Origin of the sequence: Delftia sp. Lp-1 (assembly GCF_020523835.1) — a bacterium.
GTDB lineage: Bacteria > Pseudomonadota > Gammaproteobacteria > Burkholderiales > Burkholderiaceae_C > Comamonas > Comamonas acidovorans.
In genome coordinates this window covers 339429-394345 of the sequence record NZ_JAJALJ010000001.1, presented here as the reverse complement: position 1 = coordinate 394345, position 54917 = coordinate 339429, and the positions used below count along the sequence as shown (strand labels likewise).

Genomic DNA, 54917 nt, shown 5'->3' with positions numbered 1-54917 from the left:
GGGTCAGCGTGGTGAAGGCCAGCCCCGGCCTGACGAAGGTTTCGGTGCGGTCATACCAGCGCAGCTCCTGCAGGCGCTTTTCCAGCTTCTCTGCCACCTGGTCCTGCATTTCCTGCGGGGTGGCGCCAGGCCAGGCCGTGATGATCGTCATGACCTTGACGGTGAAGGCCGGATCTTCCGCCCGGCCCAGCTTCAGGAAGGCAAAGACACCCGTCAGCGAAATCAGCAGGATCAGGAACAGCGTGATGGAGCGCTCACGGACGGCAAGCGCCGATAGGTTGAAACGGCCTTCACTCACGGGACGCTCCCGTGGACACGGAGGACGCCGTGGACGTTGTTGCCGTTGAAGGCGCCGGCGCCTCGCTGTCCAGTCGCACCTGCGCGCCCTCGCTCAGCAAATGCGCGCCGAGCGCGACGATCCGCTCCCCCAAGCCGAGCGCACCCACCACCTGGGCATTGCCGTCCTGCACCTGAACCACGGTGACGGGCTGGCGCCTCACCTGATCGCCCTGCACCACCCAGACAGCGGCGCCCTTGCCCTCATCGAGGATGGCGCCGATGGGGACCTGCAGGGTTGCCTTGCCCGCTGTCGATGTCGATGTAGATGTCGCTGTCGATGTCCCGCCAATCCTGAGCGTGACCGTGCTGCCCAGCGGGGCGCTGGCCGCCGCGCCGGCGTCCAGCACATAGCGGGCCTCAAAGGTGCGGGTGGCCCGGTCGGCCACATCGGACAGCTGGCGCAGTCTGGCGGGGATGACCACATCCTCCCTGCCGAACAGGCGGGCCTGGGCCGCCGAGCCCAGCGCGGGGCGCAGTGTTTCGGGCAACTGGACGACCGCTTCGCGCCTGCCAGCATGGGCGAGGCGCACGACCACCTGGCCGGCACTGACGACTTGGCCAGGCTCGGCAAGTGTTTCCATCACGATGCCATCGGCATCGGCCAGCAGTTCGGCGTAGCGGCTGGCGTTCAGCGCTGCGGCGGCCTGCGCTTCGGCCGCCCTGAGCTGGGCGCGGGCGGCATCTGCGGCCGCCTTGATCTGTTCATGGGCCAAGGCCGAAACGGCACCCGTTCCCTGCAGGTCACGGTAGCGCTGCTCCTCGTCGCTGGCCTGCTGCGCACGTGCCCTGGCGGCTGCGACGGCCTCCTGCTGGGCATTGGCGGCCAGCTTCAGGTCCACCGGGTCGAGGCGCAGCAATGCCTGGCCGCGCCTGACCGTCTGGCCTGTATCCACCAGGCGCTCCAGCACCTTGCCGGCCACGCGAAATCCAAGATCGCCCTGCACCCTGGCCGCGATGGTGCCGGTGAAGACGCGCTCGGAAGAATGGCCTGGCGCTACCAGGGTGGTGCGAACGAGGGGTGGCTGGGTGCGCGGATCCGGCGGCGTGCTTTTGCCGCAGGCTGCGAGTGCAAGTGACAGTGCGCCGACAGCGGCGATGGACAGATGGCGGTGCCGAAGCATGAGGGGTCCCGATCAATGAGCAGGACCCGATTCTGTGATTGGTGACCATTTATGTCAATGGTCACAACTGCGGATTTTAGGGCGACAGGCTTCTCAGCACCAATCCGGCCAGTTGTGCGGGCGCCTCATCCGCATGGTCGAGGCTGTGCTGCAGCATCACCGGGTTCAGGTAGGGAAGCATGACCAGGAAGATGGCGCGCCCGGTTTCATCCAGCGGCGTCTTGCGCTCGAAGTCGCCCCGCTGGCGCCCGGCATCGAGTATCTGCAGCAGCAGCTGATGCATGCGTTCCTCATAGGCCTGCGCTGCCTGCCAGCGCTCGGCCGACGCCGAAATGGCGATCTCGTACAGCTTGCGGTCTTCGGAGAAAAGCCGCAGCGTGACAGCGACGATCGCCTTGAACAGGCGCCGCAGCTGCTCGGGAGGCGCATCCGTGCTGGCGACGGCCTGGCGGATCTCCGCCTCCATCTCCATCAGGCAGTTGGAACAGATCATCTCGCCGATGACCTGCTTGGACTCGAAGAACTTGTAGATGTAGGCCTTGGAAAAGCCGATGGCCTTGGCAAGGTCGGACACCGTGGTTTTCTCGTAGCCGTAGCGGCTGAAATGCTCTTTCGCCGCAGTCACGATCTGTTGCCGGACATCGTGTTCGACCGGGCCGCGCGCAGAGGTCGGATAGACGTTGGTGGTGCTCATGCGGCCTAGCTTACTCCATCAAAAAAATACTATGCAAGTGACCATTTTGGAATATAGTCACAGTGTCACCACGCTTCTGACTGTTGAACATGCCGCGTCTTGCCGCCCCCGTCTTTCTGATGCTCGCCAGCCTCTGTGCAGGGTGTGCGGTAGGCCCTGACTACCAGCCGCCCGCCACGGCCCTGCCCCAGACCTACATGGGCAGCCGCGTTCTGGGTGAGACCAAGCCGCCCTCGCCGGCCTCCTCCACGGACCTTGCAGCCTGGTGGGCAGCCTTTGGCGATCCGCAGATGGCGCGCCTCGTCACGGCGGCACTGCAGCAAAACCTGGATGTTGCCCAGGCCGCTGGCCGCGTGCTTCAGGCACGCGCCGGGCTGGATGCGGCGGCAGCCGCCCTGCTGCCGTCGGCCCAGATCTCGGCGCAAACGGCCAGGAGCTATCAGTCGGTCGAGACTCCGCTGGGCCGGGTGCTCGACTCCATGCCGGGGTTCGATCGCTACGGCAGCGCCCAGGAGGCCAACCTCGGAGCCAGCTGGGAGCTTGATCTCTTCGGCGGCCTGCGCAGGGCCAGGCAGGCCTCCCTGGCCGAGTACCAGGCATCGGAAGCCGGCGCCACTGCCGTGCGGCTCGCGGTGGCCGCACAGACTGCGGACACCTATATCCAGATTCGCGGCCTGCAGGCGCGGCTGGCAGTGGCACGCTCGCAAGTGCAAACCCAGCAGCAACTGCGCTCCATCGTCGAACTGCGGTTTGGCAAAGGACTGGCATCAGAGCTTCAATTGCGCCAGGTCGAGGGGGCGCTTGCGCGGGCGCAAGCGACCATCCCGCCGCTGGAGACCGCGCTCGAGGCCGCGCTCAACGCCATGGACGTGATGCTGGCCACGGCACCCGGCACGCACCGGGCAGAGCTGGCCGATCCCCGCCCGGTCCCCGTGCTGCCAACCCTTTCCCTGGCAGAGGCGCCCGGCGATCTGCTGCGGCGACGCCCGGACCTCATCGCGGCGGAGCGGCGCCTGGCAGCGTCGAACGCACGCATCGGCGTGGCGATTGCCGAGTACTACCCGAAGCTGTCGATCAGCGGCCTGATCGGCAGCGCCACCTCCATCTCCGCGGGCAATCTCTTCAGCGCCGGCGCGTCGCAGGCAACCGTTGTGGGCGGCCTGCGCTGGCGGCTGTTCGACTTCGGTCGCATCAACGCACAGATCCAACAGGCGCAGGCACAGGAGGCGGAAAGCCTTGCCGCCTATCGCCAGTCGGTACTGCGCGCCACGGAAGAAGTGGAGAACGCCCTGGTGTCTCAGGACAAGCGGCAGGAGCTGATGGCCGTGCTCGCCAGGGGTGCGGATGCGCTCACGCGGGCCCGGCAGGCCGCAGGCGCCGCCTACGACAAGGGCGTGGTCAGCCTGATCGAGGTACTGCAGGCGGATGAAAGCCTGCTGGGCGTGCTGGATGCACAGGCGCAGGCCCGGATGGAGTCGGCGCGATCGACGGTCGCGATCTTCAAGGCGCTGGGCGGCGGCTGGACGCCGGAGCCTTCCAGGGCAGTGGCAGCCGCCAGCCACGGTCTGCCCGCCAGCGTTGCCCGCTGAACCTGCCACTTCCCGAAAGGAGCCCCCTTTCCACACAGCAAAGAAACCGAACACCCCTGCGGGACATGCGGCCCAAGCGACCTGCCCAAGCAGGCGGCCGAAGCCATGGCCCGGCTCCACCAACCCCCATCCGTCAAACCATGTCAAACACAACCCTCTCCCCCACCGTTGCTGCAGCCGCACGCCTCCTGAAGCCGGCGCTTGCGGCCATCGCCTTCTCGACCTGCTTCGCAGCCCATTCGCAGCCGCAAGACGCCTCGGCAGCCACATCGGACGCAGCGCTTTCCCGCGCCGAAGTCATCGCCGATCTCGCACTCTGGCGCCGCGCCGGATTGGACCGCCATGCGGAGATATCGATCTCCTACGGAGTCGAAACGCAGGAATATCGGGCCGCATACCAGGAGTACCTGCGTCTTCGCAACAGCGAGGCGTTTCAGGCGGAGGTCCGCAAGGCGTTGAGTCGGTAAGGCGGAGCTCCTCCCCGCCCAGGCCATCGCGGCAGCGGCCGGCTACCTAGGGACGTGGCCCGGGGCTTTGCCTACAGGCCCAGGTCGGACAGCCCGGGGTGGTCATCGGGGCGACGGCCCAGCGGCCAGTGGAACTTGCGCTCCGACTCCTGGATGGGCATGTCGTTGATGCATGCGAAGCGTCGGCGCATGAGACCGTCGGCCTCGAATTCCCAGTTCTCGTTGCCGTACGACCGGAACCAGTTCCCGGCATCGTCGTGCCACTCATAGGCGTAGCGGACTGCGATCCGGTTTTCCGCGTACAGCCAAAGCTCCTTGATCAGCCGGTAGTCCAGCTCCTTCTTCCACTTTCTCTCAAGAAGGGCCTGGGCCTCGGCGCGGCTGTTGGCGAACTCCGCCCGGTTGCGCCATTTCGTGTCGGGGGTATAGGCCATCGCGACCTTGGCCGCATCGCGTGTGTTCCACCCATCCTCGGCCAGACGGACCTTTTGGACGGCGCTTGCGAGAGAGAACGGGGGCAGGGGTGGGCGAGTTTCCATGATGTGACCTTTTGAAGAGATGTAGAACGATCTGTCTACATGCGCCACTCTAACGGAGGTGGAACGATCTGTCTACAATGTCTTCATGAAAACTTCCGAGCCATCTCTCGAGTCATTGCCGCCCCGCGAGCGCATCCTGGTGGCAGCCCATGGCCTCTTCTACGCAGAGGGCATCCGGGCCACGGGTGTGGACCGGATCATCGAGCGGTCGTCGGTCAGCAAAGTCACCTTCTACCGCCAGTACGCCAGCAAGGACGACCTGATCCGCGCGTACCTCGACTACCGCCATGAGCGGTGGATTTCCTGGTTCCAGGCCAGCCTGGCGCAGGCGACTGACGCTGGCTCGCCAGCGTTGGATGCCCTGTCCGCCACCCTCAGGAGCTGGTTCGGCCAGCCCGACTTTCGGGGCTGCGCCTTTCTCAACGCCGCTGCCGAACTGGGCTCGTCCGACCCTGAGATCCTGGCGACGGTCCGGCGGCACAAGCAGGAAATGTCGTCCGTGCTGGATCGCCTGTTCGGTGGCCATCCCGTGTCCGTGGGCGCTGCGCTCACCCTGGTGGCGGATGGCGCCATCGTTCATGCGCAGATGGGTCAGCCGATCGATGAAGTCATGGAGAACTTCAAGGCAGCGGCCGAGGGGGTTGTGAATCTGCCCCTGCCCTTGCGCTAGTGCCGCACCGGGTGTGCCGTCTTGCGGCACATCGACCCTACCCCTTGAATCCTGGCCGAATTGCCTTATTATTAGCACTCGTTGGGCATGAGTGCTAACAGTCCTCTGTCCCACATTGCTTCGAATGTCGGCCCGCCGGGCCGGCAAGTCTTTGTTTCAACTTTGTTGATGATTTAGGAGTTGGTATGAACCTGCGTCCCCTGCACGATCGCGTGATCGTGAAGCGCCTCGAGAACGAAACCAAGACGGCTTCGGGCATCGTGATCCCCGAGAATGCCGCCGAGAAGCCCGACCAGGGCGAAGTGCTGGCAGTGGGCCCCGGCAAGAAGAACGACAAGGGCGAAGTGATCGCTCTGAACGTGAAGGTCGGCGACCGCGTTCTGTTCGGCAAGTACAGCGGCCAGACCGTCAAGGTCCATGGCGACGAACTGCTGGTGATGAAGGAAGACGACCTGTTCGCAGTCGTCGAAAAGTAATCCGCGCTTCGAAACCGCACTTTCCAACTGAATCCGGAGAATTGAAATGGCAGCAAAAGACGTAGTTTTCGGCGGCGAAGCACGCGCCCGCATGGTTGAAGGCGTGAACATCCTGGCCAACGCGGTCAAGGTCACCCTGGGCCCCAAGGGCCGCAACGTGGTACTGGAGCGCTCCTTCGGCGCCCCCACCGTGACCAAGGACGGTGTCTCGGTCGCCAAGGAAATCGAACTCAAGGACAAGCTGCAGAACATGGGCGCCCAGCTCGTGAAGGAAGTGGCCTCCAAGACCAACGACATCGCCGGTGACGGCACGACCACCGCCACCGTGCTGGCACAGGCCATCGTCCGCGAAGGCACCAAGTACGTGGCCGCCGGCCTGAACCCCATGGACCTCAAGCGCGGCATCGACAAGGCTGTCGCCGCCCTGGTGGACGAGCTGAAGAAGCAATCCAAGGCCACCACCACCTCCAAGGAAATCGCCCAGGTCGGCTCGATCTCCGCCAACTCCGACGAATCCGTGGGCAGCATCATTGCCGAAGCCATGGACAAGGTCGGCAAGGAAGGCGTGATCACCGTTGAAGAAGGCAAGTCGCTGGCCAACGAACTCGACGTCGTCGAGGGCATGCAGTTCGACCGCGGCTACCTGTCGCCCTACTTCATCAACAACCCTGAAAAGCAGGTTGCCCTGCTGGACAACCCCTTCGTGCTGCTGTTCGACAAGAAGATCAGCAACATCCGTGACCTGCTGCCCACGCTGGAAGCCGTGGCAAAGGCCGGCCGTCCCCTGCTGATCATTGCAGAAGACGTCGAAGGCGAAGCCCTGGCAACGCTGGTGGTCAACACCATCCGCGGCATCCTGAAGGTTGTGGCTGTCAAGGCTCCTGGCTTCGGCGACCGCCGCAAGGCCATGCTGGAAGACATCGCCATCCTGACGGGCGGCAAGGTCATCGCTGAAGAAGTGGGCCTGGCGCTGGACAAGGTGACCCTGGAAGACCTGGGCCAGGCAGTGCGCATCGAAATCGGCAAGGAAAACACCACCATCATCGACGGTGCTGGCCAAGCTGCTGAAATCGAAGCCCGCGTCAAGCAGATCCGCATCCAGATCGAAGAAGCCACCAGCGACTACGACCGCGAAAAGCTGCAAGAGCGCGTGGCCAAGCTGGCTGGCGGCGTTGCCGTGATCAAGGTTGGCGCTGCCACCGAAGTCGAGATGAAGGAAAAGAAGGCCCGCGTTGAAGACGCCCTGCACGCTACCCGCGCTGCTGTGGAAGAAGGCATCGTGGCCGGCGGCGGCGTGGCTCTGCTGCGTGCCAAGCAAGCCGTGGGCGACCTGAAGACCGGCGATGCCGAGCAAGACGCCGGCATCAAGCTGATCATGAAGGCCATCGAAGCGCCCCTGCGCGAAATCGTGGCCAACGCCGGTGGCGAGCCCTCGGTGGTGGTCAACGCCGTGCTGAACGGCTCGGGCAACTACGGCTTCAACGCTGCCAACGACACCTACGGCGACATGCTGGAAATGGGTATCCTGGACCCGACCAAGGTGACGCGTACGGCCCTGCAGAACGCCGCTTCCGTGGCATCGCTGCTGCTGACGACCGAAGCCATGATCGCCGAGTCTCCCAAGGCTGAAGGCGGCCCTGCCATGCCCGACATGGGCGGCATGGGTGGCATGGGCGGCATGGGCATGTAATTGCCCGCCGCAACCGGGCAGGCCTTGCGCCATACCCGGTTTGCCCAGCAAGACAAAGGCCGCCCTCGGGCGGCCTTTGTCATTGCATGAACGCTTTTGCCGATGTCTTTCAGGACACGGCCTGGCCCCAGGCCCGGCCCAGGCGTGCCACGGCCTCGGTGATCTGGGGCACGGTGGGCGCCGCATACGACAGGCGCATGCACAGGCCGGCCTTGTCTGCCGCATCGGCCGGGAAGAAGGCCTTGCCCGGCACATAGAGCACGCCCTGCTCCACCGCTGCCGTGAACAGCGCACGGGCCAGGGCCTGGGAATCGCCCGCAAGCCGCTGCGGCGGCAGCAGCTGGGCCCAGACGAACATGCCCCCCGCAGGCCGCACGAAGCGGATCTGATCGCCCAGGGCCGACTGCATGCCAGAGCACAGCGCATCCATGCGCGCCGCGTACTCGGCGCAGGCCTGGGCCAGTTGGGGCGCATAGCGGCCCGAGCGCAGATAGTGCGCGGCGATCATCTGCGCCAGCGGCGAGGTGCACAGATCGGCCGTCTGCTTGGCGATGGTGCAGCGGCGCAGCAATTGGGCGTCGGCCAGCATCCAGCCGATGCGCAGCGCAGGCGCCACGGTCTTGGACAGGCTGGACAGGTAGACCACGGGATTGGCCTGGGCGCCGCACAGCGCCAGGCCCGTTTCGTAGATCGACGGTTCGCGCTGGCCGGCAAAGCGCAGCTCGCCATAGGGATCGTCCTCGACGATGACAAAGCCATGCTGGCGCGCCAGCTCCACCAGGGCCGTGCGCCGCGCCGCGGGCAGCAGGGTGCCGCCCGGGTTGGAGAAGTTGGGCACGGTATAGAGCAGCTTGGGGGCACGCGCATGGGGCCACTGCGCCAGCAGGCGGGCCAGGGCCTCGGTGTCCAGGCCCTGCTCGTCCGTGGGCACGGCAACGACCTGTGCCTGGGCCAGCTTCAGGGTCTGCAGCGTGGCCGGGTAGGCGGGCACTTCGACCAGCACCGGATCGCCGGGCTCGACCAGCACCTTGACCAGCAGGTCGAAGGCCTGCTGCGAGCCCGTGGTCACGATCATGTCGGCCGGCGTGCAGGCAATGCCGCGCGTGGCGCACAGCGCGGCCAGGGCTTCGCGCAGCGCAAGCTGGCCTTCGCTGGCGCCGTACTGCAGGCTGGTGGCGGCATCCTGCTGCAGCGCGGCCATGGCGGCCTGCTGCAAACCTTCGGCATCGAACAGGCTGGGCGAGGGATAGCCTCCGGCCAGCGAGAGCATGCCGGGACGGCTCAGGTAGGGAAACAGCTCGCGGATCGGCGAGCCTTCGGGCTGTGCGAACAGCGGGTTGAACAGATGGGCGGTGGGCGACGACGCGCCCTGGTCTGCGGTGCTCATGAAGGCCTCCGGCAAATGGCAAAAACAAAAGGGCGCACGCGCAGGCCTGGCGCCTGTGCATGCGCCCCGGGGAAGGGGATCAACGGTGGCGGGCTCAGCCCGGGTCGGCGCTTATGCGGCGACCTTGGTGGCCTGACCGCGCAGCGCGCTGCGCAGCTGGTCGATGGAGCGCTGCTGCGCCTGCTCGTACAGCGCGATCTCGTCATGCACGCGGGCACCCAGGTCGGCCTCGAAGGCCTGCTGGGCCGCATGGGCCGCGTACTGCTTTTGCTCTTCGCCGCCCAGGTTGGACTGGAAGATGCCGGCCGCGCTCACGGGCAGGAAGTCTTCGTAGACGATGGGCTCGGCCTGGGCCAGGCCGCGGGCGATCAGGGCGTCCAAGTCCGACGCGGCGGCCGCTGCGGCCTCGCCTGCGGCCAGGGCGGCTCCCTCGTCGCTCAGCGTGAAGCGGTAGAAGGCCAGGTCTTGACGGCGCAGCTGCTCATGGGTGTCGGGGAAAGCCTCGAAGACCTGGGCCAGGCGGCTGCCGTAGTCGGGTGCGGCACTGCCCGCGCTGCCCATGTCGCGCACCTGGGCCAGCAGCTGGTCGTAGAGCGCGCGGCCCTTGCGGGTCAGCGCCACGCCGCGCTGCTCGATCTCGCCGAAGCGCGCCGTGTGCGAGCCCGCGCCCGTGGCATCGCCCGCAAAACGCACGGTCTCCTTGAGCGCCTTGAAACTGGTCTGGCGCAGCAGGATGGGGCAGGCGCGGCGCGGCGGGCCTTCGACCACGTCCTTGGCGTCCATGCCGCGTGCGGGCATGGCGGCCTGGGCCGCGTCGATGTCCAGCGTGCGCGGCGTCAGGTGGTTGATGTGCGGGCCCTTGAAGCAGACCACGTCGGCGATCAGGCGGTGGGCCTTGTGCAGCGCGTCGTAGGTGGTGCCGTCCACGGTGGATTCGCTGTGCCAGCGGAAGGTCTCCAGCGCCTCGCGCACGAATGCGTCGGCATCGGCGTCGGCCAGGCCGCCATGGGCTTCGGCCTGGGCGATCAGCGCCAGCGCGCGTTCGGTGAAGATGCTGCGTTGCGCCAGGATGGCGCCCGCCTGGGCCCGCAGCGCCTCGTCGGCAATCAGGTCCAGGCGCAGCAGCGAGGTGAAGACGCGGAAAGGGTTGGCCAGCAGCGCCGCATCGCCCACGGGGCGGAAGGCCGTGGAGTGCACGGGCACGCCGGCCACCGACAGGTCGTAGTAGCCCACGGGCTCCATGCCCATGATGGCGAACAGGCGGCGCAGCATGGACAGCTCGGCCGCCGTGCCCACGCGGATGGCGCCGTGGCGCTCCACGCCCAGGCGGGCCAGCTCGCCACTGCGCTGCATCCGGGCCAGCAGCGCGGGCTCGGCCTGCAGCGTGCGCTGGTTGATGTCGGCCACGAGTTCGATCAGCGTGCCGTACTGGGGCACTTCATCGCGGTACATCTCGGACATGGCGCTGGAAAACCGTGCGCGGATCTCGTCGGAGGGCACGAAGGTGTGGGCAGGCGTAGAGGACATGGTGCTCGTGGGGACTGAAGTTGGAGCCACAGGGCAGCCCTGCGGCGGGGTGGATTCCTGGCACGCATGCTAGGTCTGCGCCTTGAGCCTGGTCAAACGATAATCAGGCCCATAGGTCATTCCCAAACAGAATGCCCCTCCCACGATTGCCCCACCGCCCTCTGCCATGCTGCTGTCCCGCCGTTTCCTGCCCCCCATGTCCCTGCTGTGCGCCTTCGAGGCAGCGGCCCGGCACCAGAGCTTCACGGCAGCTGCGGCCGAGCTGCACCTGACGCAAAGCGCCGTCAGCCGCCAGATCCGCGCGCTGGAGGAGCGGCTGGAGGCGGAGCTCTTTGTGCGCGAGCGCCAGACCGTGCGGCTCAGTCCGGCCGGCCAGGCCTATGCCCAGGAGATACGCGGCGCGCTGATGCGCATCTCCACCGCCACGCTGGGCTTTCGGGCCAACCCGCGCGGCGGCAGCTTGAACCTGGCCATCCTGCCCACCTTCGGCACGCGCTGGCTGGCGCCGCGCCTGCCGCAGTTCTTCAGTGCCCACCCGGGCATCACCATCAACCTGACGACGCGGCTGTCCCAGTTCGACTTCCAGCTCGAAGCCGTGGACGCCGCCATCCATTTCGGCCTGCCGCACTGGCCGGGCGCCGAGCTGGCCTTTCTGATGAGCGAGACCGTGGTGCCTGCCTGCAGCCCCGCCCTGCTGGCCCAGCATGGCTTTGCCCAGCCCCAGGACCTGCTGCAGGCGCCGCTGCTGCACCTGGCCTCGCGCCCCGATGCCTGGCAGCGCTGGCTGTCCGTGCACCATGCACCCATGACCGAGGGCCAGGGCATGCTGTTCGACCAGTTCGCCACCGCCGCCCAGGCCGCCATCGCCGGCGTGGGCGTGGCCTTGCTGCCACGTTTTCTGATCGAGCGCGAACTCGCCCAGGGCGATCTGGTGCGTGCCCTGCCCCATCTGCCCGAGATGGAAAGCGCCGAGCGCTACTACCTGGCCTGGCCCACGAGCCGCGGCAACTACCCGCCGCTGCAAAGCCTGCGCGAGTGGCTGCAGCAGGCGGCCCAGGATTTCATGCGGGACGGCCCGCAGCCCTGACGCCCACAGCGCCTGCCACCATCGCCTGCAGCGCGGCCACCGGCAACTGCCCGGCCAGGCCGATGGCCACGATGGCGGGCACCTGCTGCTGCGCGGGCGCGGGCGCTGATGCGGCACGCAGCCGGCCGCTGCGCCCGGCAAACTGAAGCTCGCTCCACTGGCCCGCCCCGGTCTGCACCACGCCCTTGAGCCGCAGCACGCCGGCCGGCATGGCCTGCAGCCACGCCTGCAGGGCCGTCTCGGACAGCACCCCGGGCGGCTGGCAGGACCAGGTCTCGAACTGCCGGCCATGCATGGGGCGCGCAGTGCCGGCACCCCATGAAACCTCCCGCACGCCACGCAGCAGGGCTGCGCCGCTGAGCAGCTCCACGGGCACCCGGGCTTCGTGCACATCGCAGCGTTGCGCGGCTGGCGCGTGGCTGGCTATCCAGCCGTGCACGCGCGCCAGGGTCCGGGTATCGGCCAGATCGGTCTTGTTGACGATGACCAGATCGGCCCGGGCCACCTGGCGCTGCAGCGTGTCGGCCAGCAGCGGATCGGCCGCCTGCCCGGGCAGGGCAGCGGCATCGACGACCACGATGACTTCGTCCAGCGCCAGTGCGGGATCGGCCAGGCCCAGTTGGGCAATGCGCCAGGGATCGGAGACGCCGCTGGCCTCGACCACCACGGCGTCGAAGCGCTCGCGCTGCTGCAGCACGCCGATCAGGGCCATGGATAGGTCATCACCGATCTGGCAGCACACGCAGCCATTGGTCAGCGCGATGGTGTCGCCGCTGTGGGCCCTGATCAGGCCTGCATCGATGTTGAGCGCACCGAAGTCATTGACCAGCACCGCCAGCCGCTGGCCAGCCGCATGGCGCAGCCAGTGGTTGAGCAGCGTGGTCTTGCCGGCGCCCAGGAAGCCGCCGATAACCGTGAACGGCAACCGCTGCCCCATGTCATGCCGCCTTGAAGACGCGCCCCGACAGCACCGTGCCCCAGACCCGGAGGTCCTTCAGCACCATGGGGTCCAGGGACAGCGGATCGTCCTCCAGCACGCAGAAGTCGGCGCGCTTGCCGCATTCGATGCTGCCGATCTCGTGGTCCATCTTCAGTGTCCAGGCCGCGCCCAGCGTGACGGCATGCAGGGCCTGGGCCACGGTCAGACGCTCGGCCGCGCCCAGCACGCGGCCCTTGGGCGTGATCCGGTGGACCGCGCACCAGGCGGTGAACAGCGGCCCCAGCGGCGTGACGGGCGCATCCGAATGGATGGCCAGCGGCACGCCGGCGGCCAGCGCGCTGGCGCAGGCATCGAGCCGCATGGCCCGGTCCGGCCCCATGGTCATCTCGTAGTGCTGGTCGCCCCAGTACCAGAGGTGGTTGGCGAACAGGTTGGCACACAGGCCCAGCGCCGCCATGCGGCGAAACAGCGGCGCATCGATCATCTGGCCATGCTGCAGCGTGTGACGGTGGTCGGGCCGGGGCGCGCGGGCCAGCACGCGGCCTATGGCGTCGATGGCGGCTTCGCTGGCCTCGTCGCCATTGGTGTGCGTATGGATGAGCAGGCCTGCGCGGTGGTAGGTCTCGAAATCGGCCTCGTACTGCGCGGGCGCGGTGACCCAGATGCCGTTGGGCGCACCGTTGTAGTGACCGGGCCAGCGCAGGCGTGCCGAAAAGCCCTGGATGGAGCCGTCCAGCATCATCTTGACCAGGCCGTAGCGCAGCCGGTCGGTGTTGCGCGCCATGAGCGTGCGCACATGCCCGGCTCCGGCCTCGGCGCCATGGGTGCCGTGAAACGCCTGGAAGGCAGGCAGGATGCGGATGGGCACCTGGTCATCGGCCAGCGCGGCCTCCAGCACGCGGCAGTCCTGCTCACCCAGCCTGTTGACCAGATCGGTGGCCGTGGTCACGCCCTGGCGGCAGGCCAGGCGGGCGAAGGAGCGCACGCCCGCCTCGGTCATGGGCGCCAGCAGGCCGGCGTTGCCGATCTTGCGCAGCACCAGGAACATGGCGGCCGGTTCCTGCAGCTCGCCCGTGGGCTCGCCGGCCAGGGAGTGGCCGGGCGCAAAGCGCACCACGCCCTCGACCTCGTTGTCGCGCGTGATCTCGGCCAGGCGCAGCATGGCGCTGTTGACGTTCATCAAATGGCCGTTGGCGTGCGAGATCACGATGGGACGGCCTCCTGCGGCCCGGTCCAGGTGCTCCACCGTCATGCGCTCGCCGCCAAAGTAGATGGGATCGAACCCCCAGGCGATCAGCGGCTGCCCGGGCGGCAGGCCCTGCGCATCCATGCGCGACGCCACCTCGGCCAGGCGGTCCACCACGGCATCCATGGAGCGCAGGCCGGGCCAGGTCTTTCCGTCGGGGTCGCGCCGGTCGAACCAGCCCGTGTATGTCCAATCCCACATGCTGCCTTCCTTGAGGTGGCAGTGGCCCTCCACCAGGCCGGGCAGCAGCACCTGGTCGGCAAAGCGCTCGTCGATGCGGCATTCGCCCCAGGCCGTGCAGCGCGCCAGGTCCCCGACCGCGAGGATGCGCCCGTCGCGCACGGCCACGTGCGTGGCCTCGGGCTGCATGGGGTTCATGGTGATGATCTTGCGGGCGGCGTAGACGGTGATGGTCATGGTGGCGGGTGCTCCGGGTTCAAAGGGCCAGCGGCGCGCGCGGCACGCCATCGATGTGGTCCACGCGGATGCAGCGCACCCAATGGCCGGGGGCGGCTTCGCGCAGCGGTGGCGCCTCAGCCGAGCACGCAGGCACGGCCACGGGGCAGCGCCCGGCGAAGCGGCAGCCCGCAGGCGGGTTGATGGGGCTGGGCGGGTCGCCGGCCAGCCGGATGCGACGCGCCGCCCGCTCACGCCCGCCGCGCACCGTGGGCACGGCCGACATCAGGGCCACGCTGTAGGGATGCAGCGGCCGCGCGAAGAAGGCCTGGCGCGGTGCGCGCTCCACGATCTGGCCCAGGTACATGACGGCGATGTCGTCGCAGATGTGCTCGACCACGGCCATGTCGTGCGAGATGAACAGGTAGCTCAGGCCCAGTTCGCGCTGCAGCCGCGCCAGCAGGTTGAGGATCTGGGCGCGGATGGCGATGTCCAGCGCCGACACGGGTTCGTCGCAGACCACGAGTTCGGGCCGCGTGGCCAGGGCGCGCGCGATGTTGATGCGCTGGCGCTGGCCGCCCGAGAACTGGTGCGGGAACAGCTGGCGCTGCTCGGGCCGCAGGCCGACCTGGGTGAACAGCTCGGCCACGCGCGCCTCGCGCTCGGCCGGCGTGCCCACGTCCATCAGGTCCAGCGGAGCGCGCACCGCATCGCCCGCGCGCTGTCGCGGATTCAGCGAGGAGAACGGGTCCTGGAACACGATCTGCATGCGCCGCCTCGCCTGGCGCAGGGCCTCACCCGACAGGCCGCCCAGGTCGGTATCGCCCAGCTGCATGCGGCCCGCCGTCACGGGCGCCAGGCGCATCACGGCCAGCGCCGTGGTCGTCTTGCCCGAGCCCGACTCGCCCACCACGGCCAGCGTGCTGCCGCGCCGCAGGCTGAAGGACACGCCGTCCACGGCCTTGACCACCTCGGGCCTGCCGAACAGGCCCTTGCCCGGGCGCGGAAAGTGGACCTGGAGATCGTCCACCTGCAAGAGGGTATCGTCCATGCGTGCGTTCATGCCAGGGCCTCCGTGTGGGCGCGGATGCGGGAAGCGGGAGCGTGCAGCCAGCAGGCCACGCCGTGGGATGGATCATCCAGCGCGGTCAGCGGTGGCGCTTCGCTGGCGCAGCGCGGCTGGGCCTCGCGGCAGCGCGCACGAAAGGCGCAGCCGCTGCCCAGCTCCCAGATCGAGGGCACGACGCCGGGGATCTCGGGCAGCTCGGTGCGCCCGCCTGACTGGCTGCTGCCCAGCTCGGGCAGGCAGGCGATCAGGCCGCGCGTGTACGGATGGGCGGGCGCCGACAGCACCTGTTCGCAGCGGCCCTGCTCGATCACGCGTCCCGCATACATGACCATGACGCGGTCGGCCATCTCGGCCACGGCCCCCATGTCATGCGTGATCAGCACGATGGCCGTGCCCTTGTCGCGCTGCAGCTCGCGCAGCAGGTCGAAGATCTGGGCCTGCACGGTCACGTCCAGCGCCGTGGTGGGCTCGTCGGCGATCAGGATGTCGGGCCGGCAGGCCAGGGCCATGGCGATCATCACGCGCTGGCGCATGCCGCCCGACAGCTGGTGCGGGTATTCGTGCACGCGCCGCTCGGGCGCGGGGATGCCGACCTGCCGGAGCATTTCCACGGCGCGCTGGCGCGCGGCGCCCGCGTCCAGGCCGGCGTGCAGGCGCAGCGGCTCGGCGATCTGCTCGCCCACGGTGAGCACCGGGTTCAGCGAGGTCATCGGCTCCTGGAAGATCATGGAGATGCGGTTGCCGCGCACCTGGCGCATATGGGCCTCGCCGGCGGCCACCAGGTCCTCGCCCTGGAAGCGCACCTGCCCGCCCGTGATGCGGCCCGGAGGCGAGGGAATGAGGCGCAGCAGCGCCAGCGCCGTCATGCTCTTGCCGCAGCCGGATTCGCCGACCACGCACAGGGTCTCGCCCGCGCGCAGATCGAAATCCACGCCGTTGAGCACCGTCGCCTGGCCGCGCCGGCCCTGGAAGGCCACGCGCAGGCCGCTCACTTGCAACAGGGGGGTGTCGGTGTCCATCAGCGCTCCCTCAGCTTGGGGTTGAGTGCATCGTTGAGGCCGTCGCCGATCAGGCTGACGGCCAGCACGGTGACGAAGATGGCGGCACCGGGAAAGGCCACGGCCCACCAGCACGACAGCAGGTACTGGCGGGCCGATCCGATCATCAGGCCCCAGCTCATCTGGTTGGGGTCCCCCAGGCCCAGGAAGGACAGGCCGGCCTCGAACAGGATGGCGGCGCCCACGGCCAGCGTGGCCGACACCACCAGCGGCGGCAGCGCATTGGGCAGGATCACCTTCCAGATGATGCGGCCGTGGCGCGCGCCGATGGCGCTCTCCGCGCGCACGAATTCGAGCTGGCGGATGCGCATGAACTCGGCCCGCGTGAGCCGCGCCGTGGCCGGCCAGCTCACGCTGCCGATGGCCAGCGTGACCGTCACCAGCGAGGGCGAGAACAGCGTGACCACCACCATGGCGAACAGCAGCGCCGGCAGCACCTGGAAGAACTCGGTCACGCGCATCAGCAGCGCATCGACGCGGCCTCCGTAGTAGCCCGCCATCGCCCCCAGCGTCACGCCGATGCACACCGACAGCAAAGCCGCGAAGGCGCCCACCATCAGCGTGGCGCGGCCGCCGTGGATGATGCCCGTGAGCACGTCGCGCCCCAGCTGGTCGCTGCCCAGCCAGGCCTCCTCGCTGAACGGCGGGCTCAGCGGCATGGTGCGGATCTCGAACGGGTCCGCAGGCCAGATCCAGGGGCCGGCGATGGCCACCAGCAGCACGATGAGCAGCATGGCCATGCCGGCAATGGCCGAGGGGTTGCGCAGGAACATGCGCAGCGCCTCACGGGCCGGGTGCTCGGCATGGGCTGCGGCCTGCGGCGCGGCGACGCTCGGCACGGACACGGAAGGTGGTGTGATGGCATTCATGGTCTCAGGCCGCCTTGATGCGGGGATCGATCAGCCGGTAGCACAGGTCGGTGACGAGGTTCATCACGACCACGACGATGGAGGAGAACAGCAGCACGCCCAGGATGGTCGGGTAGTCGCGCCGCAGCACCGAGTCGAAGGCCAGCCGGCCCAGGCCCGGCCAGTTGAAGACCGTCTCCACGATGATGGCGCCGGCCATGACGTTGCCGAACTGCAGGCCCAGCATGGTCACCACGGGCAGCAGCGCGTTGCGCAGCGCATGGCGGTAGAGCACCACATGCTCGGCCAGTCCCTTGGCGCGCGCCGTGCGGATGTAGTCGGCGCCCAGCACGTCCAGCATGGACGAACGCGACAGCCGGCTGTACTGCGCCAGGTAGACCAGGGCCAGTGTCAGCGCAGGCAGCACCAGGTGCCGGGCCACATCCAGCAGGTCGGCAAGGCCTGCGCCGCCTGCGGCATCGGCCGAGCGCATGCCCGACACCGGCAGCACGGGCCACCAGGAGGCAAAGGCCAGCACCAACAGCATGCCGGTCCAGAACACGGGCGCCGCAAAGCCCACCAGGGACAGCACGGTGATGCACTGCGACAGCAGGCCGTTGGGCCGGCGCGAGGACAGCACGCCCAGCAGCGTGCCCACCACGAAGGCCGTGAGCACGGCGGCCAGCACCAGCAGCAAGGTGGCGGGCACGCGCTCGGCAATCATCTGCGCCACCGGCAGGTTGAAGAAGTAGGAGTAGCCCAGATCACCACTGGCCACGCGCGCCAGGTAGATGCCCAGCTGCACGGGCAGCGGCCGGTCCAGCCCGTAGCGTGTGCGCAGCTCGGCCATGAGCTCGGGCTCCATGCCGCCGCTGGCGCCGGCAATGGTCTCCACGGGATCGCCGGGCGCCGCATGCACCAGCATGAAGTTCAGCACCACCACGGCCAGCACCAGCGCCAGGCCCTGCAGCAGCCGCTTGAGGAGTGTGCGAAGAAAAGCCATGGACTGCACCTCCCCGACTACTTCAGAAAGATCTCGTCATAGGGCGAGGCCGGCCCCCAGACCGTGGTCGGCAGGTTGCCCACGTTGTTGCGCGCGGCCGTGTGGTAGGGCGAGTTGTTGATGAAGATCACCGGCAGCTCGTCGGTCACGGTCTTCTGGAAGGCCGCATAGAGCTTCTTGCGCTCGGCCGTGTCCAGCGTGCTGCTGGCCGTGTTCAGCAGCTCGTCCACCTTGGGATTGCGGTAGGACTGGGTGTTGGTCCAGACCACGGGCTTGATGTTGGTGGACAGGTAGCTGCGGTGCACGCCGATGACCGGGTCGCCCCAGTTGAAGACGATGTCCATGGACAGGTCGAAGTCATGCGTGGCCAGCCGCCGGGACCAGGCCGGGAAATCGGCCGAGGCTCTTACATCGACGGCGATGCCGACCTTCTTGAGCTGGGCGCGCACGTACTCGGCCACGTTCTTTTGCTGCTCGTCCGAGCCGGGCAGGTAGTCGATGCTGATCTTGAAGCGCTCTCCGTTGGAGGCGGGCTTGAGGCCGGCCTCGTCCAGCAGGGCCGCCGACTTCTTGAGGTCCAGCGGATAGCGCACCAGGTCGGCCGAGGCAAAGGGGCTGGCCGCCACGATGGGGCCGTCGGCCACGGTGGCGAAGCCACCCATCAGCGCCTTGGTGATGAAGTTCTTGTCGATGGCATGCGCAATGGCCTTGCGCACGCGCACATCGTCCAGCGGCTTCCTGTCGGTGTTGATGGCCAGCCAGTTGATCGAGCCTATGCCCTCGAAGCCCTTGCCGGTCAACGTGATCTGGGGATTGGTGGACAGGCGCTTCAGGTCGATGGAGGCCTGCAGGTAGGGCACCATCTGCACGTCGCCGCGCTCCAGGCTCAGCAGCAGGCTGGAGGAGTCGGGCACGATGTTGAAGACCAGCTTGTCCAGGTAGGGGCGGCCGGGCAGGAAGAACTTGTCGAAGCGCTCCATCACGATGCGCTGGCCCGCGCGGAACTCGGTCAGCTTGAACGGCCCCGAGCCCACCACGTCGGCGCTGTTGCGCGCATGGGTCTTGAGGTCGGCACCATCGCCATAGATGTGCTTGGGCAGTATGGGCGCCAGCGCCGGGCTCATGGCCAGCAGGATGGCCGGATGCGGCGCGCTCATGCGGATGATGGCCGTGTAGGGGTCGGGCGTGTCCACCTTCTCCACGGGCCCCAGCATGGTCTGGAACGGGTGGTTGGCCTTGATGGCCATGATGGAGAAGGCCACGTCGGCCGAGGTGATGGGCTTGCCGTCGTGGAACACGGCATTCCTGCGCAGGTTCAGGGTCAGCGACTTGCCGTCCTCGGCCAGCTTCCAGGACTCGGCCAGGTAGGGCTGGGGCTTCCACTGGTCATCGAAGCGCAGCGGGCTGGCGAACAGCTGGGTGGAAGGCATGGCCGTGGCAATGCCCGATTGCACGGCGCCGTTCAGGTGCCGTGGCACCTGGGTGCTGCCCACGATCAGGGTGCCGCCGCGCTGCGGCTCCTGGGCCTGGGCCTGCAGCGGCGTGGCCGCCAGGCCCGCCAGCGCGCCGGCCAGGGCCAGGGCCGCCAGGGCGCGGCGTCGGAAAGTGATGGTGTGCATGGACTGTCTCCCTCGTTGGATCGCCAGGCCGCGCGGCTCGCTGCCTTCAATCCAGAATACGCAACAAGGGCGCGGGCCGCGGGGGCCACAGCCGTCCAAACGTAGGAGCCAGAGGCCCGGTGTTTACCCGCGTCGGCCGGCCCAAACCTTTACTTGCCCGCACCCGCACCGCAACATGGCGCCGACCGCGCGCCCTCTGCCCGGCCGCGCCAAGAACGCCCCCCGATTGCCTCCGTTGCGCCATGAGCACCCCTTCCGCCCCAGACCCACGCCACCAGTGGGCCCGCCTGTTCGCGCTGCCCGAGCAGCCCGGCCTTCCCCTGAAGGACCGCCTGCGCCTGGCCCTGGTCCAGCCCATCCTCGAAGGCCGCCTGCCGCCCGGCGCGGCCATGCCCCCCTCACGCGAGCTGTCGCGCCTGCTGGAGGTGTCGCGCAATACCGTGACCACGGTCTACGAGCAGCTCGTGGATGAAGGCTTTCTCGAGGCCCGCCCGCGCAGCGGCGTGTTCGTGGCCCGGGATTCGCGCCTGGCTGGTGTGGACGGCGCCCTGGCCCTGCCTGCGACAAGTCCCGGGGAGCCCGCACCGGACTGGTCTGCACGCGTGCTGCGCTCGCTGACGGACAGGCATACGCTGTCCAAGCCGCTGCAGTGGCGCGAGTACCCCTACCCCTTCGTATACGGCATGCACGATCCCGCGCTGTTTCCCACCGAAGGCTTCCGGGAATGCTGCACGCGCAGCCTGGCGCGCGCCCAGCTGCCGCATTGGACGCCGGACTTCGAGACCGACGATGTGCCCGACCTGATCGAGCAGATCCGCCTGCGCCTGCTGCCCCGGCGCGGGGTGTTCGCGCTCAAGGAAGAGATCCTGGTCACCGTGGGCGCGCAGCAGGCCTTCTACCTGCTGGCCGACGCGCTGCTGGACCCCTCGCAGCGGCTGGGCTTCGAGGAGCCCGGCCACCCGCATGCGCGCAACACCTTTTCGCTGCGCCGCCCCCATTGGGTGCCCGTGGCCGTGGATGGAGAAGGCGTGGTGGTCGATGGCCTGCCGCCGCTGGACTACCTGTTCGTCACGCCCTCGCACCAGAGCCCCACCACCGTGACGCTGAGCCTGCAGCGGCGCGAGCAACTGCTGCGCCGCGCCGAGCAGGGCGATTTCGTGATCATCGAGGACGACTACGAGGCCGAGAACCTCTACCAGGGCACGCCCATGCCCGCGCTCAAGAGCCTGGACAAGGGCGGGCGCGTGATCTATGTGGGTTCGCTGTCCAAGAGCCTGTCGCCCGCGCTGCGGCTGGGCTATATCGTCGCGCCGCGCGCGCTGATCGATGAATTGCGCGTGCTGCGCCATGCCATGGTGCGCCACCCCAGCGCTTTCCTGCAGCACGCCTATGCGCTGTTCCTTTCGCTGGGCCACCATGAGGCCCATGCGCGCCGCGTGAACCAGGCCATGCTGGAACGCGTGGCGCAGGTGGACCGCTCGCTGCGCGCGCACCTGCCGGATTTCATCTTCCGCCAGCCCCAGGGCGGCGCATCGCTGTGGGTGCAGGCACCGGCGTGGCTGGACGCCGATGCGCTGGCCGCCGTGGCGCGCCGCCACGGCGTGCTGATCGAGGCAGGCAGCGCGTTCTTTGCGACGCCGCGCCAGCCCTGCCCCTTTTTCCGGCTGCGCCTGTCCTCCATTGCCATCGATCAGATCGATGCCGGCATCCAGGCGCTGGCGCGGGCGGTGATGGAGCTGGACTCAGCCCGCAATCACTGCTGCGCGTAGGATTCCAGCGGCTTGTCGTTGGGCTTTTGCAGCAGCTGCTTGAGCAGGTCGCTCATGGGCAGGTTCAGCGGGGCATTCTTGGGCGGAATGGGCTGCACGAACCACTTGTCGTAGATCTTCGCCACTTCGCCCGAGGCCATCATGCCCACCAGCACGTCGTCCACGGCCTTCTTGAAGGCGGGGTCATCGCGGCGGAACAGGATGGCGATGGGCTCGGAACCCAGCACCTCGCCCACGATCTTGAAGCCTGCAGGGTTCTTGGAGTTGGCGATGACGCCGGCCAGCAGGTTGTCGTCCAGCACGAAGGCATCGGCACGGCCCGATTCGAGCATCAGAAAGCTCTCGAAATGGTCCTTGCCCAGCGAGGTGGGCAGGTTCACGCCATTGTCGCGCCCGTACTTGCGCAGCAGCTGCACGGCGGTCGTGCCGGCCGAGGCCGCCACGGGCTTGCCGTCGAGCTGCTTGAAGGAGGTGATGCCCGAGTCGGCGCGCACGGCCATGCGCACCTGGCTCACGTAGGTGGTCACGGCAAAGGCCACCTGCTTTTGGCGAGCGAGGTTGTTCGTGGTCGGGCCGCAGCCGATGTCCACGGTGCCGTTCTGCACCAGGGGCATGGTGTTCTGCGAGGTCAGGGCCATGTACTCGATCTTGGCCTTGGGCACGATCTGGGCCAGCACCTTCTCGCACAGCTCCACGTGGTAGCCCACGTACTTCTGCGTGGTCCCGAAGGCATAGGCCATGGGCGCCGAGCTTTCGCGCACGCCCATCACCACCTTGCCTGTGCTCTGGATCTTGTCCAGCGTGCCGGCCGCCTCCTGTGCATGGGCAGCGCCAGTTGCCGCCACCACACATGCCATCGCCACATGGGCCAGTACGAATCGCATCGAGGGTCTCCTTGGATAGTTGTTGCAGGTCCGAAGGCGCGCTGCGCCTCCACCCTGCCGTGCCGCCGTCACCGGCTGCCTCCAGGCAGGGCCGCCGTCAAGGCGATTGCATCAACTATCGAGCAATCAGGCGCCTGTGCATAACGATGAAATGGAAGAAGGTCATGCTCCACCCACATGACCCGGCACCCTGCTGGTGCGCCGCGGGGGCCACAGGCCCGCCGCGCCCGGTCAGCCGGCCGATCCTGCCGCAAGCCGGTGCATGAGGCCCTGCGTCGAGGCATCGACGCCCTGCCAGTCGCCGCTGTCCTGGCGCGCATGCAGCTGGCGCGCCAGGTGCTTGCCCAGCTCCACGCCCCATTGGTCGAAGCTGTTGATGCCCCACACCGCACCGGCCGAGAAGACACGGTGCTCATACAGCGCGATCAGGGCGCCCAGCGATGCCGGGTCCAGCTGCTGCAGCAGCAGGAAGCTGCTGGGCCGGTTGCCCGCGCAATGGCGCTCTGCCCCTTCGCCGTGGCGCCCCTCCATCAGGGCCTGGGCCTGGGCAATGGCATTGACGACCAGGCTCTGGTGGTGTGCGCCCAGGTATTTGCCGCCATCGCGCAGCGCGATGAACTCCACGGGAATCACGTCCTGGCCCTGGTGCAGCATCTGGAAGAAGGCATGCTGGCCATTGGTGCCGGGCTCGCCCCAGATCACGGGCGCCGTGCGCACGGGCAGTGTCTGCCCGTCGCGCGTCACGCCCTTGCCGTTGCTCTCCATCTCCAGCTGCTGCAGGTAGGCGGTCAGCCGCCGCAGGCCATGGCTGTAGGGCGCGATGCAGCGGCTGGAGAAGCCGCAGAAATCGCGGTACCAGACGTCCAGCAGGCCCAGGCGCAGCGGCAGGTTGCCCACTAGGCCCGAGGAAAAGAAATGCGCATCCATGGCATGCGCGCCGTCCAGCAGCGCGCGGAACTGCGCCGCCCCGATGGCGATGGCCACCGGCAGGCCGATGGCCGACCACAGCGAAAAACGGCCGCCCACCCAGTCCCAGAATCCCAGCGTGCGGCGGATGCCGAAGTCGGCTGCTGCCTGCACATTGGTGGTGAGCGCCACGAAGTGCCGGTCGATGGAGCACGCGGCCTGCGGGTCCTCGCTGCCGCCCTGCTCCAGGAACCACCGGCGCGCCGAGTGCGCGTTGAGCATGGTCTCGGCCGTGGTGAAGGATTTGGAGGCGATCAGGAACAGCGTGCTGTGCGGGCGCACGCGGCGCAGCACATGGCCGAGCTCATGGCCATCGACGTTGGAGACGAAATGGAAATTCTTGCCCGCATCGACCCAGTCCTCCAGCGCATTGACCACCACTTCGGGGCCCAGGTGCGAGCCGCCGATGCCGATGTTCACGATGTCGGTGATGCCCTCGTCACCACGCACCTGCTCGGCCAGGGCCAGCATGGCGTCCAGCGTCTCGTGCACCTGGCCCAGCGCCTCGTGCATGGCCGGCTGCCACTGCTGCACGGTGGCGCAGTGGCGCAGCTGGCCGCCGTCGCGCGGCATGCGCAGCAGCCAGTGCATGACGGCACGGCCTTCGGTGCAGTTGACGGGCTCGCCGGCCAGCATGGCGTCGCGCTGGGCCAGCACGCCGGCCTGCTGCGCCAGCTCGCGCAGCAGCTCTTCGGTGCGCTCGGTCCAGAGGTTCTTGGACAGGTCGGCAAAGACATGGGGCGCCTGCTGGCTCAGCGCGTCCAGCCGGCCCGCGTTCGCGGCAAAGGCCTGGCGCAGATCCAGGGTCTGGATGTCTTCGTGGAAATGGCTTTCAAGTGCCGGCCATGCCGGCAAGGTATTGCACAGAACGGGCAAGGTCTTCATCCAATCAGTCTGCGGCCTGCTGCATCAATGCTTCGAGCTTGCGCGTGTCGGCAGCAAAGGCGCGAATGCCTTCGGCCAGCTTTTCGGTGCCCATGGCGTCTTCGTTGAGGGCCAGGCGGAACCCGGCCTCATCGTAGTGCACGGGATCGAGCTCCAGGGTCCGCGCCGCCTCGGGGTCCAGGGCGCGCGCCAGGGGCGCATCGCTGGCGCCCAGCTGGGCCAGCAGTTCGGGGGCAATGGTCAACAGGTCACAACCGGCCAGTGCCACGATCTGGCCCGTGTTGCGAAAGCTCGCGCCCATGACCTCGGTGGCGATGCCGAAGTGCTTGTAGTGCTCGTAGATGGCGCGCACGGAACGCACGCCGGGGTCGTTGGCGCCGGCCATGGCGGCCTCGTCCCACTGGGCGCCAGCCTGCTTCTTGTACCAGTCGTAGATGCGGCCCACAAAGGGCGAGATCAGTTGCACCTTGGCCTGTCCGCAGGCCACGGCCTGGCAGAACGAGAACAGCAGCGTGAGGTTGGTGTGGATGCCGCGCAGCTCCAGCTGGCGTGCCGCCTCGATGCCTTCCCAGGTGGAGGCGATCTTGATGAGCACGCGGTCGATGTGCACGCCTTCGGCCTGGTACAGCTCGATCAGGCGCTCGGCACGTGCCACGGTGGCCGAGGTATTGAAGGACAGGCGCGCATCGACTTCAGTGGAGACACGGCCCGGAATGGTGTTCAGGATCTCGCCGCCGAAGCGCACCAGCATGCGGTCCATGACCTCATCGAGGCTGCGGCCCTTGTACTGGGCCACGGTGGCACGCATCAGCGGTGCGTACTCGGGCTTTTGCACCGCCTTGAGGATGAGCGAGGGATTGGTGGTCGCATCCCGTGGCTGGAACTGGGCCAGTTGGTGGAAGTCGCCGGTATCGGCCACCACGGTCGTGTACTGTCGAAGCGCGTCAAGCTGGTTCATGGAACATCCTTTGGGCGGGAGCCTGGCGAGGGGCGGCATCGCACCAGGGCGGTGCGGTTGTACCGGCAAATCCTTCGAGTGTATGCGCCAGCATGGTTTGCATCGGCGTCAGGAAAGTAAGCGAAGGCTGCCGCTCATGCAAAATGCGCGCTGGATCTGCCTTGCGGCAACCGTTTCCCTCCACCCATAGAACAACGCCCACCGCCTAATGCTGGACCGCATCACCGCCTCGCTGCCCTCGCTTGCTCCCGCCGAACAACGCGTGGCCCGCCTGGTGCTGGCCGATCCTCGGGCCTTCGCACGGCAGCCGGTGCGCGAACTGGCTGAGCGCGCCCATGTCAGCAAGCCGACGGTGGTGCGCTTTTGCCGCAGCATGGGCTACGATGGCCTGGCCGACTTCAAGCTCAAGCTGGCCGGCAGCGTCAGCGAGGGCGTGCCCTTCATCCACCGCAGCGTGGACACCGACGACAAGACCAGCGACGTGATGGTAAAGGTGGTGGACAACGCCGTGGCCGCCTTCCTGCAATACCGCAACGCCGCCAGCACCACGGCCATAGAGCAGGCGGCGCAGGCCATCGCCTCGACCTGGCAGACGGGGCGGCGCATCGAGTTCTACGGGGCGGGCAATTCGGGCATCGTGGCCCAGGACGCGCAGCACAAGTTCTTTCGCCTGGGCGTGACCAGCCTGGCCACCAGCGACGGCCACATGCAGGTGATGAGCGCCACCCTGCTGGGACCCGGCGACTGCGCGGTGATCATCTCCAACTCGGGCCGCACGCGCGACCTGATGGACGCCGCCGACATCGCGCGCAAGAACGGCGCCACCACGATTGCCATCACCGCCAGCGGCTCGCCCCTGGCCTCGGCCTGCCACATCCATCTGGCCGCCGACCATCCCGAGGGCTACGACCGCTACAGCCCCATGGTGTCGCGCCTGCTGCACCTGCTGGTCATCGATGTGCTGGCCACCTGCGTGGCGCTGCGCATCGGCCCGGCCCTGCAGCCTGCGCTGGAGCAGATGAAGAACAACCTGCGGGCCAAGCGCTACACGTAGCACCGGCCCCAGGGCCACCCTCCTCGTTCAGCCCTGCCAGCGCCTGAGCACCAGCGAGGCGTTGACACCGCCAAAGCCGAAGCCGTTGACCAGGGCATGCTCCATGGCCCAGGGCCTTGCCGCGCCGGCGATCAGGTCCAGCCCCTTGGCCAGGGGATCGGGCTCCACGAGATTGCGCGTGGCCGGCGCCATCTGGTCGCGCAGCGCCAGCACCGTGAAGATGGCCGCCACCGCGCCCGCCGCGCCCAGCAAATGGCCCGTGGCCGACTTGGTGGAGCTGATCGCCACGCCGCTGCCCTCGCCAAACAGGGAGCGCATGGCCGCCAGCTCGCCCCGGTCGCCCACGGGCGTGGAGGTGGCGTGGGCATTGAGGTACTGCAGCTGATCCGGCGACAGCCCGGCCATGGCCAGCGCCTGCGCCATGCTGCGGCGCGCGCCGTCACCATCCTCCGGGCCCGAGGTGATGTGATAGGCATCGGCGCTGGTGCCGTAGCCCACCACTTCGGCCAGCGGCACGGCGCCGCGCGCCAGGGCGTGGTCCAGCCCCTCCAGCACCAGGGCGCCCGCGCCCTCGCCCATCACAAAGCCGTCGCGGCCTGTGTCGAAGGGGCGCGAGGCCTCCTCGGGCCGGTCGTTGTATTCCGTGGAAAGGGCCTTGGCCGCCGCGAACGCACCCAGGCTCACGCGGTCGATGGCTGCCTCGGCGCCGCCGCACAGCGCCACATCGGCCTCGCCCGAACGGATCATGCGCAGGCCGTCGCCCACCGCCTGAACGCTGGCCGCGCAGGCCGTGACGGGGGCACCCAGCGGGCCCTTGAGCCCATGCCGTATCGACACATGCCCGGCTGCGAGATTGACCAGGAAAGACGGCACAGTGAAGGGCGACAGGCGCGACACCCCCCGGCTGTCCGTGGTGCGCACGGCCTGGGCAATGGCGCCAAAGCCGCCGATGCCCGAGGCAATGATGCAGGCCGTGCGCGTGCGCTCCTGCTCGCTGGCAGGCTGCCAGCCGGCCTGGGCCAGGGCCTGGTCCGAAGCGTCCAGCGCCAGCGGAATGAAGCGGTCCATCTTGCGCTGGTCCTTGGGCGAGACCACGGCATCGATGTCCCAGCCGCCTTCCGGGTCCCGGGCCAGGTCGGGCACCTGGCCTGCCACCTGGCCCGGCACATCGGGCGCCAGATCCTCGGGCAGCCGGCTCAGGCCCGATGCGCCGGACAGCAGCCGGCGCCAGGCCAATTCAGTGCCCCGCCCCAGCGGCGAGACCATGCCCATGCCCGTGATGACCACGCGGCGAGGCAGGTGGGCAGCCGTATGGGACGTCTGGGACGTATGCGCCGTATGGGCCGTATTCATGAGCCGCTCCTGGCACACCGTGCGGAGGTCGGAGCGGGCCCAGGCAGCAGGCTGCGCAGAAGTGAACAGGCATTCATCGGTTCTTCCCTGTAGAGTGCACAGCCCCTGCAGAACATGGCGCACAGGCCATGGCAGGGGCTGATTTATGATGATGGCCGTCATCATAAACGCGTTTTGATAACGACCACAATCATTGGACAGCACACATGAAAGTCACGAAAGCCCAGGCCGCGCAGAACCGGCAGGACATCCTCGAAGCCGCCGCACGGCTGTACCGCGAGCACGGGCTGGACGGCGTCGGCGTGGCCGAGGTGACACGCGGCGCGGGGCTCACGCACGGCGGGCTCTATCGCCACTTCGAATCCAAGGATGCGCTGGTGCGCGAGGCCTGCGCACGCGCCTTCGACTGGTCCATCGCGCCGCTGGACGGCCTGCAGGGTGAACAGGCCGGCAGCCTTGCCGCGCGCGTGCAGTCCTATCTGTCGCCACAGCACCGCGATAGCCCCGGCGAGGGCTGCCCCGCTGCGGCGCTGGCCGTGGACGTGGCCCGGGCAGGCGGCGATCTTTCAGCGGTGTTCGCCGAAGGGGTGGAACGCAACATCGGCAGATTTGCGCGCGTGATCGGCACACTTGGCGACGATCAGGCACCCGATGCCGCACAGCGCGCCCAGGCCATGGCCATGCTCAGCAGCATGGTGGGCGCCCTGGTCCTGGCACGCGCCACGGTCGCGGCCAATCCAGCCTTGTCCGACGAGATTCTGAAAACGGTGCAGGCCCACCTTCTTGCGCCCGAGAGCCAGGCCCGTTGACCCGCTCCGTCTGCGCTATACGTCCTGCGAATGCAGCGGCATGGCCTGCTCGATCAGGCTGGCGTGCAGGGCAGCGCCCAGTGGCAGCACTTCGTCGTTGAAGTCATACCGGCTGCTGTGCAGCGGCACCCCGGGCTGGGCGCCCGTGGATTGCCCCAGGCGCAGGTAGGCACCGGGCTTGTGCTGCAGCATGAACGAAAAGTCCTCAGCACCCATGCTGGGCTCCAGGTGCCGGTCCAGGTTCTCCACCCCCACCAGCGACTGGGCCACATCGGCAGCAAAGGCGGCTTCCGTGGGGGAGTTGATGGTGGCGGGATAGATGCGCTCGTAGTTGACCTTGGCCGTGGCACCCAGCCCCAGCGCCACCGCGCTGCACAACTCCTGCAGGCGCTGCTCGACACGGTCCTGCACGGCGGGGTCGAAGGTTCGCACGGTTCCCACCAGCGTTGCCGTGCCCGGCATCACGCTGAAGGCGCCCAGGTCCCCGGCCTGCACGGCGCACAGGCTGATGACGGCGCTGTCGATGGCGCGCACATTGCGCGAGACGATGCTCTGCACGGCCGTGGTGATGTGCGCGGCCGCCAGCACCACGTCCACCGTCTGGTAGGGATGCGCACCATGGCCGCCGCGCCCCGTGATCTCGATGGTGATGCGGTCGGCCGCCGCCATCATCGCGCCCATGTTGATGCCCACCGTGCCCGCACGCATGGCAGGCCAGTTGTGCATGGCGTACACGGCCTGCATCGGAAAGCGGTCGAAAAGACCATCGGCAATCATGGCCCGCGCGCCACCGCGCCCTTCCTCGGCAGGCTGAAAGACCAGCACGGCCGAGCCATCGAAGCGCCGCGTCGCGGCCAGGTAGCGGGCGGCGCCCACCAGCATGGTCGTATGGCCGTCATGCCCGCAGCCGTGCATCAGCCCCTGCTTGCCGGACTTCCAGGGAAATTCGTTGTGCTCGACCATGGGCAGTGCGTCCATGTCGGCACGCAGGCCCACCATGGCGCCCGAACTGTGGCCCTGCCCGCGGATCACGGCCACCAGGCCCGTGGTGCCCAGGCCTTCATGGATCTCGTCCACACCGCACTGGCGCAAGGCCTCCTTGACGCGCGCCGCCGTGAAGCGCTCCTCGAATCCCAGCTCCGGATGCGCATGCAGCTCGCGGCGCAGCGCCGTCAGCTCCGGGTGGTACTGGGCGATCTGGGCAAAGGCCCGACCGCCTGCCTTGTATCGAGTGGCTTCCATAGCCTTGGTTCTTTCGCTTCGTTGGCCTGCGCATTACCTTAACGCAGGAAATCGCGCCCGCCCACCGTCAGCCCATCGACAGGAAACAAAAAGGCCTCCCGAAGGAGGCCATTCGTTGCGCAGACGCCGCGTGCTCAGAAGCGATGGCGCAGGCCGACGGTGAAGCCCGTGCGCTTGGTGGCGCCATTGGCGTCCAGCATCACGCCCGAGCCACCGCTGGTCTTGGTGTGGTCCAGGGCCACATAAGCATCGGTACGCTTGGAGAAGGCGTAGTCGGCTACCGCCACCAGGAAGTCTGCCTTGCCATTGAAATTACCCGTGCCCGAGCCCGACTGCTTGGCATGGTAGTAATGCGCGCCCACATTGATCTGGGGCGTGATCTGGTAGCCGAAGCCCATCTTGTACATCTGGCGCTTGTTGGCGTCGCCGGCCACGAAGCCGCCGTTGGACGAGCCCGTCCAGAAGGAGTTGAGGATGGCCTGGTCGAATCCACCGCCTGCCGCTGCAGCTGGGAACGCATCCTTGCGCTTGTTCAGGCCGTAGCCCAGGTTGACGTACCAGGGGCCCACGCGGTAGGAGCCGCCCAGGGTATAGGCATCGACCTTCGTGCCGGCCGGCAGCGTGGTGCCCAGGTAGCCGGCGCCTGCGGAGATGCCGCTTTGCGAATAACGCAGATAGCCGCCAGCCGTCTTGATGGCGCCACCAGGGCTCACGCCGGTGCCCACCTTGTCGAAGGTGTTGTTCTCGTCGAACGAATACTGCAGGGCGCCGCGCACGGGGCCGAACTCGGCCAGGTACTTGACCATGTTGCTGGCGCGCGCGCCCATGGACATGCCGATTTCAGGCTTGTAGGCCTCCATGTACGGCGAATATGGGAAAGAGGCATAGGTGGAAGTCACCAGGTCGAACAGCAGGTTGTACTGGCGGCCCAGGGTAACCTGGCCAAAGCTCTTGCTGCGCAGGCCCACCCAGGATTGCTGAAAGTAGCTGGCCGCAGCCTGCTCGCCGGTGTCGGTGAGGAAACGGGCCTCCAGGTTGGCAATCGCTGCCAGACCGCCACCCAGGTCCTCGGTGATGTTGATGCCCCAGCGGCTCTGCGACATGCCGCCGCCGATCATCTGGGTCTTGCCGCTCTTGGTCGGGCCTTCATTGGTGGTGTGGCGCACAGCGGCATCGACGATGCCGTACAGCTGCACGCTGCTTTGCTGAGCGAATGCTGCCAAGGGTGCCGTTGCTGCCAACACCGCCAGTGCCACGCTCTTTTTCACGAATGAAGAATTCATTGTGTTGTCTCTCTCTTGTTAACGATTGGTTGGTGGAAATTTCATTCTAGAAACGCTTTTCCCGCCTCGTCACCGTTGGCACAAGCACAACACAGGTCTTTCCCTAGCACAAAACAAAAGAGCCAGTCCGAAGACTGGCTCTTTTTTGCTTCAAATGGCAACTGGCTTACGCCAGCCGTTCATTAGAAAGCGTGGCGAATGCCGACTTGCACGCCAGTCTGGCTTTCGCCAGCTTGCACGCCACCAGCGTACACGCCCTTGGCTTGCAGGCCCAGGGTCGAAGCATCCTTGTTCTTCAGGAATGCCAGGTTGCCGTACAGAGCGGTGCGCTTGGACAGGTTGTGGACGTAGCCCAGAGTGATCTGGTGAGCCTTGGAGTCGATGGCCTTTTGGTCGTACAGAGCGTATTGCAGCTTGACTTCGCCCACGCCGCCGACGGGAGCCGAAGCGCCCAGCATGTAGGAGTTGGTCTTGATGTCGCCGCCGATGTCACGCTTGAACTTGGTCTGTTGCAGCAGGCCGCTCAGCTTGGCAACGCCGAAGTTGTACGAAGCACCCAGGGTGATTTCGTCACGGTCGGTAGCCAGACCGCCAACGGCAGTCTTTTGCTGGGCCAGGCCCAGGCTGGCGCTCAGGGGGCCGTTGTCGTATGCAACGTAACCACCGATGTAACGGCCAACGCTGTCAGCAGTACCGATGGTTTGCTTTTCGTCGAAAGCGTAGCCAAAGCCGGCGTTGAAACCGCCGAAGTTGGGGGTGTAGTACGAGATCAGGTTGTTAGCGCGGATGCCGTTGTCGTCGGCGCCTTGGCCAGCTGCCCAGTTACGGAAGCCCATGAATTGGCCGATACCGGTGGCGCTGAACAGGTCGTAGGAGGTCAGCTTTTGGAAGGTCGGGACTTGGTCACGGCCCAGGCGCACTTCACCGAAGTTGCCCGACAGGCTCACGGTGGAACGACGCTTGAAGTTGAAGCCGCTGGCGTTGCCATCGTCACCGAAGATTTCGCCTTCCAGCCAGAAGCCAGCCTTCAGACCACCACCCAGGTCTTCCGTGCCGCGCAGGCCCAGACGGCTCGTGGAAGCGCCGCTGGTGCCCAGGCCGTAACGGCTGTCGCCAGCTGCGTCCTTGTTCACGTAGGCAACGTTGGTGTCCACGATACCGAACAGGGTCACGGAGGATTGAGCCATTGCGGCGCCGGAAGCAGCCAGCACTGCCAGGGCAATCAGAGATTTTTTCATTACGAGTTACTCCAAGGTTTAGAAGGGCGCCGGTCGTGAGGAAGAGAGGCTTGGCCTGATGCTCCACCGGTTTCCCGCGCCAACCTCCTGGTGGGGAAGTTAGGGCCTATTGCACCAGACCACCGCTGCCCATGCAAAGAAATTCACCCACAAACGGGCATTACCCCCCGTTTTTCGTTGCACTGCCGCAACAAACCTGCAAGCCAACACAATCAGGCCCAACCCGAACATCGCGCCGGCCTTGTTGCGCTTGCACAAAGAGAGGGCATGGCGTCCTGGTGTACCGTTCAGACCCTGAATTTGCCAAGATTTTCCGCTCTAGGGACCGCCCATGGACAAGATACTGACTGCCGCCGATGCGGCGCTTCGCACCCTGTTTGCACAGCCTTCCGCCGCCGAACGCTCCCCGGCCGCCGGCATCGCGGAGGGAGAGCTGACCGAGGCACAGCGTCGGCTGTCGGGCGCCTTGATGCGCGTCAATCATGTCGGAGAGGTCTGCGCCCAGGCGCTGTACAACGCCCAGGCCATGGTGACGCGCGACATGGTGCTGCGCGAGCACCTGCTGGAGGCGGCGCGCGAGGAGACCGACCACCTGGCATGGACCCGCGACCGGCTCAACGCCCTGGGCGACCGGCCCAGCCTGCTGAACCCGCTGTGGTTTGCCGGCGCCTTCGCCATTGGCGTGGTGGCCGCCAAGATCAGCGACGCGGCCAGCCTGGGGTTTGTGGTGGAGACGGAGGAGCAGGTGTCCGCCCATCTGGAATCCCATCTGGACCTGTTGCCCGAGGAAGACCGCGCCTCGCTGGCCGTGGTGGCCCGCATGAAGGATGACGAGGAACGCCATGCCGCCGCTGCGCGTGAAGCCGGAGCCCTGGAATTGCCGCCCCCCGCCCGCGCCTTGATGCGCCTGGCAGCCAAGGTGATGACGACAACCGCCCACCGCATCTGAACCTTCAGAAACATCTGAAACAGCATTCCATCCAAAAAAAGCGGGCCTTGCCCGCTTTCTTCATTTCAGGAGGGCCGCGCCCAGGCGCAAGCCCAGCCATCGGCGGCATCAGGCCTCGACGATGTCGAATCCCGTGGTGATCTCGGCCGTCTTGCCCAGCATGATGGTGGCCGAGCAGTATTTGTCATGGCTCATGGCGATGGCACGTTCCACCGCACCCGTGGGCAGACCCGTACCGCTGACGGTGAACTGCATGTGGATCTTGGTGAACACCTTGGGGTCCGCATCGGCGCGCTCCGAGGTGAGCTTGACGCTGCAGCCTTTGACGGCATGCCTGCCGCGCTTGAGGATCAGCACCACGTCATAGGCCGTGCAGCCACCGGCGCCGGCCAGCAGCATCTCCATGGGGCGGGGTGCCTGGTTCTGCCCCCCGTTGGCGGGGTTGGCCGCATCCGGCGCCCCATCCATATTGACCACATGGCCGCTGCCCGTTTCCGCCACGAAGCCCATGCCCGAGCGCATGCCGGTCGTGCCGCCTGTCCAACTCACTGTGCATTCCATTGTTGCGTCCTCAAAAAACTGTTGCTATTTTGCATCAACTACACAAAAACCCTGATTTTGTTGCAACGCAGCACCTGTCGTGCATACAATGCACTCAAGCGTTATCTGAAGGGTTAACCCGGACACCCCTCCAGATGGACTGCAGATTGTGAACCAACTTCGCTCTGCATCGCACCAGTTGTCTCCTCCACCTCCTCTATTGGTGGATTCAGCCCCCGGCTTTACAGCCTGGGGCTTTTTTTTGGTTTCGTCGCTCCCGGCCTGTGCAGGACGCTGCACTGCAGCATGATTCACAAGCGCCTATGATGGCCGCCTGACACCGACGGGCCGCCTCCCGGCCTGCTGCTCTCCAGCCTTTCGCCGACGATGAACCACCCCCTGACCCCTGCCGACTACCTGACCAAGATCCTTACCGCGCGCGTCTATGACGTGGCCGTGGAGTCGGACCTGGAGCCCGCCAAGGCGCTGAGCCGCCGCCTGCACAACAAGGTGCTGCTCAAGCGCGAGGACCAGCAGCCGGTGTTCAGCTTCAAACTGCGCGGCGCCTATAACAAGATGGCGCACCTGTCGGCCGAGCAGCTGGAAAAGGGTGTGATCTGCGCCTCGGCCGGCAACCATGCGCAAGGCGTGGCCCTGGGCGCACGCAAGCTCGGCTGCCGCGCCGTGATCGTGATGCCGACCACCACGCCCCAGGTCAAGATCGATGCGGTGCAGGCACTGGGCGGCGAGGTGGAACTGGCCGGCGAAAGCTATTCCGACGCCTACAAGCACGCCGTCAAGCTGCAAAAGGAAAAGGGCCTGACCTTTGTGCACCCCTTCGACGATCCCTACGTGATCGCCGGCCAGGGCACGATTGCCATGGAAATGCTGAGCCAGCTCCAAAAGCTGGGCAGCCCGCGCCTGGACGCGGTCTTTGTCGCCATCGGCGGCGGCGGCCTGATCTCGGGCGTGGCCAATTACATCAAGGCCGTGCGCCCCGACGTGAAGGTGATCGGCGTGCACACCAAGGATTCGGACGCCATGCTGCAGTCCGTGCGTGCCGGCCACCGCGTGGAGCTGGCCGACGTGGGCCTGTTCGCCGACGGCACGGCCGTCAAGCTGGTGGGCGAGGAGACCTTCCGCATCGCCCAGGGCCTGGTGGACGACTACGTGGTGGTCGATACCGATGCCGTCTGCGCCGCGATCAAGGACATCTTCGTGGACACGCGCTCCATCGTCGAGCCGTCCGGCGCCCTGGCCGTGGCGGCCATCAAGCAGTACGTTGCCAAGCACAAGACCAAGGGCGAGACCTATGCCGCCATTTTGTGCGGCGCCAACATGAACTTCGACCGGCTGCGCTTCGTGGCCGAGCGGGCCGAGGTGGGCGAGGAGCGCGAGGCCCTGTTCGCCGTGACCATCCCAGAGGAGCGCGGCAGCTTCAAGCGCTTTTGCGAAGCGGTGGGCAAGCTGCCCGGCGGCCCGCGCAACGTGACCGAATTCAACTACCGCATCAGCCACGAGAACAAGGCCCACGTCTTCGTGGGCCTGACCACGGCGGCACGCGGCGAGTCCGAGAAGATCGCCAGGAACTTCGAGAAGCAGGGCTTCGAGGCGCTAGACCTGACCTTCGACGACATGGCCAAGGAACATCTGCGCCACATGGTCGGTGGCCATTCGCCGCTGGCGCAGGAAGAGCGCCTGCTGCGCTTCGTCTTCCCCGAGCGCCCCGGCGCACTGTTCAAGTTCCTCAGCCTGATGGCGCCGACCTGGAACATCTCGCTGTTCCACTACCGCAACCAGGGCGCCGACTACGGCCGCATCCTGGTCGGCATGCAGGTGCCCGCCAAGGATGGCAAGAAATTCGACGCCTTCCTGAGCAATCTTGGCTACCCCTGGGTCGAGGAAACCGCCAACCCGGCCTACCAGCTTTTCCTCAAGTGACGGACCTGGCGGGCCGGCACTGACACGCCCATGCAGCCGCTTCGCCACTTTGTCCTGGCCGTCCAGTTCTTCAGCCGCATCCCGGTCACGGGGCGGCTGGCCGCCTGGGCTGGCTGGAGCCCCCAGCTGCAGCATGCCAGCGTTGCCCATCTGCCGGGTGTCGGCTGGCTGGTGGGCGCATGGGGCGCAGCGTGCCTGATGGCAACGGGCTGGCTGCTGGCACCCAGCCCCTGGATGCCGCTGGTTGCCGCCGTTCTTTCCACCGTGGCCACCCTGTGGCTCACCGGGGGACTGCACGAAGACGGATTGGCCGATGTGGCCGACGGCCTGGGCGGCTTTGTCCCGCCCGAGCGCGCGCTGGAAATCATGAAGGATTCGCGCCTGGGCGCCTACGGCGCCATGGCCCTGGTGATGGCGCTGCTGGCCAAGCTATCCCTGGTCGCGCTGCTGGTCGACATCCACGTGCAATGGGCGGCCTTGCTGCTGTGCAGCATCCATGTGCTGTCGCGCATGGCGCCGCTGGCCCTCATGCAATGCCTGCCCTATCTGGGCCAGGCAGCTCACTCCAAGGCCTTGCATGCGGCTGGCAGGCCGTTGAGCGCCAAAGGCCTGGTCACGGCAATGCTCTGGAGTCTCCCCGCTTTGGCGCTGCCGGCGTGGCTGGCGGGCCCGCCGCTCGTCATCGGCCTGGTCCTGCCCGGCGCCCTGTTCACGGCCGCCATGGTGCGCTGGCTGCGCCGTCGCCTGGGCGGGATGACGGGGGATTGCCTGGGCGCCGCCCAGCAGGTCTGTGAACTGGCCATGCTGCTGGGCGCCGCCGCTGTGCTTATGCGGATGCAATGAACGCTCCCCCTACGCCGCGCCTGTGGCTGGTACGCCATGCCCGCCCCCTGGTGGAGCCCGGCATCTGCTATGGCCGGCTCGACATGGAGGCCGACGCCCAGGCCACGGCCGATGCGGCGCAGGCCCTGCACCTCGCCCTGCCTGCGGATTGCCTGCTGGTGCATTCGCCACTGCGCCGATGCCGTCAATTGGCACAGGCCCTGCAGGCACTGCGGCCCGGCCTGGCATCGGCGGCGGACAGCCGCCTGCTGGAGATGGATTTCGGCGAGTGGGAAGGCCAGCCCTGGGATGCGCTGGACCGCGGCGCCATCGATGCCTGGGCGGCAGACCTTGCCGGGCACGCGCCGGGCCGGGGAGAGTCCCTGGCGACCATGCTGCGCAGGGTGGATGAGGCCTTGCAGCAGGCGAGCAGGGGTTCGGTGGGTGACGGCGCCGCACGCGACACCGTCTGGATCACCCATGCCGGTGTGGCGCGCTGCGCGCAATGGCTGATGCGCGAAGGCAGCGCCCTGCCCCAGGCGGCCCAATGGACGCTGCCCGCGCCTGACTTTGGCGGCTGGCTGGTGCTGGACCTGCCGTTGCCGCGCTGACCGGGATCAGCGCTTGTCGGGCAGGGGAATCTGCAGCGTGATGGAAGCCGGGCCATCGACCCTGGGGCCCAGGCGCGCCTCGCGGCCCGACACCGACTGCAGCACCACGCCGTCTTCCACGGCGCGCCCCACGCGGAAGGGCTTGGCCGGCTGGTTGCCCACGGCGATGACCGCCGCTCCGCCGCCGCTGTCGCGCCCGGCCAGCACACCGACCAGCGCATAGCGCGAGACTACAGGCGCTGCAGCGGGGGCGACGGCGCCCTGCTGCGCGGCTGCCACGCCTCCCAGCGCCTGCGCCAGCGCGGGCGCATCGACCTGCAAGGGCTCGGCGGGCGCGGGTGGCACGGGCGCTCCCGCGCCGCCATTGCCCAGGCGCATGGCCCAGAAAGCCACGACGCCGGCAGCCAGCAGCCAGAGCACGAATGTGGCCGCCTTGACATGCCAGGTCCGGGCCTGGCCGCGGTTCAATGAAAGTGTCACCATCGCGCGATTATGATGGAGCGATATGTCCAATTTGCTGCACCGTTCCATGACCAGCCTTCCCCGCCGTCCGTTGCCTGCCCTGCGCACTGCCGTCCAGCGCGGCTTCACGCTGATCGAGCTGATGGTGGTCCTGGTCATCATCGGCGTGCTGGCGGCCCTGATCGTGCCCAACGTGCTGGACCGCGCCGACGATGCCCGCGTCACGGCTGCACGCACCGACATCACCAACATCTCCCAGGCGCTCAAGCTCTATCGCCTGGACAACCAGCGCTACCCCACGGCCGAGCAAGGCCTGCAGGCGCTGATCGTCCGCCCCACGAGCGGACCGCTGCCCAACAACTGGAAGCCCTACCTGGAAAAGCTGCCCAACGATCCCTGGGGCCGCCCCTACCAGTACCTGAATCCTGGCATCAAGGGCCCCATCGACATCATGTCCTTTGGCGCCGACGGCCAGGCCGGCGGAGAGGGCAAGGATGCCGACATCGGCAGCTGGCAATAAGTCGATGGCCCGGGCGACGGCCCGCAGGGGCCGCGCCGCACCGCACCACAGGCCCGCACTCCCAGCGGGCCTGCCTGCTCTCATGCCCCGCCAGACCGCTCCCTCCTCCCTGTCCACCCCTTCGCGCGGCTTCACCCTGCTGGAGCTGATGGTCGTCATCAGCATCATGGCGATTGCCGCCGCAGGCGTGAGCCTGTCGCTGCGCGACAGCGGACAGGCGCAGCTGGAGCGCGAGGCCGAACGCCTGGCCGCGCTGCTGGAGTCGGCCCGCGCCCAGGCCCGTGCCAACGGCGTGCCCGTTCGCTGGCGGCCCATGCCGCAGGGCTTTCGCTTCGAGGGACTGCCGGCCAGCGCGCAATTGCCTTCCCAATGGCTGCAGCCCGGTGTGCAGGCGCAGCCGGCCACGCCGCTGGTGCTGGGCCCCGAGCCACTGATTCCGCCCCAGTCCGTCACGCTGACGCTGCGCGACTCCACCAGCCCGCCGCTGCGTGTGGCCACGGATGGACTGCGGCCCTTTGCCGTGCAGTCCCTGCCATGACAGCCCTCCACGGACCGCGCCGAAAGCACGGTGCCCCCAGGCGCCAGGCACGCGGCTTCACGCTGATCGAGGTGCTGGTGGCCCTGGGCATCGTGGGCATTGCGCTCATGGCCGGTCTGCAGGCCACATCGGCCCTGACACTCAATGCCGAGCGCCAGTCCGAGGTGCTGCTGGCCCAGCTGTGCGCGCAAAACGAGCTGGTGCGCATGCGCCTGTCGCGCCAGATGCCGCCCGTGGGCGACAACAGCCTGACCTGCGAGCAGGGCGGCCGGCAACTGCAGGTCCGGCTCAGCGTGCGGCCCACGCCCAATCCCAGCTTCCGCCGTGTCGATGCCCTGGTGGTCACGGCAGAGCACCCCGTGCTGCGCGTATCCACCATCGTGGGACGCTTCTGAATGCGCTTGCGTCATCCCTCCCGCACGCACGGCTTCACCCTGGTGGAGCTGATGGTGGCCATCGCCGTCATGGCCCTGCTGGCCCTGGTGAGCTGGCGCGGGCTGGACAGCATGGTGCGCTCGCAGGAGACCATTCGTGCCCGCAACGAGCAGCAGATGGTGCTGCAGACCGTCATCGCCCAATGGAATGCCGACCTCGAAGCGCTGATGCCGCTTGAAAACACACAGGTCATCGACTGGGACGGCCAGGTGCTGCGCATGACCCGCAAAAGCAGCGCCGCCGTGGACGACGGCGCCGTGGTCGTCGCCTGGGCGCGCCGCCAGACGGCCGGACGCGACCAGTGGCTGCGCTGGCAGTCGCCGCCGCTGCGCACGCGCGCACAGTGGCGCGATGCCTGGAACCAGGGATCGCAATGGGGGCGCAACCCCTCGGACGACCAGCGCCGGCGCGAAACCGTGCTGATGCCCCTGGACCAATGGCGCCTGTACTACTACCGCGACAACGCCTGGAGCAATCCGCAGTCCAGCGGCTCGGACAACGGCACGGGCACGGTCAACCCGCCGTCCGGCGGCACCAACAGCAGCGCGCAGCTGCCCACGATTCCCGACGGCATCCGCGTCGAACTGACCCTGCCGCCCGACAGCGCCATTCCTGGCCGCGTCACCATGGACTGGGTCAACCCCTTGCGCTCCAACAGCCGATCATGATGCGCGCACCCCGCCCCCTGCCCGGCCGCCGCCGCCACCGTGGCGTGGCCCTGCTGGCCGCCATGCTCACGGTGACCCTGGTGGCCACGTTCGCCGCCACCGCGCTGTGGCAGCAGTGGCGCAGCGTGGAGGTCGAGACCGCCGAGCGCAACCGCATGCAGGCCGCCTGGATCCTGCTGGGTGCGCTGGACTGGTCGCGCGTGGTGCTGGCCGAGGATGCGCGCACCAGCCTGCAGGTGGACCATCTGGCCGAGCCCTGGGCCGTGCCGCTGCAGGAGGCGCGCCTGTCCACCTTTCTGGCCGCGCAGAACAACGTCAGCCAGGTCGATGACGGCATGGCCGACATGCAGGACGCCTTTCTCTCGGGCCAGATCATCGACCTGCAGTCGCGCCTGAACCTGCGCAACCTGCTGAGCGCCCCCGACAAGCCCGAAACCCTGCGCCCGCTGTCCCGCCTGCTGGAGCGCCTGAACCTGCCCCCTGCCTATGCCACGCAGATCGTCCAGGCCCTTCGCGCAGCCGCCACCCCTGGCGAGGGCGCGCAGTTCCTGATGCCGCGCACGCTGGGCCAGTTCGGCTGGCTGGGATTGCCGCCCGAGGTCGTCGCGCGGCTGGAGCCCTACATCACCCTGCTGCCCGAGAACACGCCCGTCAACCTCAACACCGCCAGCGCCGAAGTCATCTGGGCCAGCGTGGAGGACCTGACCTGGTCTCAGGCCAGCCAGCTGGTGCAGCTGCGCGCATCGCGCCCGCTGCGCAGCCTGGCCGATGCCTCCAACGCGCTGGGCCTGCCGCAGAAATTCGAAGGACAGAACCTGTCGGTGGCCACCAGCTTCTTCGAGGCGCGTGGCCGCATGCGCCTGGGCGAGATCGTGGCCAGCGAACGCTCCATGTTGCGTCGCAACAACATGACAGTCACTACCATCTGGCGTGAGAGGGGGGACTGGGGATTGCCCGAAGCTCCCGCGCCATGACAGATGGCTGTCACACTCGCCCCCTACAATGCCCGCTTCCGCCCATGAGCACCTTGATTCTTCATCTGCCTGCGGGCCCCGCTGGCGAATACGCCTACGCACTCAGCAGTGACGGCCTGCGCGCCGACCGGCATGGCCACGCCGCCGCAGGCCTGCTGCCCGATCCTGGCCGCACCGGCCAGACGGTTGCCGTGGTGCCGCACCAGGCCTTGTCCTGGCATCTGGTCAGCCTCCCCCATGGCGTGCCTACGGGAAGCCGGCGCGGACATGTGCGCCTGCGCGCCGTGCTCGACGGGCTGCTGGAAGAGCGCCTGCTCGACGAGCCCTCCCAATTGCACCTGGCCCTGCAGCCGCAGGCACGCGCAGGCGAGCCCTGCTGGGTTGCCGCCTGCAACAAGGCCTGGCTCCATGCCCACCTGCAGGCCCTGGAATCCGCAGGGCGGCCCGTGGGCCGCATCGTGCCGGAATGTCCGCCCCAGGCCACGCCCCAGCTCTGGGCCGTGGGCTCACCCGAATCGGCCTGGCTGCTGGCCACCGGCCTGAGCACCGCACCGCAGGGCATGGACTCGCTGGCCTGCCTGCCGCTGCGCACCGACAGTGCCGACCCCGCCATGCTGGCCGCGCTGCTTCATGCCCTGCCCCCCGACACCCCGATCCAGGCCGACCCGGCGCTGGCCCGCGCCGCCGAGGCCCTGCAGCGCCCCGTCAGCCTGCTGACGGACGCCCAGCGCGGCCTAGCGGCCCGCGCACAAAGCTGGGATCTGGCCCAGTTCGACCTCGACCTGGGCGGTGGCAGCCGCACACGGCGGCGCATGCTCGACGGCTGGCAAAGCTTTCTGCGCGCGCCGCAATGGAAGGCCGCGCGCTGGGGCGCCGTGCTTGCCCTGCTGGCCCAGGTAGTGGGCCTCAATGCCTGGGCCTGGACCGAGAACCGCGCCATTGCGGCCAAGCAGGTCCAGGTGCGCTCCACGCTGGCCACCAGCTTTCCCCGCGTGCCCGTCATCGTCGACGCGCCCATTCAAATGCAGCGCGAAGTCGCCACGCTGCGCCAGACCGCCGGCGCGCTGACGCAGGGCGACCTGGAGCCCCTGCTGGCAGCCGCATCCCGGGCCCTGCCCGCTGGACAGTTGCCCCAGGCCATGGACTACCAGGACCGGCAGCTGCGCCTCAAGGGCGTCTCGCTGGAGGCCGAGGCACTGGAGCAGGCACAACAACATCTGGCCGGCAGCGGCCTGCGACTGCAGCGTGACGGCGCCGACCTGCTGCTTGCCCAGGAGGCCCGGCCATGAACATGCGCGCATCCCGCCAAAGCCTGGCACCCCTGCGCGCGCGCTGGAATGCCCTGGCGCCGCGTGAACAGAACATGACCCTGCTGGCCGGTGGCGTGGTGGCACTGGCCCTGCTGTGGTGGGTGGCACTGGCCCCCGCCCTGCACAGCCTGCGCACCGCGCCCGAACGCCATGCCCAGGCCGACCGCCAGTTGCGCCAGATGCAGCTGCTGCAGGCCGAGGCCGAGCAGCTGCGCGGCAACGCACGCCCCGTGGTCGGCGATGCCAAGGCGCTGCTGCAAAGCTCGCTGTCCGCCGAACTGGGCGCCTCCGCCCAATTGAACTGGATGGGCGACCGCGCACAGATCACGCTCAAGGCCGCACCCGCCGCCGCGCTGGCGCGCTGGCTGGCCCAGGTCCGCAGCAACACCCACGCCGTTCCGGCCGAGATGAAGCTGGCCCGCAGTGCATCTGCAAGCACTGCCGCCGCCTCGGGCGCAGCAGGCGCTGCCGATGCCGTGCGCTGGGATGGCAGCCTGGTGCTGGACCTGCCCGTCGATCCGTCGCGGGCGCCTTGAGCATGCAACGCAAGCCCCGCTCCCAGCCGGCCCTGCGCGCACCGCGCGGCTGGGCGCTGGCCGGTGCCCTGTGCGGCCTGGTGGCCACCACCGTCGTCTGGGCACCCGCCGCCTGGCTGGCGCGCGGCGTGGATTCGGCCACGCAGGGCCAGGTACTGCTGCAGCAGCCGCGCGGCACGCTGTGGAATGGCTCGGCCTCCCTGGTCTTCACCGGAGGCGCCGGCAGCCGCGACCGCACGGCCCTGCCCACACGGCTGGAATGGACGCTGCGCCCCCGCCTGGAGGGCGCCCGCATACAACTGCGCAGCGAATGCTGCACACCCACGCCCGTGGTGCTGGACCTGCTGCCCCGCTGGCAGGGCCTGAGCGCCGTGGTGCATGACAGCGACACGCGCTGGCCCGCCTCCCTGCTGTCCGGTCTGGGCACGCCCTGGAACACGGTGGACCTGCAAGGCCAGCTGCGGCTGGCCACGCAGGCCCTGCAACTGCAGCTGCTGTGGCAATCGGGCCGCTGGCGCAGCGAAGGCAGCACGCGCCTGGAGGCGCTGGCCGTATCCTCACGCCTGTCACCGCTGCGCCCGCTGGGCAGCTACCGGCTGGACATCCTCGGGGGCGACAGTCCGCAGCTGCAGCTCAGTACCCTGACCGGCGACCTGCGCCTGAGCGGCCAGGGCCAATGGGTGGGCCAGCGGCTGCATTTCCAGGGCGAGGCCTCGGCCAGCCCGGAGCGCGAAACCGCGCTGTCCAACCTGCTCAACATTCTGGGACGGCGCCAGGGGCCCCGGTCCATCATTTCCTTTGGTTGATCCATGACTCAGCAGCACACGACCCCGTTCTGGCGCAACACCCTGCACACGCTGGCCGTCAGCGCCATGCTGGCCTGCACCGCTGGCACCGCCCAGGCCCAGCAGACCAATGCACCGACCGGCGCCACGCCCAGCCTGCGCCCCGGCGAGCCTGTGACACTGAATTTCTCGGGCGCCGACATCGAGGCCGTCTCGCGCGCCATCGGCGCCATCACCAACCGCAACGTGGTGGTCGATCCGCGCGTCAAGGGCCAGATCACGCTGCTGACCGACAGGCCCGTGCCGCCTGCCACCGCCTACCAGCAGTTCCTGGCCGCGCTGCGCCTGCAGGGCTTCACCATTGTCGAATCGGCCGGCCTGTACAAGGTCATCCCTGAAGCCGACGCCAAGCTGCAGGCCAGCGAAGTGGCCGTGGGCGCGAGCCGCAGCAGCGCGGGCAGCCAGATCGTCACCCAGATCTTCAAGCTCAACTACGAGAACGCGGCCAACCTGGTGCCCGTGCTGCGCCCGTTGATCAGCCCCAACAACACCATCAACGTCAACCCGGGCAACAACTCGCTGGTCATCACCGACTACGCAGACAACCTGCAGCGCATCTCGCGCATCGTGGCGACCATGGATGTGTCCAACGCCACCGATGTCGAAATCATCCCGCTGCGCCATGCCGTGGCCACCGACATGGTGGCCCTGGTCTCGCGCCTGATCGAAGGCGGCACGGCCAGCCCCGGCGGCCTCACCGTGACCGCCGGCGGCGCCAATATTCCGGGCCAGAGCGACAACGCCTTCAAGACCTCGCTGATGGCCGAGCCGCGCAGCAACTCCATCGTGCTGCGCGCGGCCAACCCCGCACGCCTGGCCCAGGTGCGCTCGCTGATCGCGCGGCTGGACCAGCCCGCCATGAACGGCGGCGGCGACCAGGGCAACATCCACGTGGTCTACCTGAAGAACGCCGACGCCGTGGCGCTGGCCGCCACCTTGCGCGCGGCCATAGGAGCCCAGGCCACGGCCGCCGGCACGGCCAGCGGCCAGCCCGGTGCGGGCGGCACCACGCCGCAGGGTGGCGGCATGTCCTCCATTCCCACATCGCAGCCCGTGGTCTCGCGCGACTCCAGCGGCACGGCATCCATGGGCATGGGCTCGTCCTCGGGCCTGGGTAGCAGCGGAGGGGGCGGCGCGCTGGGCGTGGCCCAGCAGCCCTCCACGGGCGGCATGATCCAGGCCGATCCTTCGACCAACTCGCTGATCATCACGGCACCGCCGCCCGTCTACCGCCAACTGCGCGCCGTGATCGACAAGCTCGACGGCCGCCGCGCCCAGGTGCTGATCGAAAGCCTGATCGTCGAAATCAAGGACAACCGGCTGGCCCAGTTCGGCATCCAGTGGCAGGCCATGCTCAGCAACAACGGCCGCGTGATCGGCACCCTGGGTACGAACTCCAATGTGGCGGGCGCCAACATCCTGAACCTGCTCGGCCTGGTCAAGGATGGAGGCCTCGATGGCAGCGCCATCACGGGAGACACGTTGTCCAGCCTGAGAGGCACCAACCTCGGCTTCACGCAGCGCGTCAATGGCAAGGACACGCTGGGCTTTCTGGCCAACTTCCTGCAAAACAGCGGTGACGCCAACATCCTGTCCACGCCCAACCTGATGACGCTGGACAACGAGGAGGCGCGCATCATCGTGGGCCAGAACGTGCCCATGGTCACGGGCTCCTACGCCAGCAACTCCACGGGCGGTACGGTCAACCCGTTCACCACGGTGGAGCGCAAGGACGTGGGTCTGATGCTGCGCGTGCGCCCGCAGATCAACGAGAACGGTACGGTGAAGCTGGCCGTGTTCCAGGAGGTCTCCTCGGTGGACGAGTCCACGCGCAAGGACACCAACGGCCTGACCACCAACAAGCGCTCCATCGAGTCCAACGTGCTGGTCGAGGACGGCAACATCGTCGTGCTCGGCGGCCTGATCGACGACAACTACTCCCAGGCCGAGGACCGCGTGCCTCTGCTGGGCGACATTCCCGTCGTGGGCAACCTGTTCCGCAACACCAACCGCAAGCGCAACAAGACCAACCTGATGGTCTTCCTGCGCCCCGTGGTGATGCGCGATGCGACTGCGACCAACCAGGTCTCTTCCGAGCGCTACGAAGCCATCCGCGCGCAGCAACAGAGCCTGCAGCCCGAACCCAGCGCCCTGCTGCGCTCGGTCAATGCCGCACCCGTGCTGCCCACGCTCACGCCCCAGCCGGACCCCGGCTCGTTCACCAACCCGGCCGCCATCGTCAACGTGCCGGGCGCAAAGCCCGAGCTGATCGACTTCACCCAGCCGCAGCCCGCCGCTCCCGCCGTGCCGGCAGCCCCCGGCGCGCTCTGAGGCAGGAAGGCCCCATGCGCTATCCCCTGCCCTATTCGTTTGCGCGCACCAGCCAGCTGCTGATCGAGGACGACGGCCACGAGCCCCTGCTCTGGCACGGCCCCTCGCCCGACTGGCAGGCCCTGTCCGAAGTCCAGCGCAAGCATGCGGTGCAGCGCTGGCAGATGCTGGATGCGGGCACGCTGGCGCACCGCATCAGCGCCGCCTATTCGCAGGGCGAGTCCAGCGCGGCCCTGGTGGTCAGCGAGGTCGAATCCGACGCCGACCTCTCGCGCATGATGCAGGAGCTGCCCGCCGTCGAGGACTTGCTGGAGACTGCGGACGACGCGCCCATCATCCGCATGCTCAACGCCCTGCTCACGCAGGCCGCGCGCGACGGCGCCAGCGACATCCACATCGAGCCCTACGAGCGCCACTCCAGCGTGCGCTTTCGCGTGGACGGCGACCTGCGCGAGGTCGTGCAGCCCAACCGGGCCCTGCACGCGGCGCTGATCTCGCGCCTGAAGATCATGGCCGACCTGGACATCGCCGAAAAGCGGCTGCCCCAGGACGGCCGCATCAGCCTGCGCCTGGGCACGCGCGCCATCGACGTGCGCGTCTCCACCCTGCCCAGCGCCCATGGCGAGCGCGCCGTGCTGCGCCTGCTGGACAAGAGCGAGAGCAAGCTCAGCCTGGAGGCCGTGGGCATGCAGGGCGAGACGCTGAGGCGGTTCACCCACATGACGGCCCAGCCCCACGGCATCGTGCTGGTCACCGGCCCCACGGGCTCGGGCAAGACCACCACGCTGTACGCGGCGCTGTCGCGCATGGACGCCAGCCACAGCAACATCATGACGGTGGAAGACCCCATCGAGTACGAGCTGGCCGGCGTGGGGCAGACCCAGGTCAACGCCAAGATCGAGCTGACCTTCGCCAAGGCCCTGCGCGCCATCCTGCGCCAGGACCCGGACGTGATCATGATCGGCGAAATCCGCGACTTCGAGACCGCGCAGATCGCCATCCAGGCCTCGCTGACGGGCCACCTGGTGCTGGCCACGCTGCACACCAACGATGCCTCCAGCGCCGTCACGCGCCTGATCGACATGGGGGTGGAACCCTTCCTGCTGTCGTCCTCCCTGCTGGGCGTGCTGGCACAGCGCCTGGTGCGCAAGATCGACACCACCGAGCCCAGCGGCTACCGGGGGCGCACCGGCATCTTCGAGATGCTGGTGGTGGACGACACCATCCGCGCGCAGATCCACCGCCAGGCCAGCGAGGCCGAGATCCGCGACACCGCGCTGGCCTCGGGCATGCGCCTGATGCGCGACGACGGCGAGCGGCTGGTGCGCGAGGGCATCACCACGCCCGAGGAAGTGCTGCGCGTCACGCGCGACTAGGCGCAGGCGGCCACGCCCGACCCTGCGCAGCACGGGGCATCCCCGTTTGCCACAATGGTCGGCATGTTGGAATCCCTACGCGCCTGGAGCGCTCCCTATGGCGGCGACCTGTTCCTGTGGGTCGCCACGCTGAGCCTGATCAGCTACATCGCCCTGTGGTGGTTCAAGTCCCGGCTGTCCACCAGCCAGCTGCGCCGCGTCATCCGCCTGTCGGCGCTGGTGGCGCTGCCGCTGTCCTGGCTGGCCATCCAGCAGGGCGAGAACCATCTGGCGGCTGCCATCCTCCCCCTGGTCTGGTGCGTGGTGCTGGGCATCACCTGCGCGCGGGAAATGTCCAGAAGAAACTGAGTGCGCGAACGCGCACCAGGAATGCCCTGGCGCGGCAAGGCCCGCGCCGCCCCCACCCACCGTGAACTGGAAGTTGGAACCTGCCATGACATCATTCAATGAAGTCCGTCTGTCCATGCTCGACCTCGTGGCCGTGCGCGAAGGCGGCACCGTCGCCGAGGCCCTGGACATTGCGCTGGCCACGGCCCGCAAGGCCGAGGCACTGGGATTCGAGCGCTACTGGCTGGCCGAGCACCACAACATGCCCGGCATCGCCAGCTCGGCCACGGCCGTGCTGATCGGCCACATCGCAGGCGGCACCTCGAAGATCCGCGTGGGCTCGGGCGGCATCATGCTGCCCAACCATGCCCCGCTGGTGGTGGCCGAAGCCTTCGGCACGCTGGCCGAGCTGTACCCGGGCCGCATCGACCTGGGCCTGGGCCGCGCGCCAGGCACCGATGGCGCCACCATGCGCGCACTGCGCCGCGACCGCGTCGAGACCGAGGAAGATTTCCCCCGCGACGTGATGGAGCTGCAGCGCCTGCTGGGCCCGGCCACGCCCGAGCAAAAGCTGGTGGCCACGCCCGGCGCGGGCACCAACGTGCCGATCTGGCTGCTGGGCTCCAGCCTGTTCTCGGCCCAGTTGGCCGCCCACCTGGGCCTGCCCTACGCCTTTGCCTCGCACTTCGCGCCGCGCATGCTCTACCAGGCAGTGCAGCTGTACCGCAGCCTGTTCAAGCCGTCGGCCCAACTGGCCAAGCCCTACGTGATCGTCGGCGCCCCCGTGATCGCCGCGCCCACCGATGACGAGGCCGAGTACCTGGCCAGCAGCACCTACCAGCGCGTGCTGGGCATCATCACGGGCCGGCGCGGACTGCTGCCGCGCCCCATCGAGAACTATGCGGCCCAGCTCGGCGAGCAGGAGCGCCGCGCCATCGGCGACTTCCTGGCCGTGGCCTCCATCGGCGGCCCGGACAAGGTGCGCACGCGCCTGCAGAAGCTGCAGGCCGACACCGAGGCCGACGAGCTGATCCTGGTCAGCGACGTGTATGACCGCGACCTGCGCCTGCGCTCGCTGGAGATCACGGCCGGCGTCATGGGCCGCTGAAGGCATGAGCCGCTCCGCCCGGCTGCTGCAGCTGATCGACCTGCTGCGCCGCGCTCGCCTGCCCCAGGCCGGGCCGGTGCTGGCCCGGCAGCTGGACGTGAGCCTGCGCACCCTGTACCGCGACATTGCCACGCTGCGCGAGCAGGGTGCCGCCATTGCGGGCGACCCGGGCGTGGGCTACGAGATGCGGCCCGGCTTTCTGCTGCCGCCGCTGATGTTCACGCCCGATGAGCTGGAAGCCCTGCTGCTGGGCGCGCGCTGGGCCAGCCGCCAGGCCGACCCCGAGCTCGCCCAGGCCGCCACCGCCGCGCTGGACCGCATACGCAGCGCGCTGCCGCTGGAGCTGCGCATCGAGGTGGACACCAGCGGCCTGCTGGTGCCGCCCATCTGCCACGAATCCGTGACCGAGCCCTGGCAGACCGCGCTGCGCCTGGCGATACGGCGCCAGCACCGGGTGCTGCTGCACTACACGGATGAGAAGGGCCAGCCGACCGAGCGCCAGATCTGGCCTTTTGCCATGGCTTTCTTCGATCAGCGGCGCATTCTTGCGGCCTGGTGCGAACTGCGCCAGGACTTCCGCCATTTCCGCGCCGACCGCGTGCGCTCCGTCACCGATCTGCAGGAACGCTATCCCGACCACCGCAGCGGCCTGATCGAACGCTGGTCGCGGCAACTGGGCTACACGGTCCGCTGACACCACTGCTGACAAAAACTGTCAGCATGGCCTCCTACAGTCGCTCCCATGGCCTTCTCGCCATGCATTCAAACCACTGGGAGCCTTCATGAACGACTCGATCAAGCCGCTGCGCTTTTACTTCCACCCCCGCTCGCGCGCCGTCATCGCGCGCTGGATGCTGGAGGAATGCGGCGCCCGCTATGAGCCCGTGCGGCTGGAATACGGCAGCACCATGAAGGCTGCCGACTACCTGGCCATCAACCCCATGGGCAAGGTCCCCGCCCTGGTGCACGGCGAGACCGTGATCACCGAACAGGCCGCCATCCTTGCCTATCTGGCCGACATCTTCCCCGAACGGCGGCTTGCACCGGCCGTGGACAGCCCGCTGCGCGGCGTCTACCACCGCTGGATGTTCTTCCTGGCCGGCCCTGTCGACGCCTTGATGACTGCCAAGAGCCAGGGCCACCTGGAGCAGCAGACGGCCGACCAGGCCATGTCCGCCGGCTATGGCCGCTATGACGACGTGGTGCAGACGCTGCGCCAGGCCGTGACCGGCAGGCGCTACCTGTGCGGCGACCAGTTCACCGCCGCCGACGTGCTCATGGCCAGCTACCTGCGCTGGGGCACGATGATGAAGCTGCTGCCCGCGCTGCCCGAGTTCAGCGACTACGGCCAGCCGCTGATGGAACGCCCGGCCTCGCTGCGCTCCATCCAGCTCAACGAAGCGGACCTCGCGGCCCAGCCGGCATAAGGACCAGGCAGGGGCTGCCGCCGACCGCGGCGGCGGCCTCGCCATCCAGCCGTCACCGGCAGCGGCTACTATCGGGGGTTGGATCGCCGCCTGGCGTTTCCTGAACGCCATCCCTTCCCCAGCCCTTCCCGACTCCCGCCGCGCATGCCTGCCTTTTCCTTCGAAGCCCTGGATGCACAAGGTCAGACCCGCAAGGGCACGATCGAAGCCGACAACGCGCGCGCCGCGCGCAGCCAGCTGCGGGCCCAGGCCCTGGTGCCCATGGCCGTGGAGATCGTGGCCTCGGGTTCTGCGTCCGGCCCGCAGGGCGGCGCCTCGCGCTGGCTGACCCGTCCCGTCCTTGGCTCCACGGGGCTGACCGTTTGGACGCGCCAGATGGCGGGGCTGGTCGGATCAGGCCTGCCCATAGAGCGCGCCCTGGCCGCGCTGTCCGAAGAAGCCGACGACCCGCGCCAGCACCACCTCGTGGCCGCGCTGCGCGCCGAGGTCAACGCAGGCTCCACCTTTGCCCGCGCCCTGGCCCAGCACCCGCGCGAGTTCTCCGACATCTACTGCGCCGTGATCGGCGCCGGCGAGGCCAGCGGCAGCCTGGGCCCGGTGCTGGAGCGGCTGGCCGATGACCTGGAATCGCGCCAGGCCCTGCAGTCCAAGCTCATTGGCGCAGCCCTGTACCCGGCCATCGTGACCCTGGTGGCCATAGTCATCGTGCTGTTCCTGGTCAGCTACGTGGTGCCGCAGGTGGCCAGCGTGTTCGCGGGCACCAAGCGCGCCCTGCCCTGGCTCACCGTGGCCATGCTGGCGCTCAGCGACTTTGTGCGCAGCTATGGCTGGGCCGCGCTTGTCGCCCTGGTGCTTGGCGCCGTGGGATTCCGGCTGTCCATGAAGAATCCCGTGCTGCGCGAGCGCTTCGACGCCTGGTGGCTGCGCCTGCCGCTGATCGGCCGGCTGGCGCGCAACTACAACGCGGCACGCTTTGCAGGCACGCTGGCCATGCTGGCGGGCGCAGGCGTGCCCATCCTCAAGGCCTTGCAGGCCGCCGCCGAGACCCTGGGCAACCGCGCGCTGCGCGCCGACGCCATGGACGCGCTGGCCCTGGTGCGCGAGGGCGCACCGCTGGCCTCGGCGCTGGCGCAGAAAAAGCGCTTCCCGGGCCTGATCTCCATGTTTGCCCGCCTGGGCGAGCAGACCGGCCAGCTGCCCGTGATGCTGCAGCGCGCGGCCAACCAGCTGTCCACCGAGGTGCAGCGCCGCGCCATGCACCTGGCCACCATCCTGGAGCCGCTGCTGATCGTGGCCATGGGCATGGTCGTGGCCCTGATCGTGCTGGCCGTGCTCATGCCCATCATCCAGCTCAACCAGTTCGTCAAATAGCGAAAAGCGCCAAGCCATGTCCGTGACCCTGCAAGACAAGCTGGTCGTCGCCATCTCCTCGCGGGCGCTGTTCGACTTCGAGGAGGAGAACCGGCTGTTCGACGCCGGTGACGAGCAGGCCTACATGCGCCGCCAGCTGGACCTGGTGCACCAGCCCGCACGCCCGGGCATTGCCTTCCCGCTGGTGCGCAAGCTGCTGGCCTTCAATACGCCCGAAGTGCAGCGCGTGGAGGTGATGATGCTGTCGCGCAACGACCCGGCCAGCGGCATGCGGGTCTTTGCCTCGGCCAAGGCGGCCGACATGCACATAGAGCGCGGCGTGTTCACGCGCGGGCGCGATCCGTTTTCCTACCTGCGGCCACTGGGCGCCCACCTGTTTCTCTCGGCCAATGAAGTCGATGTGCGCAGGGCGCTGTCCATCGGCTTTCCTGCCGCGCGCGTGATGGTCGACTCCACGCCCGCAGGCGACCGCTACCCGCAGGAGGTGCGCATTGCCTTCGACGGCGATGCCGTGCTGTTCTCCGACGAAGCCGAACGCGTCTACCAGCAAGGCGGGCTGCCCGCCTTTCTGCGCCACGAGGTCTCCCATGCCGCCACGCCGCTGGCGGAAGGGCCGTTCAAGCCGCTGCTGGTGGCGCTGCACCGGCTGCAGCAGCAGGCGGACTCGTCCCAGACCATGCGCATTCGCACGGCCCTGGTGACGGCGCGCAGCGCACCGGCGCACGAGCGCGCCATCCGCACGCTGCTGGAATGGGGCATTGCGGTGGACGAGGCCATGTTCCTCGGCGGCCTGGAAAAGGGCCCGTTCCTGCGCGAGTTCGAGCCGGACTTCTTCTTCGACGACCAGACCGGCCACGTCAACTCGGCCGCGCGCCATGTGCCGGCAGGCCATGTGAGCAGCGGCATCTCCAATCCGGACGCCGATCCGCCGAAGTAAACAATTGCAAAGGGCGGGCGGGCCGTGCTTGCAAATGCCGGTTCCGTGCCCAAATAAAGCCAATGCATTTGCCCCTCATGAACCGCTCTGCCCTGCTGCGCCGGCCACCGCTGCTGCAGGCCGCCGTCGTCGTGCTGCTGACCAGCGCCTTCATGCTGCCCGCCGCGCGCGCGCAGGCGGCAGAAAACGCAGCCACCGAGCAGGCAACGGCCAGCCCGGCGCCGCTGACCAAGGGGGAGATCAAGGCCCAGCGCGAATTCAAGATGTTGGACTTCAACAAGGACGGCAAGCTCAGCCGTACCGAAGTGGCGCTGTTCCCGCGCCTGTCGGCGGCCTTTGACGAGGCCGATACCGACAAGGACGGCTACGTCTCCTATGCGGAAGTGCAGGCCTTTGCCGTCAAGTACCGCGCCGAACGCGACAAGGCAAAGGCCAAGGCGCGGGCCGAAGAGGCAAAGGCCGCCGAGCATGCGGCAGCCGAGCATGCCGCAGCCGCACCCGCTGCCAGGGACAAGAAGGAAGGCGAAGGCTCAAAGGACTGAGCCTTATTGCCGCGCGCCTGACAACACTCAAAGTCCGCCGGTACGCTTGACCTTGGGTTCCGAATAGGTCAACGGCTCATCGCGCACCTGCATCTTGTTGCGGGCCACATCGTCGGCCTTGCTGACCTCCTGGGCCTGCTCCACCGCCATCGCGCTGGCACGCCACATGGACTGGATGAACTCGATGAGCTGCTTGGAGATCGGCTCCTTGGGCGGCTCCTCGACCTCTTCCTTCTGCTTGATCTCTTCGGCCAGCGTCCAGTCGCGGTTTTCCTGGTCCACCACGGACGGCTTTTCAGGATCGCGCACCACCCGGCCCTCGCCGATGCGGTCCGTGGATTCGACGGCGTTGGTGGCGTTCACAGGACGCACGGGCACCGCGCCCGACGCACCGGTGGAGTACAGATCGGCGCTTTGCGGGCGCCACGGTATGGGTGATCGGTCAACAGGTGGAATTGGCATGGCTCGACCCTCTTGCTGGATGTGTGCTGTGGGCGGGAATTTCCCGCCGTCGCCTCATCATCGACAGAAGCTGAAAGAACTGAAGCGCTTTTTTTGAAAGACGCTTCGACCTGCCTCAAACCAAGGGTAAACCCTTTATTCGCCCCGACCAGGCGCTAGAGGAAGCGCTCCAGCAGCTTGCGCGAGGTGCGGTCCAGCGCCGTGCTGTCGGGCACGCTGAACTGCACGCCGTCCTGGCTGGTGATCATCAGATGCGTGCGGCCCGACAGGCGCCGGATGTCCTCTTCGGCCTTGAGCACGAGCTGCACGGGGCCCCGGTCGGTCTCCAGGTCCCAGGTGCTGGGCGTGGAAAAGCCGGACACCTTGTGGATGCGCTGGATGACGGGCACGAACTCGCGCACGGCCAGGTCTTCCTCGATCAGCGTGCGGGCCTGCGCCGGCAGGTGGTCCATGTGGTCCACCCACAGCGCCTCCTTGCCATCGACGGAGACCAGGGACAGGCCTTCCAGCGGTGCGGCAATGGGAAAGGCGCGCACGGGCACCACGGATTCGTGGCGCGTGCCGTCGGCCAGGATCAGCACCAGGCGGCCATGGGCGTTGCGCTCCATGCGCACACCGCTCAGATCGGCGCCGGCAGCGGAATGTTGGGCGTTGGACATGGCTTATTCCTCGATGGTGGTTGCGGCCAGGGTCAGGCCTGCGGCCTGGGCATCCTCTTCGGCGCGCCGCGCCTGGGCCTGGTACAGGCGCCAGTAGGCGCCCTGCTTTTCCATCAGCTCGTCGTGCGGACCCACTTCCACGATCTCGCCCCGGTCCATGACCACGAGGCGGTCGGCCTTGCGCAGCGTGGACAGGCGGTGGGCAATGGCAATCGTCGTGCGGCCCTGCACCAGGTTGTCCAGCGCCTTCTGGATTTCCTTCTCGGTCTCGGTGTCCACGGCCGAGGTGGCCTCGTCCAGGATCAGGATGCGCGGGTCGATCAGCAGTGCGCGTGCAATGGAGATGCGCTGGCGCTCGCCGCCCGACAGGCCCTGGCCGCGCTCGCCCACCAGGGAGTCGTAGCCATGCGGCAGGCGCAGGATGAATTCATGGGCGTGGGCAGCGCGGGCCGCCGCCACGATTTCCTCGCGCGTGGCATCGGGCTTGCCGTAGGCGATGTTCTCGGCAATGGTGCCGAAGAACAGGAAGGGCTCCTGCAGCACCAGGCCGATGTTGCTGCGGAAGTCCGAGACCTTGAGCCTGCGGATGTCCACGCCGTCGAGCTGGATGGAGCCCTCGCTCACGTCATAGAAACGGCTGATCAGGTTGACCAGGGTGCTCTTGCCCGAGCCGCTGTGACCCACCAGACCGATCATTTCACCCGGACGAATCTGCAGGTCCAGGTTCTTGATCACGGCGCGGCTGCCGTAGCGGAAGCTCAGGTTGTCCAGCGTGATGGCGCCCTGCACGCGCGGCAGCTTGACCGGGTTGACCGGGTCGGGCACGTTGCTCACGTGGTCAAGGATGTCGAAGATGCGCTTGGCGCCGGCCGCCGCCTTCTGCGTGACCGAGACGATGCGGCTCATCGAGTCCAGGCGGCTGTAGAAGCGGCCGATGTAGGCGATGAAGGCCGTCAGGATACCGACCGTGATCTGGCCGCCAGCCACCAGCCAGATGCCGAAGCCCCAGACCACCAGCAG

Annotated in this window: 55 protein-coding genes (2 of these 55 cut by a window edge); 30 read left to right on the top strand and 25 right to left on the bottom strand. The window is 68.0% G+C overall.

Annotated features, from left to right (window positions below; all coding sequences use genetic code 11):
- The 3 genes from LGR64_RS01720 to LGR64_RS01710 all read right to left on the bottom strand — a co-directional run.
- On the bottom strand, positions 1 to 298 hold the start of the coding sequence (locus tag LGR64_RS01720; protein ID WP_230354910.1) for an efflux RND transporter permease subunit. 2771 nt of this gene lie to the left of the window's left edge; only the first 298 of its 3069 coding nucleotides appear in the window; it begins with the start codon at positions 296 to 298; its stop codon lies beyond the left edge, outside the window.
- Positions 291 to 1460, bottom strand: a complete 1170-nt coding sequence (locus tag LGR64_RS01715; protein ID WP_230354909.1) for an efflux RND transporter periplasmic adaptor subunit — start codon at positions 1458 to 1460, stop codon at positions 291 to 293. The genes LGR64_RS01720 and LGR64_RS01715 overlap by 8 nt, the downstream gene beginning before the upstream one ends.
- 76 nt (positions 1461 to 1536) lie before the next feature.
- Positions 1537 to 2154 (bottom strand): TetR/AcrR family transcriptional regulator, encoded by a 618-nt coding sequence (locus tag LGR64_RS01710; RefSeq protein WP_012207452.1) that lies wholly within the window; start codon positions 2152 to 2154, stop codon positions 1537 to 1539.
- A gap of 89 nt (positions 2155 to 2243) precedes the next feature.
- Here LGR64_RS01710 and LGR64_RS01705 point away from each other — a divergent pair, with 89 nt between their 5' ends.
- Together LGR64_RS01705 and LGR64_RS01700 are read left to right on the top strand one after the other, a co-directional pair.
- Positions 2244 to 3743, top strand: coding sequence for an efflux transporter outer membrane subunit (locus LGR64_RS01705; protein WP_230354908.1), 1500 nt, complete (start codon positions 2244 to 2246; stop codon positions 3741 to 3743).
- Between the two features lie 140 nt (positions 3744 to 3883).
- The gene (locus tag LGR64_RS01700; RefSeq protein WP_230354907.1) at positions 3884 to 4210 is read left to right on the top strand and encodes a hypothetical protein; all 327 of its coding nucleotides are present in this window, start codon (positions 3884 to 3886) and stop codon (positions 4208 to 4210) included.
- Between the two features lie 71 nt (positions 4211 to 4281).
- Here LGR64_RS01700 and LGR64_RS01695 read toward each other — a convergent pair whose 3' ends face one another.
- The gene (locus LGR64_RS01695; protein WP_016445466.1) at positions 4282 to 4749 is read right to left on the bottom strand and encodes a nuclear transport factor 2 family protein; all 468 of its coding nucleotides are present in this window, start codon (positions 4747 to 4749) and stop codon (positions 4282 to 4284) included.
- Positions 4750 to 4834: 85 nt separating this feature from the next.
- On the opposite strand from LGR64_RS01695, the gene LGR64_RS01690 reads away from it, so the two are divergent.
- The 3 genes from LGR64_RS01690 (at position 4835) to groL (ending at position 7585) form a co-directional block, all read left to right on the top strand.
- Positions 4835 to 5419, top strand: coding sequence for a TetR/AcrR family transcriptional regulator (locus tag LGR64_RS01690; RefSeq protein WP_230354906.1), 585 nt, complete (start codon positions 4835 to 4837; stop codon positions 5417 to 5419).
- A gap of 185 nt (positions 5420 to 5604) precedes the next feature.
- On the top strand, positions 5605 to 5895 hold the full coding sequence (locus LGR64_RS01685; RefSeq protein WP_012207457.1) for a co-chaperone GroES: 291 nt from the start codon (positions 5605 to 5607) through the stop codon (positions 5893 to 5895).
- A gap of 46 nt (positions 5896 to 5941) precedes the next feature.
- The gene (groL, locus tag LGR64_RS01680) at positions 5942 to 7585 is read left to right on the top strand and encodes a chaperonin GroEL (RefSeq protein WP_230354905.1); all 1644 of its coding nucleotides are present in this window, start codon (positions 5942 to 5944) and stop codon (positions 7583 to 7585) included.
- A gap of 109 nt (positions 7586 to 7694) precedes the next feature.
- Here the strand turns inward: groL and LGR64_RS01675 are convergent, their stop codons facing one another.
- Together LGR64_RS01675 and hglS are read right to left on the bottom strand one after the other, a co-directional pair.
- Entirely contained in the window at positions 7695 to 8972 is a 1278-nt protein-coding gene (locus tag LGR64_RS01675; protein ID WP_096916783.1) for an aminotransferase-like domain-containing protein, read from the bottom strand.
- Between the two features lie 111 nt (positions 8973 to 9083).
- Positions 9084 to 10499, bottom strand: a complete 1416-nt coding sequence (gene hglS, locus LGR64_RS01670) for a 2-oxoadipate dioxygenase/decarboxylase HglS (protein ID WP_034397069.1) — start codon at positions 10497 to 10499, stop codon at positions 9084 to 9086.
- 166 nt (positions 10500 to 10665) lie between these two features.
- Here hglS and LGR64_RS01665 point away from each other — a divergent pair, with 166 nt between their 5' ends.
- A complete protein-coding gene (locus tag LGR64_RS01665; RefSeq protein WP_141835368.1) occupies positions 10666 to 11586 on the top strand; it encodes a LysR family transcriptional regulator in 921 nt (306 codons plus the stop codon).
- Here the strand turns inward: LGR64_RS01665 and LGR64_RS01660 are convergent.
- From LGR64_RS01660 to LGR64_RS01630, 7 genes are read right to left on the bottom strand one after another with little or no spacing between them, the layout of a single operon-like run.
- A complete protein-coding gene (locus tag LGR64_RS01660; RefSeq protein ID WP_141835371.1) occupies positions 11561 to 12523 on the bottom strand; it encodes a CobW family GTP-binding protein in 963 nt (320 codons plus the stop codon). The genes LGR64_RS01665 and LGR64_RS01660 overlap by 26 nt on opposite strands.
- Position 12524: 1 nt before the next feature.
- Positions 12525 to 14189: an amidohydrolase gene (locus LGR64_RS01655; protein WP_141835375.1), complete on the bottom strand. Its 1665-nt coding sequence runs from the start codon at positions 14187 to 14189 to the stop codon at positions 12525 to 12527.
- Between the two features lie 19 nt (positions 14190 to 14208).
- Positions 14209 to 15231 (bottom strand): ABC transporter ATP-binding protein, encoded by a 1023-nt coding sequence (locus tag LGR64_RS01650; protein WP_141835378.1) that lies wholly within the window; start codon positions 15229 to 15231, stop codon positions 14209 to 14211.
- Entirely contained in the window at positions 15228 to 16256 is a 1029-nt protein-coding gene (locus LGR64_RS01645) for an ABC transporter ATP-binding protein (RefSeq protein WP_047326431.1), read from the bottom strand. Before LGR64_RS01645 ends, LGR64_RS01650 begins: the two co-directional genes overlap by 4 nt.
- Entirely contained in the window at positions 16256 to 17164 is a 909-nt protein-coding gene (locus LGR64_RS01640) for an ABC transporter permease (protein ID WP_043790046.1), read from the bottom strand. The genes LGR64_RS01645 and LGR64_RS01640 overlap by 1 nt, the downstream gene beginning before the upstream one ends.
- A 4-nt stretch (positions 17165 to 17168) precedes the next feature.
- On the bottom strand, positions 17169 to 18146 hold the full coding sequence (locus tag LGR64_RS01635; RefSeq protein ID WP_012207467.1) for an ABC transporter permease: 978 nt from the start codon (positions 18144 to 18146) through the stop codon (positions 17169 to 17171).
- A gap of 17 nt (positions 18147 to 18163) precedes the next feature.
- Positions 18164 to 19765, bottom strand: coding sequence for an ABC transporter substrate-binding protein (locus LGR64_RS01630; RefSeq protein WP_141835381.1), 1602 nt, complete (start codon positions 19763 to 19765; stop codon positions 18164 to 18166).
- A gap of 242 nt (positions 19766 to 20007) precedes the next feature.
- On the opposite strand from LGR64_RS01630, the gene pdxR reads away from it, so the two are divergent.
- Entirely contained in the window at positions 20008 to 21534 is a 1527-nt protein-coding gene (gene pdxR, locus LGR64_RS01625; protein WP_141835384.1) for a MocR-like pyridoxine biosynthesis transcription factor PdxR, read from the top strand.
- Here the strand turns inward: pdxR and LGR64_RS01620 are convergent.
- The 3 genes from LGR64_RS01620 to tal form a co-directional block, all read right to left on the bottom strand.
- Complete coding sequence (locus tag LGR64_RS01620) at positions 21519 to 22418, bottom strand: transporter substrate-binding domain-containing protein (protein ID WP_012207470.1); 900 nt, start codon at positions 22416 to 22418, stop codon at positions 21519 to 21521. The two genes, pdxR and LGR64_RS01620, sit on opposite strands and share 16 nt — an antisense overlap.
- Positions 22419 to 22649: 231 nt before the next feature.
- Positions 22650 to 24269, bottom strand: coding sequence for a glucose-6-phosphate isomerase (gene pgi / locus LGR64_RS01615; RefSeq protein WP_141835391.1), 1620 nt, complete (start codon positions 24267 to 24269; stop codon positions 22650 to 22652).
- Between the two features lie 4 nt (positions 24270 to 24273).
- A complete protein-coding gene (gene tal / locus LGR64_RS01610) occupies positions 24274 to 25227 on the bottom strand; it encodes a transaldolase (RefSeq protein ID WP_141835395.1) in 954 nt (317 codons plus the stop codon).
- 208 nt (positions 25228 to 25435) lie between these two features.
- Here tal and LGR64_RS01605 point away from each other — a divergent pair, with 208 nt between their 5' ends.
- Positions 25436 to 26281, top strand: a complete 846-nt coding sequence (locus LGR64_RS01605) for a MurR/RpiR family transcriptional regulator (RefSeq protein ID WP_016448717.1) — start codon at positions 25436 to 25438, stop codon at positions 26279 to 26281.
- A gap of 27 nt (positions 26282 to 26308) precedes the next feature.
- Here the strand turns inward: LGR64_RS01605 and fabF are convergent, their stop codons facing one another.
- On the bottom strand, positions 26309 to 27634 hold the full coding sequence (gene fabF, locus LGR64_RS01600; RefSeq protein ID WP_141835398.1) for a beta-ketoacyl-ACP synthase II: 1326 nt from the start codon (positions 27632 to 27634) through the stop codon (positions 26309 to 26311).
- A gap of 206 nt (positions 27635 to 27840) precedes the next feature.
- On the opposite strand from fabF, the gene LGR64_RS01595 reads away from it, so the two are divergent.
- On the top strand, positions 27841 to 28443 hold the full coding sequence (locus tag LGR64_RS01595; RefSeq protein WP_071956827.1) for a TetR/AcrR family transcriptional regulator: 603 nt from the start codon (positions 27841 to 27843) through the stop codon (positions 28441 to 28443).
- Between the two features lie 15 nt (positions 28444 to 28458).
- Here LGR64_RS01595 and LGR64_RS01590 read toward each other — a convergent pair whose 3' ends face one another.
- The 3 genes from LGR64_RS01590 to LGR64_RS01580 all read right to left on the bottom strand — a co-directional run bounded on the left by LGR64_RS01590 (position 28459) and on the right by LGR64_RS01580 (position 32206).
- Positions 28459 to 29685: a M20 aminoacylase family protein gene (locus tag LGR64_RS01590; RefSeq protein ID WP_034397080.1), complete on the bottom strand. Its 1227-nt coding sequence runs from the start codon at positions 29683 to 29685 to the stop codon at positions 28459 to 28461.
- Between the two features lie 134 nt (positions 29686 to 29819).
- Positions 29820 to 30968 (bottom strand): porin, encoded by a 1149-nt coding sequence (locus LGR64_RS01585; protein ID WP_034397081.1) that lies wholly within the window; start codon positions 30966 to 30968, stop codon positions 29820 to 29822.
- Between the two features lie 182 nt (positions 30969 to 31150).
- Positions 31151 to 32206, bottom strand: coding sequence for a porin (locus LGR64_RS01580; RefSeq protein WP_071956829.1), 1056 nt, complete (start codon positions 32204 to 32206; stop codon positions 31151 to 31153).
- Positions 32207 to 32537: 331 nt separating this feature from the next.
- Between LGR64_RS01580 and coq7 the strand changes: the two genes are divergently transcribed.
- A complete protein-coding gene (gene coq7, locus LGR64_RS01575; protein ID WP_034397083.1) occupies positions 32538 to 33155 on the top strand; it encodes a 2-polyprenyl-3-methyl-6-methoxy-1,4-benzoquinone monooxygenase in 618 nt (205 codons plus the stop codon).
- Positions 33156 to 33263: 108 nt separating this feature from the next.
- Here the strand turns inward: coq7 and LGR64_RS01570 are convergent, their stop codons facing one another.
- Positions 33264 to 33716 (bottom strand): OsmC family protein, encoded by a 453-nt coding sequence (locus LGR64_RS01570; RefSeq protein ID WP_012207481.1) that lies wholly within the window; start codon positions 33714 to 33716, stop codon positions 33264 to 33266.
- Between the two features lie 366 nt (positions 33717 to 34082).
- Here LGR64_RS01570 and ilvA point away from each other — a divergent pair, with 366 nt between their 5' ends.
- From ilvA to LGR64_RS01555, 3 genes are read left to right on the top strand one after another with little or no spacing between them, the layout of a single operon-like run.
- Entirely contained in the window at positions 34083 to 35636 is a 1554-nt protein-coding gene (ilvA, locus tag LGR64_RS01565; RefSeq protein ID WP_013800662.1) for a threonine ammonia-lyase, biosynthetic, read from the top strand.
- 30 nt (positions 35637 to 35666) lie between these two features.
- Complete coding sequence (locus LGR64_RS01560; protein ID WP_141835403.1) at positions 35667 to 36479, top strand: adenosylcobinamide-GDP ribazoletransferase; 813 nt, start codon at positions 35667 to 35669, stop codon at positions 36477 to 36479.
- Positions 36476 to 37069: a histidine phosphatase family protein gene (locus LGR64_RS01555; RefSeq protein WP_141835405.1), complete on the top strand. Its 594-nt coding sequence runs from the start codon at positions 36476 to 36478 to the stop codon at positions 37067 to 37069. Before LGR64_RS01560 ends, LGR64_RS01555 begins: the two co-directional genes overlap by 4 nt.
- A gap of 6 nt (positions 37070 to 37075) precedes the next feature.
- On the opposite strand, the gene LGR64_RS01550 is transcribed toward LGR64_RS01555, so the two are convergent.
- Positions 37076 to 37552, bottom strand: a complete 477-nt coding sequence (locus LGR64_RS01550; RefSeq protein WP_141835408.1) for a type II secretion system protein N — start codon at positions 37550 to 37552, stop codon at positions 37076 to 37078.
- Between the two features lie 22 nt (positions 37553 to 37574).
- Between LGR64_RS01550 and gspG the strand changes: the two genes are divergently transcribed.
- From gspG to LGR64_RS01465, 17 genes are all read left to right on the top strand, one after another.
- Positions 37575 to 38051, top strand: a complete 477-nt coding sequence (gene gspG / locus LGR64_RS01545; protein ID WP_012207486.1) for a type II secretion system major pseudopilin GspG — start codon at positions 37575 to 37577, stop codon at positions 38049 to 38051.
- Positions 38052 to 38133: 82 nt separating this feature from the next.
- Complete coding sequence (locus LGR64_RS01540; RefSeq protein WP_034397088.1) at positions 38134 to 38589, top strand: GspH/FimT family pseudopilin; 456 nt, start codon at positions 38134 to 38136, stop codon at positions 38587 to 38589.
- On the top strand, positions 38586 to 38984 hold the full coding sequence (gene gspI, locus LGR64_RS01535) for a type II secretion system minor pseudopilin GspI (protein ID WP_034397089.1): 399 nt from the start codon (positions 38586 to 38588) through the stop codon (positions 38982 to 38984). The genes LGR64_RS01540 and gspI overlap by 4 nt, the downstream gene beginning before the upstream one ends.
- On the top strand, positions 38985 to 39692 hold the full coding sequence (locus LGR64_RS01530) for a prepilin-type N-terminal cleavage/methylation domain-containing protein (RefSeq protein WP_013800656.1): 708 nt from the start codon (positions 38985 to 38987) through the stop codon (positions 39690 to 39692). It abuts the gene before it with no gap.
- Complete coding sequence (gene gspK, locus LGR64_RS01525) at positions 39689 to 40666, top strand: type II secretion system minor pseudopilin GspK (protein WP_034397090.1); 978 nt, start codon at positions 39689 to 39691, stop codon at positions 40664 to 40666. The genes LGR64_RS01530 and gspK overlap by 4 nt, the downstream gene beginning before the upstream one ends.
- 44 nt (positions 40667 to 40710) lie before the next feature.
- Complete coding sequence (gene gspL / locus LGR64_RS01520; protein WP_034397091.1) at positions 40711 to 41955, top strand: type II secretion system protein GspL; 1245 nt, start codon at positions 40711 to 40713, stop codon at positions 41953 to 41955.
- Positions 41952 to 42512, top strand: a complete 561-nt coding sequence (gspM, locus tag LGR64_RS01515; RefSeq protein WP_013800653.1) for a type II secretion system protein GspM — start codon at positions 41952 to 41954, stop codon at positions 42510 to 42512. The genes gspL and gspM overlap by 4 nt, the downstream gene beginning before the upstream one ends.
- A gap of 2 nt (positions 42513 to 42514) precedes the next feature.
- Complete coding sequence (gene gspN, locus LGR64_RS01510) at positions 42515 to 43318, top strand: type II secretion system protein N (protein ID WP_034397092.1); 804 nt, start codon at positions 42515 to 42517, stop codon at positions 43316 to 43318.
- A 3-nt stretch (positions 43319 to 43321) separates the two neighbouring features.
- On the top strand, positions 43322 to 45688 hold the full coding sequence (gspD, locus tag LGR64_RS01505) for a type II secretion system secretin GspD (protein ID WP_034397093.1): 2367 nt from the start codon (positions 43322 to 43324) through the stop codon (positions 45686 to 45688).
- Positions 45689 to 45702: 14 nt separating this feature from the next.
- The gene (locus tag LGR64_RS01500; RefSeq protein WP_013800651.1) at positions 45703 to 47064 is read left to right on the top strand and encodes a GspE/PulE family protein; all 1362 of its coding nucleotides are present in this window, start codon (positions 45703 to 45705) and stop codon (positions 47062 to 47064) included.
- 63 nt (positions 47065 to 47127) lie between these two features.
- Positions 47128 to 47412, top strand: a complete 285-nt coding sequence (locus tag LGR64_RS01495) for a hypothetical protein (RefSeq protein ID WP_223275171.1) — start codon at positions 47128 to 47130, stop codon at positions 47410 to 47412.
- An 85-nt stretch (positions 47413 to 47497) separates the two neighbouring features.
- Entirely contained in the window at positions 47498 to 48499 is a 1002-nt protein-coding gene (locus LGR64_RS01490) for an LLM class flavin-dependent oxidoreductase (RefSeq protein WP_123690275.1), read from the top strand.
- A 4-nt stretch (positions 48500 to 48503) separates the two neighbouring features.
- On the top strand, positions 48504 to 49193 hold the full coding sequence (locus tag LGR64_RS01485; protein ID WP_013800648.1) for a helix-turn-helix transcriptional regulator: 690 nt from the start codon (positions 48504 to 48506) through the stop codon (positions 49191 to 49193).
- Positions 49194 to 49281: 88 nt separating this feature from the next.
- A complete protein-coding gene (locus tag LGR64_RS01480) occupies positions 49282 to 49926 on the top strand; it encodes a glutathione S-transferase family protein (protein ID WP_096914026.1) in 645 nt (214 codons plus the stop codon).
- Between the two features lie 144 nt (positions 49927 to 50070).
- The gene (gene gspF, locus LGR64_RS01475) at positions 50071 to 51297 is read left to right on the top strand and encodes a type II secretion system inner membrane protein GspF (protein ID WP_013800646.1); all 1227 of its coding nucleotides are present in this window, start codon (positions 50071 to 50073) and stop codon (positions 51295 to 51297) included.
- A gap of 16 nt (positions 51298 to 51313) precedes the next feature.
- Entirely contained in the window at positions 51314 to 52234 is a 921-nt protein-coding gene (locus LGR64_RS01470; RefSeq protein ID WP_043822074.1) for a 5'-nucleotidase, read from the top strand.
- 62 nt (positions 52235 to 52296) lie between these two features.
- Positions 52297 to 52776: an EF-hand domain-containing protein gene (locus LGR64_RS01465; RefSeq protein WP_230354904.1), complete on the top strand. Its 480-nt coding sequence runs from the start codon at positions 52297 to 52299 to the stop codon at positions 52774 to 52776.
- 27 nt (positions 52777 to 52803) lie between these two features.
- Here LGR64_RS01465 and LGR64_RS01460 read toward each other — a convergent pair whose 3' ends face one another.
- From LGR64_RS01460 to LGR64_RS01450, 3 genes are all read right to left on the bottom strand, one after another.
- Positions 52804 to 53238, bottom strand: coding sequence for a hypothetical protein (locus LGR64_RS01460; protein ID WP_012207503.1), 435 nt, complete (start codon positions 53236 to 53238; stop codon positions 52804 to 52806).
- Positions 53239 to 53393: 155 nt separating this feature from the next.
- Positions 53394 to 53897 (bottom strand): cyanophycin metabolism-associated DUF1854 family protein, encoded by a 504-nt coding sequence (locus tag LGR64_RS01455; protein WP_013800643.1) that lies wholly within the window; start codon positions 53895 to 53897, stop codon positions 53394 to 53396.
- Positions 53898 to 53900: 3 nt separating this feature from the next.
- Positions 53901 to 54917: the end of a cyanophycin metabolism-associated ABC transporter gene (locus LGR64_RS01450; protein ID WP_034397096.1), read on the bottom strand. Its footprint extends 1278 nt past the window's final position; only the last 1017 of its 2295 coding nucleotides appear in the window; the start codon falls outside the window, past its right edge; its stop codon occupies positions 53901 to 53903.

Bases quoted from the DNA above. Each gene is read 5' to 3' on its own strand.
- LGR64_RS01715 (WP_230354909.1), bottom strand. From the start codon at position 1,460: ATGCTTCGGCACCGCCATCTGTCCATCGCCGCTGTCGGCGCACTGTCA.
- LGR64_RS01710 (WP_012207452.1), bottom strand. From the start codon at position 2,154: ATGAGCACCACCAACGTCTATCCGACCTCTGCGCGCGGCCCGGTCGAA.
- LGR64_RS01705 (WP_230354908.1), top strand. From the start codon at position 2,244: ATGCCGCGTCTTGCCGCCCCCGTCTTTCTGATGCTCGCCAGCCTCTGT.
- LGR64_RS01700 (WP_230354907.1), top strand. From the start codon at position 3,884: ATGTCAAACACAACCCTCTCCCCCACCGTTGCTGCAGCCGCACGCCTC.
- LGR64_RS01695 (WP_016445466.1), bottom strand. From the start codon at position 4,749: ATGGAAACTCGCCCACCCCTGCCCCCGTTCTCTCTCGCAAGCGCCGTC.
- LGR64_RS01690 (WP_230354906.1), top strand. From the start codon at position 4,835: ATGAAAACTTCCGAGCCATCTCTCGAGTCATTGCCGCCCCGCGAGCGC.
- LGR64_RS01685 (WP_012207457.1), top strand. From the start codon at position 5,605: ATGAACCTGCGTCCCCTGCACGATCGCGTGATCGTGAAGCGCCTCGAG.
- groL (WP_230354905.1), top strand. From the start codon at position 5,942: ATGGCAGCAAAAGACGTAGTTTTCGGCGGCGAAGCACGCGCCCGCATG.
- LGR64_RS01675 (WP_096916783.1), bottom strand. From the start codon at position 8,972: ATGAGCACCGCAGACCAGGGCGCGTCGTCGCCCACCGCCCATCTGTTC.
- hglS (WP_034397069.1), bottom strand. From the start codon at position 10,499: ATGTCCTCTACGCCTGCCCACACCTTCGTGCCCTCCGACGAGATCCGC.
- LGR64_RS01665 (WP_141835368.1), top strand. From the start codon at position 10,666: ATGCTGCTGTCCCGCCGTTTCCTGCCCCCCATGTCCCTGCTGTGCGCC.
- LGR64_RS01660 (WP_141835371.1), bottom strand. From the start codon at position 12,523: ATGGGGCAGCGGTTGCCGTTCACGGTTATCGGCGGCTTCCTGGGCGCC.
- LGR64_RS01655 (WP_141835375.1), bottom strand. From the start codon at position 14,189: ATGACCATCACCGTCTACGCCGCCCGCAAGATCATCACCATGAACCCC.
- LGR64_RS01650 (WP_141835378.1), bottom strand. From the start codon at position 15,231: ATGAACGCACGCATGGACGATACCCTCTTGCAGGTGGACGATCTCCAG.
- LGR64_RS01645 (WP_047326431.1), bottom strand. From the start codon at position 16,256: ATGGACACCGACACCCCCCTGTTGCAAGTGAGCGGCCTGCGCGTGGCC.
- LGR64_RS01640 (WP_043790046.1), bottom strand. From the start codon at position 17,164: ATGAATGCCATCACACCACCTTCCGTGTCCGTGCCGAGCGTCGCCGCG.
- LGR64_RS01635 (WP_012207467.1), bottom strand. From the start codon at position 18,146: ATGGCTTTTCTTCGCACACTCCTCAAGCGGCTGCTGCAGGGCCTGGCG.
- LGR64_RS01630 (WP_141835381.1), bottom strand. From the start codon at position 19,765: ATGCACACCATCACTTTCCGACGCCGCGCCCTGGCGGCCCTGGCCCTG.
- pdxR (WP_141835384.1), top strand. From the start codon at position 20,008: ATGAGCACCCCTTCCGCCCCAGACCCACGCCACCAGTGGGCCCGCCTG.
- LGR64_RS01620 (WP_012207470.1), bottom strand. From the start codon at position 22,418: ATGCGATTCGTACTGGCCCATGTGGCGATGGCATGTGTGGTGGCGGCA.
- pgi (WP_141835391.1), bottom strand. From the start codon at position 24,269: ATGAAGACCTTGCCCGTTCTGTGCAATACCTTGCCGGCATGGCCGGCA.
- tal (WP_141835395.1), bottom strand. From the start codon at position 25,227: ATGAACCAGCTTGACGCGCTTCGACAGTACACGACCGTGGTGGCCGAT.
- LGR64_RS01605 (WP_016448717.1), top strand. From the start codon at position 25,436: ATGCTGGACCGCATCACCGCCTCGCTGCCCTCGCTTGCTCCCGCCGAA.
- fabF (WP_141835398.1), bottom strand. From the start codon at position 27,634: ATGAATACGGCCCATACGGCGCATACGTCCCAGACGTCCCATACGGCT.
- LGR64_RS01595 (WP_071956827.1), top strand. From the start codon at position 27,841: ATGAAAGTCACGAAAGCCCAGGCCGCGCAGAACCGGCAGGACATCCTC.
- LGR64_RS01590 (WP_034397080.1), bottom strand. From the start codon at position 29,685: ATGGAAGCCACTCGATACAAGGCAGGCGGTCGGGCCTTTGCCCAGATC.
- LGR64_RS01585 (WP_034397081.1), bottom strand. From the start codon at position 30,968: ATGAATTCTTCATTCGTGAAAAAGAGCGTGGCACTGGCGGTGTTGGCA.
- LGR64_RS01580 (WP_071956829.1), bottom strand. From the start codon at position 32,206: ATGAAAAAATCTCTGATTGCCCTGGCAGTGCTGGCTGCTTCCGGCGCC.
- coq7 (WP_034397083.1), top strand. From the start codon at position 32,538: ATGGACAAGATACTGACTGCCGCCGATGCGGCGCTTCGCACCCTGTTT.
- LGR64_RS01570 (WP_012207481.1), bottom strand. From the start codon at position 33,716: ATGGAATGCACAGTGAGTTGGACAGGCGGCACGACCGGCATGCGCTCG.
- ilvA (WP_013800662.1), top strand. From the start codon at position 34,083: ATGAACCACCCCCTGACCCCTGCCGACTACCTGACCAAGATCCTTACC.
- LGR64_RS01560 (WP_141835403.1), top strand. From the start codon at position 35,667: ATGCAGCCGCTTCGCCACTTTGTCCTGGCCGTCCAGTTCTTCAGCCGC.
- LGR64_RS01555 (WP_141835405.1), top strand. From the start codon at position 36,476: ATGAACGCTCCCCCTACGCCGCGCCTGTGGCTGGTACGCCATGCCCGC.
- LGR64_RS01550 (WP_141835408.1), bottom strand. From the start codon at position 37,552: ATGGTGACACTTTCATTGAACCGCGGCCAGGCCCGGACCTGGCATGTC.
- gspG (WP_012207486.1), top strand. From the start codon at position 37,575: ATGTCCAATTTGCTGCACCGTTCCATGACCAGCCTTCCCCGCCGTCCG.
- LGR64_RS01540 (WP_034397088.1), top strand. From the start codon at position 38,134: ATGCCCCGCCAGACCGCTCCCTCCTCCCTGTCCACCCCTTCGCGCGGC.
- gspI (WP_034397089.1), top strand. From the start codon at position 38,586: ATGACAGCCCTCCACGGACCGCGCCGAAAGCACGGTGCCCCCAGGCGC.
- LGR64_RS01530 (WP_013800656.1), top strand. From the start codon at position 38,985: ATGCGCTTGCGTCATCCCTCCCGCACGCACGGCTTCACCCTGGTGGAG.
- gspK (WP_034397090.1), top strand. From the start codon at position 39,689: ATGATGCGCGCACCCCGCCCCCTGCCCGGCCGCCGCCGCCACCGTGGC.
- gspL (WP_034397091.1), top strand. From the start codon at position 40,711: ATGAGCACCTTGATTCTTCATCTGCCTGCGGGCCCCGCTGGCGAATAC.
- gspM (WP_013800653.1), top strand. From the start codon at position 41,952: ATGAACATGCGCGCATCCCGCCAAAGCCTGGCACCCCTGCGCGCGCGC.
- gspN (WP_034397092.1), top strand. From the start codon at position 42,515: ATGCAACGCAAGCCCCGCTCCCAGCCGGCCCTGCGCGCACCGCGCGGC.
- gspD (WP_034397093.1), top strand. From the start codon at position 43,322: ATGACTCAGCAGCACACGACCCCGTTCTGGCGCAACACCCTGCACACG.
- LGR64_RS01500 (WP_013800651.1), top strand. From the start codon at position 45,703: ATGCGCTATCCCCTGCCCTATTCGTTTGCGCGCACCAGCCAGCTGCTG.
- LGR64_RS01495 (WP_223275171.1), top strand. From the start codon at position 47,128: ATGTTGGAATCCCTACGCGCCTGGAGCGCTCCCTATGGCGGCGACCTG.
- LGR64_RS01490 (WP_123690275.1), top strand. From the start codon at position 47,498: ATGACATCATTCAATGAAGTCCGTCTGTCCATGCTCGACCTCGTGGCC.
- LGR64_RS01485 (WP_013800648.1), top strand. From the start codon at position 48,504: ATGAGCCGCTCCGCCCGGCTGCTGCAGCTGATCGACCTGCTGCGCCGC.
- LGR64_RS01480 (WP_096914026.1), top strand. From the start codon at position 49,282: ATGAACGACTCGATCAAGCCGCTGCGCTTTTACTTCCACCCCCGCTCG.
- gspF (WP_013800646.1), top strand. From the start codon at position 50,071: ATGCCTGCCTTTTCCTTCGAAGCCCTGGATGCACAAGGTCAGACCCGC.
- LGR64_RS01470 (WP_043822074.1), top strand. From the start codon at position 51,314: ATGTCCGTGACCCTGCAAGACAAGCTGGTCGTCGCCATCTCCTCGCGG.
- LGR64_RS01465 (WP_230354904.1), top strand. From the start codon at position 52,297: ATGCATTTGCCCCTCATGAACCGCTCTGCCCTGCTGCGCCGGCCACCG.
- LGR64_RS01460 (WP_012207503.1), bottom strand. From the start codon at position 53,238: ATGCCAATTCCACCTGTTGACCGATCACCCATACCGTGGCGCCCGCAA.
- LGR64_RS01455 (WP_013800643.1), bottom strand. From the start codon at position 53,897: ATGTCCAACGCCCAACATTCCGCTGCCGGCGCCGATCTGAGCGGTGTG.